Annotated in this window: 60 protein-coding genes (2 of these 60 running past the window's edge); 11 read left to right on the top strand and 49 right to left on the bottom strand. The window is 42.0% G+C overall.

From position 1 onward, the window contains the following. The 18 genes from DB729_RS04250 to pbp2b all read right to left on the bottom strand — a co-directional run. Positions 1-641 carry the 5' portion of an ABC transporter permease gene (locus DB729_RS04250; RefSeq protein WP_165442239.1) on the bottom strand. It extends 2,065 nt beyond the left edge of the window, so 641 of the gene's 2,706 nt are visible here — the first part of the coding sequence; it begins with the start codon at positions 639-641; its stop codon lies beyond the left edge, outside the window. Continuing rightward, on the bottom strand, positions 637-1,338 hold the full coding sequence (locus tag DB729_RS04245) for an ABC transporter ATP-binding protein (protein WP_000323388.1): 702 nt from the start codon (positions 1,336-1,338) through the stop codon (positions 637-639). The genes DB729_RS04250 and DB729_RS04245 overlap by 5 nt, the downstream gene beginning before the upstream one ends. A 119-nt stretch (positions 1,339-1,457) precedes the next feature. Then, positions 1,458-2,150: a phosphoglycerate mutase gene (locus tag DB729_RS04240; RefSeq protein WP_000240120.1), complete on the bottom strand. Its 693-nt coding sequence runs from the start codon at positions 2,148-2,150 to the stop codon at positions 1,458-1,460. A 188-nt stretch (positions 2,151-2,338) separates the two neighbouring features. Next, positions 2,339-2,719: a hypothetical protein gene (locus tag DB729_RS04235; RefSeq protein WP_000856379.1), complete on the bottom strand. Its 381-nt coding sequence runs from the start codon at positions 2,717-2,719 to the stop codon at positions 2,339-2,341. 327 nt (positions 2,720-3,046) lie between these two features. Continuing rightward, positions 3,047-5,839 carry an isoleucine--tRNA ligase gene (gene ileS, locus DB729_RS04230; protein ID WP_000768060.1) on the bottom strand — a complete coding sequence of 931 codons (2,793 nt, stop codon included), beginning with the start codon at positions 5,837-5,839 and terminating at the stop codon, positions 3,047-3,049. Positions 5,840-6,092: 253 nt separating this feature from the next. Continuing rightward, on the bottom strand, positions 6,093-6,887 hold the full coding sequence (locus DB729_RS04225; protein WP_001123193.1) for a DivIVA domain-containing protein: 795 nt from the start codon (positions 6,885-6,887) through the stop codon (positions 6,093-6,095). An 8-nt stretch (positions 6,888-6,895) separates the two neighbouring features. Beyond that, positions 6,896-7,687, bottom strand: a complete 792-nt coding sequence (locus DB729_RS04220) for a YlmH family RNA-binding protein (protein WP_007521218.1) — start codon at positions 7,685-7,687, stop codon at positions 6,896-6,898. Continuing rightward, complete coding sequence (locus DB729_RS04215) at positions 7,684-7,944, bottom strand: YggT family protein (RefSeq protein ID WP_000576502.1); 261 nt, start codon at positions 7,942-7,944, stop codon at positions 7,684-7,686. Before DB729_RS04215 ends, DB729_RS04220 begins: the two co-directional genes overlap by 4 nt. Then, positions 7,944-8,474 (bottom strand): cell division protein SepF, encoded by a 531-nt coding sequence (locus tag DB729_RS04210; protein WP_000053358.1) that lies wholly within the window; start codon positions 8,472-8,474, stop codon positions 7,944-7,946. The genes DB729_RS04215 and DB729_RS04210 overlap by 1 nt, the downstream gene beginning before the upstream one ends. A gap of 9 nt (positions 8,475-8,483) precedes the next feature. Continuing rightward, the gene (locus DB729_RS04205; protein WP_007521215.1) at positions 8,484-9,155 is read right to left on the bottom strand and encodes a YggS family pyridoxal phosphate-dependent enzyme; all 672 of its coding nucleotides are present in this window, start codon (positions 9,153-9,155) and stop codon (positions 8,484-8,486) included. A gap of 3 nt (positions 9,156-9,158) precedes the next feature. Continuing rightward, positions 9,159-10,415, bottom strand: coding sequence for a cell division protein FtsZ (ftsZ, locus tag DB729_RS04200; protein ID WP_109290164.1), 1,257 nt, complete (start codon positions 10,413-10,415; stop codon positions 9,159-9,161). Positions 10,416-10,431: 16 nt separating this feature from the next. After that, positions 10,432-11,802 carry a cell division protein FtsA gene (gene ftsA, locus DB729_RS04195; RefSeq protein ID WP_007521209.1) on the bottom strand — a complete coding sequence of 457 codons (1,371 nt, stop codon included), beginning with the start codon at positions 11,800-11,802 and terminating at the stop codon, positions 10,432-10,434. Between the two features lie 233 nt (positions 11,803-12,035). Beyond that, the gene (locus DB729_RS04190) at positions 12,036-12,740 is read right to left on the bottom strand and encodes a YwaF family protein (protein ID WP_007521207.1); all 705 of its coding nucleotides are present in this window, start codon (positions 12,738-12,740) and stop codon (positions 12,036-12,038) included. A gap of 196 nt (positions 12,741-12,936) precedes the next feature. After that, positions 12,937-13,548, bottom strand: coding sequence for an NUDIX hydrolase N-terminal domain-containing protein (locus DB729_RS04185; protein ID WP_000993247.1), 612 nt, complete (start codon positions 13,546-13,548; stop codon positions 12,937-12,939). After that, positions 13,535-14,908, bottom strand: coding sequence for a UDP-N-acetylmuramoyl-tripeptide--D-alanyl-D-alanine ligase (locus tag DB729_RS04180; RefSeq protein WP_109290165.1), 1,374 nt, complete (start codon positions 14,906-14,908; stop codon positions 13,535-13,537). The genes DB729_RS04185 and DB729_RS04180 overlap by 14 nt, the downstream gene beginning before the upstream one ends. 82 nt (positions 14,909-14,990) lie before the next feature. Further along, on the bottom strand, positions 14,991-16,034 hold the full coding sequence (locus DB729_RS04175; RefSeq protein WP_007521202.1) for a D-alanine--D-alanine ligase: 1,044 nt from the start codon (positions 16,032-16,034) through the stop codon (positions 14,991-14,993). 173 nt (positions 16,035-16,207) lie between these two features. After that, positions 16,208-16,804 carry a recombination mediator RecR gene (gene recR, locus DB729_RS04170; protein ID WP_000966754.1) on the bottom strand — a complete coding sequence of 199 codons (597 nt, stop codon included), beginning with the start codon at positions 16,802-16,804 and terminating at the stop codon, positions 16,208-16,210. A gap of 10 nt (positions 16,805-16,814) precedes the next feature. Further along, positions 16,815-18,857: a penicillin-binding protein PBP2B gene (gene pbp2b, locus DB729_RS04165; protein WP_109290166.1), complete on the bottom strand. Its 2,043-nt coding sequence runs from the start codon at positions 18,855-18,857 to the stop codon at positions 16,815-16,817. Positions 18,858-19,113: 256 nt separating this feature from the next. Between pbp2b and DB729_RS04160 the strand changes: the two genes are divergently transcribed. Continuing rightward, complete coding sequence (locus DB729_RS04160; protein ID WP_109290167.1) at positions 19,114-19,965, top strand: MurR/RpiR family transcriptional regulator; 852 nt, start codon at positions 19,114-19,116, stop codon at positions 19,963-19,965. Here the strand turns inward: DB729_RS04160 and DB729_RS09530 are convergent. From DB729_RS09530 to nrdR, 27 genes are all read right to left on the bottom strand, one after another. Beyond that, entirely contained in the window at positions 19,962-20,084 is a 123-nt protein-coding gene (locus DB729_RS09530) for a hypothetical protein (RefSeq protein ID WP_009730439.1), read from the bottom strand. The genes DB729_RS04160 and DB729_RS09530 overlap by 4 nt on opposite strands. A gap of 174 nt (positions 20,085-20,258) precedes the next feature. Further along, on the bottom strand, positions 20,259-20,627 hold the full coding sequence (locus DB729_RS04155; RefSeq protein WP_057489331.1) for an EXLDI protein: 369 nt from the start codon (positions 20,625-20,627) through the stop codon (positions 20,259-20,261). Positions 20,628-20,984: 357 nt separating this feature from the next. Beyond that, entirely contained in the window at positions 20,985-21,869 is an 885-nt protein-coding gene (locus DB729_RS04150) for an ROK family protein (protein ID WP_109290168.1), read from the bottom strand. Positions 21,870-21,886: 17 nt separating this feature from the next. After that, positions 21,887-22,804 (bottom strand): dihydrodipicolinate synthase family protein, encoded by a 918-nt coding sequence (locus tag DB729_RS04145; protein WP_057489329.1) that lies wholly within the window; start codon positions 22,802-22,804, stop codon positions 21,887-21,889. A gap of 170 nt (positions 22,805-22,974) precedes the next feature. Next, the gene (locus DB729_RS04140) at positions 22,975-23,619 is read right to left on the bottom strand and encodes a DUF624 domain-containing protein (RefSeq protein WP_084926105.1); all 645 of its coding nucleotides are present in this window, start codon (positions 23,617-23,619) and stop codon (positions 22,975-22,977) included. Between the two features lie 20 nt (positions 23,620-23,639). Continuing rightward, positions 23,640-24,092: a NanQ anomerase/TabA/YiaL family protein gene (locus DB729_RS04135; protein WP_109290169.1), complete on the bottom strand. Its 453-nt coding sequence runs from the start codon at positions 24,090-24,092 to the stop codon at positions 23,640-23,642. Between the two features lie 273 nt (positions 24,093-24,365). Beyond that, on the bottom strand, positions 24,366-25,205 hold the full coding sequence (locus tag DB729_RS04130; protein WP_001183243.1) for a carbohydrate ABC transporter permease: 840 nt from the start codon (positions 25,203-25,205) through the stop codon (positions 24,366-24,368). Between the two features lie 15 nt (positions 25,206-25,220). Next, the gene (locus DB729_RS04125; protein ID WP_161800156.1) at positions 25,221-26,087 is read right to left on the bottom strand and encodes a carbohydrate ABC transporter permease; all 867 of its coding nucleotides are present in this window, start codon (positions 26,085-26,087) and stop codon (positions 25,221-25,223) included. A 219-nt stretch (positions 26,088-26,306) separates the two neighbouring features. Then, entirely contained in the window at positions 26,307-27,635 is a 1,329-nt protein-coding gene (locus DB729_RS04120; protein WP_033584399.1) for an ABC transporter substrate-binding protein, read from the bottom strand. A gap of 114 nt (positions 27,636-27,749) precedes the next feature. After that, the gene (locus DB729_RS04115) at positions 27,750-28,448 is read right to left on the bottom strand and encodes an N-acetylmannosamine-6-phosphate 2-epimerase (RefSeq protein ID WP_001135660.1); all 699 of its coding nucleotides are present in this window, start codon (positions 28,446-28,448) and stop codon (positions 27,750-27,752) included. A gap of 233 nt (positions 28,449-28,681) precedes the next feature. After that, positions 28,682-31,921, bottom strand: a complete 3,240-nt coding sequence (locus tag DB729_RS04110) for an SIALI-17 repeat-containing surface protein (RefSeq protein WP_109290170.1) — start codon at positions 31,919-31,921, stop codon at positions 28,682-28,684. Positions 31,922-32,254: 333 nt separating this feature from the next. Next, positions 32,255-33,235: an acetylxylan esterase gene (locus tag DB729_RS04105; protein ID WP_109290171.1), complete on the bottom strand. Its 981-nt coding sequence runs from the start codon at positions 33,233-33,235 to the stop codon at positions 32,255-32,257. 158 nt (positions 33,236-33,393) lie between these two features. After that, positions 33,394-33,876 carry a hotdog domain-containing protein gene (locus DB729_RS04100; RefSeq protein WP_000894825.1) on the bottom strand — a complete coding sequence of 161 codons (483 nt, stop codon included), beginning with the start codon at positions 33,874-33,876 and terminating at the stop codon, positions 33,394-33,396. A gap of 310 nt (positions 33,877-34,186) precedes the next feature. Beyond that, the gene (gene recG, locus DB729_RS04090) at positions 34,187-36,271 is read right to left on the bottom strand and encodes an ATP-dependent DNA helicase RecG (protein WP_167265251.1); all 2,085 of its coding nucleotides are present in this window, start codon (positions 36,269-36,271) and stop codon (positions 34,187-34,189) included. After that, the gene (gene alr / locus DB729_RS04085) at positions 36,222-37,325 is read right to left on the bottom strand and encodes an alanine racemase (protein WP_109290173.1); all 1,104 of its coding nucleotides are present in this window, start codon (positions 37,323-37,325) and stop codon (positions 36,222-36,224) included. Before alr ends, recG begins: the two co-directional genes overlap by 50 nt. Further along, entirely contained in the window at positions 37,315-37,677 is a 363-nt protein-coding gene (acpS, locus tag DB729_RS04080) for a holo-ACP synthase (RefSeq protein ID WP_109290214.1), read from the bottom strand. Before acpS ends, alr begins: the two co-directional genes overlap by 11 nt. Positions 37,678-37,721: 44 nt before the next feature. Beyond that, a complete protein-coding gene (locus DB729_RS04075; RefSeq protein WP_109290174.1) occupies positions 37,722-38,753 on the bottom strand; it encodes a 3-deoxy-7-phosphoheptulonate synthase in 1,032 nt (343 codons plus the stop codon). Position 38,754: 1 nt separating this feature from the next. After that, on the bottom strand, positions 38,755-39,786 hold the full coding sequence (locus DB729_RS04070; RefSeq protein WP_061598126.1) for a 3-deoxy-7-phosphoheptulonate synthase: 1,032 nt from the start codon (positions 39,784-39,786) through the stop codon (positions 38,755-38,757). A gap of 79 nt (positions 39,787-39,865) precedes the next feature. Further along, the gene (gene secA / locus DB729_RS04065) at positions 39,866-42,379 is read right to left on the bottom strand and encodes a preprotein translocase subunit SecA (protein WP_109290175.1); all 2,514 of its coding nucleotides are present in this window, start codon (positions 42,377-42,379) and stop codon (positions 39,866-39,868) included. 142 nt (positions 42,380-42,521) lie between these two features. Further along, positions 42,522-42,812, bottom strand: coding sequence for a hypothetical protein (locus DB729_RS04060; protein ID WP_109290176.1), 291 nt, complete (start codon positions 42,810-42,812; stop codon positions 42,522-42,524). 132 nt (positions 42,813-42,944) lie between these two features. Beyond that, the gene (locus DB729_RS04055; protein ID WP_000812473.1) at positions 42,945-43,541 is read right to left on the bottom strand and encodes a LemA family protein; all 597 of its coding nucleotides are present in this window, start codon (positions 43,539-43,541) and stop codon (positions 42,945-42,947) included. A 160-nt stretch (positions 43,542-43,701) separates the two neighbouring features. Beyond that, positions 43,702-44,553 carry a TPM domain-containing protein gene (locus DB729_RS04050; RefSeq protein WP_109290177.1) on the bottom strand — a complete coding sequence of 284 codons (852 nt, stop codon included), beginning with the start codon at positions 44,551-44,553 and terminating at the stop codon, positions 43,702-43,704. 227 nt (positions 44,554-44,780) lie between these two features. Further along, positions 44,781-46,091, bottom strand: coding sequence for a ribosome biogenesis GTPase Der (der, locus tag DB729_RS04045; protein WP_109290178.1), 1,311 nt, complete (start codon positions 46,089-46,091; stop codon positions 44,781-44,783). Positions 46,092-46,104: 13 nt separating this feature from the next. Next, positions 46,105-46,818 (bottom strand): nitroreductase family protein, encoded by a 714-nt coding sequence (locus tag DB729_RS04040; RefSeq protein WP_109290179.1) that lies wholly within the window; start codon positions 46,816-46,818, stop codon positions 46,105-46,107. Further along, positions 46,815-47,711, bottom strand: coding sequence for a primosomal protein DnaI (gene dnaI / locus DB729_RS04035; RefSeq protein ID WP_084853276.1), 897 nt, complete (start codon positions 47,709-47,711; stop codon positions 46,815-46,817). The genes DB729_RS04040 and dnaI overlap by 4 nt, the downstream gene beginning before the upstream one ends. Beyond that, positions 47,712-48,875, bottom strand: coding sequence for a DnaD domain protein (locus DB729_RS04030; RefSeq protein WP_109290180.1), 1,164 nt, complete (start codon positions 48,873-48,875; stop codon positions 47,712-47,714). Then, positions 48,876-49,349, bottom strand: a complete 474-nt coding sequence (gene nrdR / locus DB729_RS04025; protein WP_001203678.1) for a transcriptional regulator NrdR — start codon at positions 49,347-49,349, stop codon at positions 48,876-48,878. Positions 49,350-49,489: 140 nt separating this feature from the next. Between nrdR and DB729_RS04020 the strand changes: the two genes are divergently transcribed. Genes DB729_RS04020 through DB729_RS04010 form a run of 3 tightly spaced genes read left to right on the top strand, consistent with a single transcriptional unit; the run spans position 49,490 to position 51,299 of the window. Further along, positions 49,490-49,855 (top strand): GntR family transcriptional regulator, encoded by a 366-nt coding sequence (locus DB729_RS04020; RefSeq protein WP_000119124.1) that lies wholly within the window; start codon positions 49,490-49,492, stop codon positions 49,853-49,855. 4 nt (positions 49,856-49,859) lie between these two features. Beyond that, positions 49,860-50,555, top strand: coding sequence for an ABC transporter ATP-binding protein (locus DB729_RS04015; RefSeq protein WP_000173183.1), 696 nt, complete (start codon positions 49,860-49,862; stop codon positions 50,553-50,555). A 15-nt stretch (positions 50,556-50,570) separates the two neighbouring features. After that, complete coding sequence (locus tag DB729_RS04010; protein WP_000498776.1) at positions 50,571-51,299, top strand: ABC transporter permease; 729 nt, start codon at positions 50,571-50,573, stop codon at positions 51,297-51,299. 33 nt (positions 51,300-51,332) lie between these two features. Here the strand turns inward: DB729_RS04010 and DB729_RS04005 are convergent, their stop codons facing one another. Both DB729_RS04005 and DB729_RS04000 read right to left on the bottom strand, forming a co-directional pair. Beyond that, on the bottom strand, positions 51,333-52,028 hold the full coding sequence (locus tag DB729_RS04005; protein ID WP_001288938.1) for an LrgB family protein: 696 nt from the start codon (positions 52,026-52,028) through the stop codon (positions 51,333-51,335). Beyond that, entirely contained in the window at positions 52,025-52,399 is a 375-nt protein-coding gene (locus DB729_RS04000) for a CidA/LrgA family protein (RefSeq protein WP_000781325.1), read from the bottom strand. The genes DB729_RS04005 and DB729_RS04000 overlap by 4 nt, the downstream gene beginning before the upstream one ends. Positions 52,400-52,595: 196 nt before the next feature. On the opposite strand from DB729_RS04000, the gene DB729_RS03995 reads away from it, so the two are divergent. The 7 genes from DB729_RS03995 (at position 52,596) to queF (ending at position 56,143) form a co-directional block, all read left to right on the top strand. Further along, positions 52,596-52,976 (top strand): MarR family winged helix-turn-helix transcriptional regulator, encoded by a 381-nt coding sequence (locus tag DB729_RS03995; protein WP_000221644.1) that lies wholly within the window; start codon positions 52,596-52,598, stop codon positions 52,974-52,976. A 98-nt stretch (positions 52,977-53,074) separates the two neighbouring features. Next, entirely contained in the window at positions 53,075-53,296 is a 222-nt protein-coding gene (locus DB729_RS03990) for a DUF4649 family protein (RefSeq protein ID WP_000570266.1), read from the top strand. Between the two features lie 15 nt (positions 53,297-53,311). Next, positions 53,312-53,626, top strand: a complete 315-nt coding sequence (trxA, locus tag DB729_RS03985; protein ID WP_001029581.1) for a thioredoxin — start codon at positions 53,312-53,314, stop codon at positions 53,624-53,626. A gap of 202 nt (positions 53,627-53,828) precedes the next feature. After that, the gene (gene queC / locus DB729_RS03980) at positions 53,829-54,482 is read left to right on the top strand and encodes a 7-cyano-7-deazaguanine synthase QueC (protein WP_109290181.1); all 654 of its coding nucleotides are present in this window, start codon (positions 53,829-53,831) and stop codon (positions 54,480-54,482) included. Next, positions 54,482-54,925 (top strand): 6-carboxytetrahydropterin synthase QueD, encoded by a 444-nt coding sequence (queD, locus tag DB729_RS03975; protein WP_084944126.1) that lies wholly within the window; start codon positions 54,482-54,484, stop codon positions 54,923-54,925. Before queC ends, queD begins: the two co-directional genes overlap by 1 nt. Beyond that, positions 54,918-55,634 (top strand): 7-carboxy-7-deazaguanine synthase QueE, encoded by a 717-nt coding sequence (gene queE, locus DB729_RS03970; protein ID WP_084852497.1) that lies wholly within the window; start codon positions 54,918-54,920, stop codon positions 55,632-55,634. The genes queD and queE overlap by 8 nt, the downstream gene beginning before the upstream one ends. A gap of 17 nt (positions 55,635-55,651) precedes the next feature. Further along, positions 55,652-56,143 (top strand): preQ(1) synthase, encoded by a 492-nt coding sequence (gene queF / locus DB729_RS03965; RefSeq protein ID WP_000082582.1) that lies wholly within the window; start codon positions 55,652-55,654, stop codon positions 56,141-56,143. Between the two features lie 57 nt (positions 56,144-56,200). Here the strand turns inward: queF and DB729_RS03960 are convergent, their stop codons facing one another. Together DB729_RS03960 and DB729_RS03950 are read right to left on the bottom strand one after the other, a co-directional pair. Continuing rightward, positions 56,201-56,869 carry an MIP/aquaporin family protein gene (locus tag DB729_RS03960; protein WP_109290182.1) on the bottom strand — a complete coding sequence of 223 codons (669 nt, stop codon included), beginning with the start codon at positions 56,867-56,869 and terminating at the stop codon, positions 56,201-56,203. Positions 56,870-56,979: 110 nt separating this feature from the next. Continuing rightward, positions 56,980-57,671, bottom strand: partial view of a DUF2785 domain-containing protein gene (locus DB729_RS03950; protein ID WP_109290183.1) — the 3' portion only. It continues 100 nt past the right edge of the window; only the last 692 of its 792 coding nucleotides appear in the window; the start codon falls outside the window, past its right edge; it ends in the stop codon at positions 56,980-56,982.

Here is a 57,671-nt window from a genome sequence, read left to right as displayed (position 1 = left end):
AAATCGTCATAGCGCACACGCGCAATACTGTAGACTTCTGTATCAAACTGACTGGGTAAAATCACTCCATAACCGGCCAAGCTTCCATTTCCACTGCTAGCACTCCCTAAGTCTTTTTTAGAAAGGATTTCACCCGACTGAACAAATCCAGTAATTGTGAAAGTTTGGGATTTTAGGACGGACTTTTCTTCTTTCTTGCTAAAGGTAATGGTCTCTCCAATCTGATAACGGTCTTTCCAGAAATCAGCCAAGGCAATTTCCTCATTAGCTTCTGGCAGTCGCCCTTCTGTCACTTGGAAGGTTGAAATGCTCTCTGGTTTGGAATAAAGTCGAACCGCTTCTTCACTATGTTCAACAGTTAAGTCTGCCATATAGCCAAACTCAACACTTGCTCCTTGAAGTGTCTTTAGTTCGTCTTGGTCTTCTTTGCCCAAGCCATAATCAGCTATCACGGCCAGATCCAGAGTATTGGCTTTACGGAGATAATCTTCTGCCGTACGTTCCATGTTTGGACTGGCTACTTTGAGGCCAACTAGGGCTAAAGAACCCAGCATCATCAAGGTTAAGATAGAAACAAAGCGTCCCTTTGAAGTCGTCACTGACTGAAATAGGTCTTTCCGGTATGTTTTTTTCATCCTAATACTCCAATGTATCGATATCCTGCGGACGCTCATTGATCGTCATGCTCTTAACCGTGGCATCGCGCATGTGAATCACCCGGTCTGCAATAGGAGCTAGCGCGCCATTGTGGGTCACAATAATCACAGTCGCCCCCTTTTGACGAGACATGTCTTGGAGAATCTTCAAGACTTGCTTCCCCGTTTGGTAATCCAAGGCACCTGTCGGTTCATCACAGAGGAGGATCTTAGGATTTTTGGCTACAGCGCGTGCAATGGAGACTCGCTGTTGCTCCCCTCCAGAAAGCTGGGCTGGAAAGTTATTGAGGCGATGAGCCAGACCTACATCTGTCAAGACCTGCTCAGGATCCAAGGCATCTGTAACGATTTCTGAGGCCAGTTCCACATTTTCCTTGGCTGTCAGATTGGAGACCAGATTGTAAAATTGAAAAACAAAACCTACATCTTCACGACGATAGTTTGTTCGTTGGTGCGAACTATAGTTGGCAATATTAGCACCATCAATCCAAATCTCCCCCTCATCATTGGTATCCATACCTCCTAGGAGATTGAGAACGGTTGATTTTCCAGCACCTGAAGCGCCAAGGATAATAACCAGCTCCCCCTTTTCAATTTCAAAATTCACATCACGATTAGCCACAATCTCCGTATCCCCAACTTGGTAACGCTTGTAGCTGTGTTTCATTTCAATATAAGCCATCAGACACACCTTCTCTCAAACAAGTTACTTCCTGTTATCATTATAACGCTTTTTCAACTAGTTGGAAACCAGAAGCAAAAACAAAAAAGCCTAGGATTCCTAGGCTTTCTGTTTATAGATTATTTTCCAAGGTAGTATTCTTTTACGACGTTCAATTTTTCGTCGAATTCGAATACCAATGGTGGGAAGTTAGGGATTTCTACACCCATGATTTCATCATCTGACAAGTGTTTGATGTGTTTTACAAGGGCACGGATTGAGTTACCGTGAGCTCCTACGAATACGTTTTTACCATCTTTAAGTGCTGGAGCGATTTTGTCTTCCCAGAATGGAAGGGCACGTTCCAAAGTCACTTTCAAGTTTTCAGCATCTGGAATGACTGAGTCGTCAAGTGAAGCGTAACGACGGTCAGTGTGAGCTGAGTATTCGTCATCATGAGGCATTGCAGGAGGCAATACATCGTATGAACGACGCCAGATGTGAACTTGCTCATCACCAAATTGTTCAGCAGCTTCAGCTTTGTTTTTACCAGTCAAACCACCATAGTGACGTTCGTTCAAGCGCCATGATTTTTCAACTGGAACCCACAATTGGTCAGCAGCTTCAAGAGCCAAGTTTGTTGTTTTGATCGCACGTTTCAATACTGAAGTGTAAGCTTGGTCAAATTCGATACCAGCTTCTTTGATCAATTTACCAGCGTCAATCGCTTGTTGTGTTCCTTTATCAGACAAATCAACATCAGCCCAACCAGTGAAAAGGTTAGCTTTGTTCCATTCAGACTCACCGTGGCGAGCAAAAACCAATTTTACCATTAGATGGATTCTCCTTTTATTTTTCGAGGTTTCCCTCGTTTATCTATTCTATTTTACACAATTTTTCACAAAAAAGCTAGTTAAAATCAACTAAAAAGAGAAGAGCTTAGCAGTCTTCTCTTTATCGTACTATCATAATTGTTCTTGATAGAGGATGAAATAGTCCCGTCCAAATAATTGGAAAACTACTACTCTTCAATTACAAATTTTTTCAATGTTCCAAAGTAAAGTGAACCACCAATAATGGTTAGAATTCCACCTACCCATCCTAAAAATGGAATCAAGCCGACCGCACCACCTACAATGAGCAAGACAGAAGGTGCATTCGTAACACGTTCATCATCTTTATAATAAACAATAGCCACAATTCCCAATACTAAAACAGCAATTTTAACCAATGACAAAATAATTGAGAGCCCTGTCAATGTCCCAACCGTTACATCTGCGTCTTCAGTTGCCGCAGCAGCTCCAACAGCCATGATAAACATGATGACTGGCGCTAAAAGTAATACAATTCCTGAAATAAGACCAAAAATAGCGTTGACACGAGCAAGTGTATTTGTTTTCATAATAATCTCCTTAAAATTTTTATAGGTATTATTCTATCATAATTTATCTAAAAATTAAACAATCTTATAAAATTTTATAATAAATATTGATTTTCAAAAAATAATTTTAAGTTCTACAGTCTCTTTATAATTAGTAGAAATATAAAATTATGAGAAAACTGAATAGTTGATTATATTAATTATCTACACGGACAGGCCAGGAAGAACTTCATTCTAGGAAATGGGCTAGTAAATTTTCCCATGATAAAACGCATAATATCAAAGCACTTGAACTCTTGATACTATGCGTTTTTATGATTTTAGTGACCTTTCTCAGTCTCTTTCTGATTATTTCGCTTCAAATCCTTCTGCAACTGCATCCGCAAAGTTTTCTTCTACGATGCTTGCACAGTGGTCGCAGATGACTGCATGATAGCTGCGTTCAGCAGTAGTTGGATCGATACGACGGCAACGATCACAGACTTCACCCGCAGCGCGTTCAACTGTGAAGGCAACATCCTCAAAGCTAACTGCGCCTTCTGGAGCTAGTCCTTCTGCAATAGTCAATTCTGACACAATCAAAAGTTGAGCCACATTGCTATCCACCGCTCCAAGAAGAGTTTTCACAACTTCGTTTGGATAAACTGTCAAGTGAGCTTCAAGTGATTTACCGATTACTTTTGCATTACGAGCTTCTTCCAAGGCTTTTTGAGCTTGTCCGCGGAAGTCCATGAAGGCTGCCCAGGTATCCAAGATTTCTTCTTGATTAGCAAAAGTTTCCGCTTCTGGCAATTCTGACAATTGAACGAATTCCTCTTCTTCAAACTCAAGATATGACCAGATTTCTTCTGCAGTGTGAGGAAGGATTGGTGTCAAGAGTTTGGTGATTTTCACAAGAATATCATAGAAAACAGTCTGCATTTGACGACGTTCAAGTGATTTGGCACCTTCGATGTAAACAACATCTTTAGCGAAGTCAAGGTAGAAGGCAGACAAATCAACGTTAATAAAGTTCACCAAGGCCTTGTAGATTGTCAAAAATTCAAAGTCAGCATAGGCATCACGAATGGTCTTAACAAGCTGGTTAAAGCGGATGGTCATGTACTTATCAACTGAACGAAGCTCATCGTAGGCTACTGCGTCTTGAGTTGGGTTAAAGTCAGAAGTGTTGGCAATCAAGAAACGAAGGGTGTTTCGGATCTTACGGTAAGTTTCAGAGACTTGGCTCAAGATATCCATAGAGATACGCACGTCGTTGCTTGAGTCTACACTTGTTACCCAGAGACGCAAGATTTCCGCACCAAATTGTTTTTCAACATCGCTTGGAGCAATGGTATTCCCAAGAGATTTAGACATCTTCTCACCTTTACCGTCAAGGGCAAATCCTTGTGACAAGATTTGTTTGTAAGGAGCAACGCCATGGTTAGCAACAGATGTGATAAGTGATGAGTTGAACCAACCACGGTATTGGTCAGAGCCTTCTAAGTAGAGGTCTGCTGGGTATTTGAGTTCTGGACGGTTGACCACTACTCCATTCCATGATGAACCTGAGTCAAACCATACGTCCATGATATCTGTTTCTTTCTTGAACTCGCCATTTGGTGAACCTGGATGAGTAAATCCTTCTGGCAAGAGGTTCTTAGCATCACGTTCCCACCAGATGATAGAACCGTGTTCCTCAAAGAGTTGAGCTATATGTTCAATAGTCTCAGCTGTCATGATTGGTGTTCCGTCTTCAGCATAAAAGATAGGAAGTGGAACTCCCCAAGCACGTTGACGAGAGATAACCCAGTCGCCACGATCACGAATCATGTTGTAAAGACGAACTTTACCCCATTCTGAGTGGAACTTCACTTTTTCAATTTCATCCAAGATTTCTTGGCGGAATTTAGATACAGAGGCAAACCACTGTGGAACAGCTCGCCAGATGATTGGTTTCTTGGTACGCCAGTCAAATGGGTATGAGTGAGAAATTTCTTCTTGAGCAAGGAGCAAATCGCCCAGTTTTTCGATAACAGTTGGAACAACCTTGTCGTAGAATTGACCTGCAAATTCAGGGCCGGCATTTTCCATCATAATACCGCGTTCGTTAACTGTTACAGCAACTTCAAGGCCGTTGGCAACACCAACATTGTAGTCGTCCTCACCAAAACCAGGGGCTGTATGGACAATACCAGTACCAGAGTCAGTTGTAACGTGGTCACCGAGGATCACCAACTCATCTACAGCTGTATCCCATGGGTGAGCTGTCACAATTTTATTCAATTCTTGACCACGGTAGGTCGCCAATACCTGAACATCAGCCCAGCCAAATTTCTCAGAAAGACTATTCAGTAATTCTGAAGCAACCACAAACTTACGAGATTCGCCAGCTGGTTGTACCAATACATAATCAATATCTGCTCCAACTGTCAAACCACGAGAAGCTGTGATAGTGAATGGAGTTGTTGTCCATACGACGATATAAGTATCTGTATCTAGGACACCTTTACCATCTTTGACGCGGTTAGCATAGTAAAGGGAAGTTGAAAGCAAGTCATGGTACTCAATTTCCGCTTCAGCAAGGGCTGACTCAGAAGACCATGACCAGTAAACTGGCTTGGCCCCACGGTAGATATAGCCTTTTTTAGCCATTTCACCGAAGACACGGATTTGAGCTGCTTCATAGTCCGGAGTCAAGGTCACATAAGGGTTTTCCCAGTCACCAGAAACACCCAAACGTTTAAAGTCTTCGCGTTGTTTATCTACTTGGGAAAGAGCATACTCGCGGCAAAGTTTCAAGTACTCAACCAAGTCCATTTCTTTACGTTTCACGCCTTGTTTTGCCAAGACTTGCTCGATTGGCAGACCATGTGTATCCCAACCAGGAATATAAGGTGCGTAAAATCCTGACATAGACTTAGAACGAACAATAATATCTTTGGAAATCTTGTTCATGGCATGTCCAACGTGGATATTTCCGTTTGCATATGGAGGTCCATCGTGCAAGGTGAAATGCGGTTTTCCTTGGTTCAATTCTTGACGACGTTGGTAAAGCTTTGCATCTTCCCATTCCTTTTGCCAAACTGGCTCTTTGGTAGGAAGTCCTGCACGCATTGGGAAAGCTGTTTTCCCAAGGTTAAGGGTATCTTTGAGTTTCATGGTATCTCCTTTATAAATATTAACAAATTAAAAACCACGACTTCCAAAAAGGACGAAAATCGTGGTACCACCTTTGTTCGAAAAAAGACAGGGTCTCTTTTCCTCTTTTCCCGTAACGTGGGGAACGTCCAGTCTTACTGTTTTCAGACTGAATTCGTTGAGAGGATAATCTAACGACTAGGGATTGCAGGGCTCACACCATCTCCCGCTCGCTGAAAATATAGTTGGTTAGATTTTGTTCTCACATTTACTTTTATAGGATAAGAACAGATTCTTTGTTTGCATCTTCCTCAGTTGCTGCAGTAGCTTCTACGTCAACTGACTCTTCATGTTGTTCACTTTCATCTGTATGTTGATTTTGTTGAGCTTCAAACTCAGCTAATTCTTTATTTCCAGCCTCGATACGAGCTTGCAATTCAGCAACCTCTTCTGGTGTGAATTGACGAGTCATATCAATTGGCTCTTCCTCTGGTTGAGAAGGAATAGTTTCACCAAGAACTTCACCCACCACTTCTTTAAAGGCTTCATCGCTTGTTTGAAGATACGTTGCTGTTGGGCGAAGAATGTCTTCCCAATCAGATGACTCAACAATAGCCAATTGACTTTCAATCGTAGACTTGAGGCGTTGATGGAATACACGACTCTTGTTCTTCAACTCTTCTGTCTCAACAGCCACTTTCTTAGCGTTATCTGTTGCCTGACGAAGAATTTCATTTGCCTTGTATTTTGCTTCTTCAAGCAAACGCTGAGCGTCTTGTTCAGCTTGTTGAATAATATTGTTTGAACGTTCTTGAGCAGCCTGTTTGACACGCTCCGCAGTATCTTGAGCAATCAAAACTGATTGACTCAAGGAATCTTTCATCTCATCAAAGTAAGACAAACGTTCTTCCAAACTCTTAATGCGTGTCTCTTTATCATGATTGCTACGAACCAAATCTTCATAGTCACGAACAACGATATCAAGAAATTCATCTACTTCTTCTGGGTCAAAACCTCTAAATCTTGTACCAAAGGTTTTATCTTTAATTTCTAACGATGTAATTGGCATACTTTTCCTCACTTACTTAATAATAATTGAATGCTTAATTTTATCTTGTCTTTTTTTGTCTGTCCATTGTCTTTAACAACTTTTAGACGACCAAACTTTCTCACACTGATCAAATCTCCAACGGCAACCTGGTAATCAGATTTTTCAACCAGATGATAGTTCACCTGAACAGATTTTTTCTCAATCAGTTGACTAGTTTGATTTCTAGATAATTTCAAGGCACTTGATAAGAGGGCATCCAATCGAAAACTCGAAACTAAAATTTCTCGTTCTCTAAAGTCAATTTTAGATATAATCCTATCGGTAAAAGGACGTTCCTCCAGCGATACAGGAAGTCTGCCAATCCTTCTTATCCCATCCTGAAAAAGAGGAATAAAATCACGATTGACAAAAATCTGTGCTCTCTTTTCATCTACCAAGATATCACCAAATAATTTACGGTCAATTCCTAGCTGGTTGATGATTGTTCCCAATATTTTTCCATGGCTCAGCTGTTCAAACTTACTCGGATAGCAAATTTCCAACAAGGCCATTTCAAAATCTGATATTTCCGGTTCAAAGTAATCTGGATAGAGAAGAACACGAACCGACTCTGTCGGAAGAAAATCACCACTACTTTGGCAACCCAGTCCATATGTCCCAGCAAGCACCCTTAAAATCTGTTCTTGATGGGGATTGATAAAAGGAGTAAGCACCGGTACATATGTATCTTCTACCCGCCTTATCCACTCTAATCCCTTGTCAATAAAGGGAATATCATCTTGGGAAAAATGCTGATAAATGGATCGATTTACTGTCATAGTAATAGTACTAGTCGTGTTAAGATATTTCCAAGAAACTGGATTAGAATCAGCGCGACCCAAACCGTGAAATCAAGACCAGCAAATTGTAAATTGAGCTTACGAAGTGGCTCAATAACTGGACGAGCAAGTCTGATGACTAAGCGACCTAGTTGACTTTCATAGGCATTTGGAAACCATGAAAGAAGAGCAAATGCAACGAGAATGATGGAGTAAATGCTAACCGCATTTTGAATTAAACGGATTAAGAAAATCATTATCTTGCTCTATTTCGTTTAATATCAAAGCCGAACTCGGCACCTTGTGATTCATCTGGAAGTTTGATATCTTCAATATTCACGATAACGTTGACAGGCGTCAATAGATACATCGTACTCGCAACTTTTTTCATATTTCCAGCCAAGACGTGACGAGCTCCATCCAAGTAATCAAGGCAGCGACGCGCTTGTACTTCTGTCATGTATTGGAAATCAATCAAGATACTTTCATTTCCAGTTAACAAATCAACAATCTCAGTTGCATCCTCATACTTTCTTGGATAACGAACATCAATCGTCACTTTCTCATCTGAGTGATGGTTTTGCTTTGCCAACTCTTGTTGACGAGCATGGAGGCGAGTAATATTCGCATCTTTTACTGAGCCCGGCTGAGCAGATGCTGGTAATTCTTTAGAAGATGAGATGGCTGGGCTAACTGTTTCCTCTTGTTGAGTCTGGTAGTTAGTCACGTCTTCTCCATCTTCTGTAAAATAATCTATAAATTTATCGAATCTATCTTTTAAAGACATAGCTCTCTCCTATTTAAAAAATGCTGTACCGATTCGAACAAAGGTTGAGCCGAACTGAATCGCTTCTTTAAAGTCACGACTCATTCCCATGCTTAGCTCTGTCATCGGCATATTAGGGATTTGTTTTTCTCTAATTTCTGCTTGCAGAGCCTGCGTATCCTTGAAAATTTCTTTCAATTCATCACTGTCTGCCTCAAAAGGAGCCATGGTCATTAAACCAACATACTCAATCTGATCTAACTTAGCCAATTCTGGCAAAAGTTCTAGCAATTCTTCTTTTGAAAACCCATGCTTACTTTCTTCCCCAGAAATATTAACCTGCAAGAAACACTTGATAACATGATCTGTTCTCTTTTGAATTTCCTGGGCTAATTTTAGGGAGTCTAAAGCATGAAAGTAATCCACATATGGGATTACTTCTTTTACTTTCCGTCTCTGTAGTGTTCCTATTAAATGCCAAGTGACTGGGTAATCTTTCAAGGCCTGATATTTTTCTAAAAATTTATCAACCCGATTTTCACCGATATGATAGATGCCAAGCGGAAGCAAAGCTTCCGCTGTTTGTACATCTACATATTTTGTCACTGCGATTACTGAAACAGCATCTAGATTACGGTTGGCTTTTTGACTAGCATCAGCAATTTGCTGAAAAACTAATTCAGTATTTTTTTTCAAATTCATTGATTAACGATTTTTGAAGAATGGAGGTGTATCCAATTCATCCTCATCTTGTGGAACTGGTGTTTCAAAGCGTTCAACTGGTGAAACAACGGGATCTGTTTGGCGAACAATTGACTCACGGCGCAAGTCCCAATCTCCAAAAGCAGATGCTTGGTTGGTTTCAAAGCGACGCGGACTTGATTTAGGCAGTTCTGCTGTCTCTTCCAAGTCGAATTGACGGTCAAATGTGTGTGCTTGTGGAGTTTTAGTTGATGGTCGACCAACTGGTTGGTTGGTAGCAGACCCGACTACTTTTTCTAGTCGTTCTTGACGAACACCTGTCGCTACAACAGTCACACGGATTTCATCCTTCATGCTTTCGTCGATAGATGTTCCAAGCCAGATGTTTACACCTTTGCCAGCTGCTTGATTGACAATTTCTGAAGCTTCTTCTGCTTCAATCAAAGTCAAATCAAGACCACCAGTAACGTTGACAATCACATCCTCTGCACCATCTATAGTTGTTTCAAGAAGTGGAGAGTAAATTGCTTTACGCGCCGCTTCAACAACGCGTTCTTCACCACTACCGATACCGATACCCATAAGGGCATTCCCTTTGTTTGCCATTACAGTCTTCACGTCAGCAAAGTCAAGGTTAATCAATCCTGGGTTCGTGATCAAGTCAGTGATCCCTTGAACACCTTGACGAAGAACGTTATCTGCTTCACTAAGAGCTTCAAGAAGCGGTGTTTTCTTGTCAACAATTTCAAGCAAGTTATTGTTAGAGATAATCAACAAAGTATCAACATGCTCGCGAAGTTCATTGATTCCTTCTACAGCGTACTGACCACGTTTGCTTCCTTCAAATCCGAAAGGACGTGTCACGACACCAACTGTGAGAGCACCAAGATCTTTAGCGATACGTGCAATAACAGGGGCAGCACCTGTACCAGATCCACCACCCATACCAGCAGTGATGAAGACCATGTCTGCACCGCTGATTGCTTCCGTCAAAGCTTCTTCGCTTTCCTCTGCAGCTTTACGTCCAACTTCTGGACGACCTCCAGCACCCAAACCACGAGTCAATTTTGGACCAAGTTGGATAACGGTTTCTGCTTTCGTACTGCTAAGTGCTTGTACATCAGTGTTGGCTGCGATAAATTCTACACCAGCAACACCTTCGTCAACCATGCGGTTGATGGCGTTGCCACCACCACCACCGACACCAATTACCTTAATAACTGCGCCTTGAGCTGCTGCTGTATCAAATGAAAATGTCATAATTTCTTATCCTCTTTTATTCATCAAACATGCTTCCGATTAAACCACGGAAACGTTCTGTTAGCTTCGGTTTACTTTGAGAACTTGCTTGGAATTCTTCCTTTGGAGCAACTGGAGTTTCCTGTACAGTTTCAACTGGAGTTGGCTGCGTTGGGCCTGGTTGCGCCACAGGATTCAAACGTTGATTTGGAATGCCAAAGTTAATTGGTTTTTGACGAAGGAATTCATCTCCTTTAACTGCTTTTTGAGCAAGAAGATTGACTTCAGTCAATTTACCAGCAAACTCAGATAAACTAATTACGTGAGCAAATGCAGGGTTGCGAATTCCAACCTGATTTGGTACATAGAGTTTTACACGAACACCAAATACTTCTTGGGCTAATTCAACAACGCCCGGCAAAATTGCATTTCCACCGATAAGGACGATACCTCCTGGCAAATCCAACAAGTGTCTTCTTTCCAACTCTTGTTTGATTTGGTCAAAGATATGTTTGATACGTGCTGAGATAATTTCTGCCAAGTAGCTCTCTGTCACTTCAACAGGCTCTACTTCGCCAATTACTTCAACTTGGAAAGTTTCATTACTTGCTAGCGGAACATAAGCTTCACCATAGTTCAGTTTCAAACTTTCTGCAATCTTTTGAGATGTTTTCAAGACTTTAGAGATGTCTTTTGTAACGTAATCTCCACCTTCTTGGTAGATGTTGGTGAATTGCAATTCTTGATTGCGGATAGTCGCTACAGTAGTCTGACCTCCACCCATGTCAATGACAGTCGCACCAAATTCACGCTCGCCTTCATTGAGGACTGAGTTCACAATCGCCAAAGGTGAAATAATCACATTATCAACCTGGATACCTACACGTTCGACCGTCTTGCGAAGATTGTGTAGAATCGTACGAGGACCTGTGTAAAGCAGACCACGCATTTCCAAACGGACACCCATCATACCACGAGGATCACGGATTCCTTGGAAACCATCCACGATGAATTCTTCTGGAATAAAGGTAATCACTTCACGATCAGGAGTCATGCTCTTTGTCAAAGCTGATTTAACAACATCTTCAACATCCTGATCTGTGATTTCTTTTGTATCTGATGTTACAGGAATCATTCCTTGTGTTGGTTCGACCTGCAGAAGATTTGCTGGAAGACCAACGTTGACAGACTTGATAGAAATACCTGCTTTCTCTTCTGCCTGTGTGATTGCGGATTTGATTGCCGAAGCAGCCGCTTCAATATCAACAATAATTCCGTCTTTTACACCTTTACTTTTGGCATTACTAACACCAATTACATTTACTTCGCCATCTCTATGCTCAGCAACTAACACCTTAATGGAGCTAGTTCCGATATCTAAGCCTGTAAAAAAACCATCTCTAGTCATTACATCGCATCCTCTCTATCTTCCAAGTTTCTCACTTCTATTTAATAACTATGTTTGGGCATAGCTATTCAAAGAATATTATAACACAAAAAAACTAATCATGCTTAGTTTTTCGTAAATTTCCTGCATGTTTTTTGAGAACATATTAGAAAATTTTTCTTCTGGAAAAAGTTTTTGATGTTCTTGTCAACAATTCGATAATATTTATAACCCATCAAAAAAAGAAGGTCTTTTTAGACCTTCTCTTGAATAAATTCTTCCGATTTTTGCTGTAAAAAAATCTCTAGCAATTTTGCTGTTACGCAAATTGCTATCACGATAACGCTCGAAACAATAAGGTAATTCAAAAGTTGTCCGTGATTTCCAACAAGTGGCGGTCTCGTTAAGAAACCATAATCCCCACTGACAACTAAATTAACAACCCATATCAAAGCGTTCAAGGTGAAGGTAATCACCGCTACATTTTTGAAGCTGAGCAGGGAAGCTTCATAGTTTTTAAACAAGTATAAGAGTGCATTTCCCAAAAGTGCCACATGTCCGATAATGAAGGACAGGATGGTCACGTGTGGAAACGGATAAGGATCAAATAGTGGATACGCCAGAGCTGCTGTTGCTCCAAAGACTCCTAGAAGGGCAAAGTATTGCTTGTACTTAGAGGTTCCCGGGATCAGGAGCAAGACAAACATGGCAACACGGCAATGATAGAAGGGTAAACTTTCTGACAGGGGCAGATGGTTTCCCCAATACCAGCCATACAGAACAATCAGTTGAACAGATTGAAGAATCTGAATAAATCGTTGGTAAGCCACTTTGTCGCGAAAACGATAAGAAGCGTAGAAAGTAAAGGCCAGTAAACATAACAAACCAATATACCAGTGGAGTTCAAACTGGGGCGGTTCTGATATCTGCGTGGTAAATAATTTATCCCACAAATTCATATTCTATTCCTCGTTCATCTAGCTAGAGGCAGTAAAAAATTCACTTTCTCCAGCTTTTAAATTTTTTGAAAAAACTTGATTCTATGCTATTCATAGAACACTTGCGTCTTAAATTCGCAACCTATTATATCATTTGTATTGCAGAAATGCACTTTACAGACACCCTTTTTTGATTTGTCGACTTCTCTAGCACAAACTAATCGACATATTGGTCTCTTTGTCCTTTATAAACTTGCCAAAGAATCTCCATTTGCTCCTTGGTGATGCGTTTTTCAGATAAGACTGGCAATTGGTCAATGGCAAAAAATTGAAGCTCAGCAATTTCTTGATTCTCTTGAAATTGTCCATCAAGAAGTTGGCATTCAAAGACAAACTTTGCATATTGTTTGCTCTGTAGTTGGAAACGATTGGTGTCAAAAACTGCAAGTAACCTTTCAGCTTTTGCTGTAAAGCCGGTTTCTTCTTCAATTTCTTTGAGAATATTTTCGGTTGGAGAGTAGCCGACTTCACCAAATCCACCTGGCAAAGCCCAACTATCCTCTCCTTTTCCTCTAACTAAACATACTTTTTCATCCTCAACAATCCAAGCACGGACGTCCATCAGAGGAGTTGCATAAGCGGAAGTTGGTTTCAAGACTTCTGCCACTTCTTCTGTATCGAGGTCTGATACCTGATTCAACATTTCAGATAACAGGCTTCGCAAGTCCTCATAGCGCTCACGGTCAAAAGGATCTTTTGTAAAGGTTAATCCAGTATCCGTAATAGCTAACATTCTTTGAAGATACTTGGCAAAATCATTTGCATTCATTTTCTAAACTTTCTACCAACTTGGCTAGATTCATGGAGTTCGAGCCTTTGAGCAAAATTTGATCATTGGCACCGAGGCTTTCCTTAACCTGCTTGACTAGGTCTTCAAATTGATCTTCGCTCGCAGTTTTCTTAAAGTAGAATACATGACCGATTGGGAATATTTGACTAGCTAGTTGTGCCAATTCGGCAATGTCTTCTCCGTAGAAAATAACGGTATCCAGCACATCTGGCGAGAGGCTCAAAATCATCTGGTTATGGAGTTGAACAGACTGGTCACCAAGTTCCTTCATGTCCGCTAAGACAGCGATTTTCTTGCCCCCTTCATTAGCTGGGATGGCAGAGAATGTCTCCAAAATCAACTTCATAGCAGTTGGATTGGCATTGTAGACATCTGACAGGATATCTGCTCCATTGGCTGCTTTCTTCCACTCAGTACGATTACGGGTCAATTCTAGGTTCTGAAAGGCCTGATGAATCTGTTCCTCTGAAACTCCTTCTTGTAGGGCAACATAAGATGCAATCATAGCATTGGTGGCATTGTACTTACCTGTCACTGGCAAATCGAGGGCTTGTTCCAAGAAATTGGCCTTAAAGGTCAGACTATCCTTGCGTTCGACCAAGTCTGTGATTTCCAATTCTGCCCCTTGCCCAAAACGAACTACCTTTTTGTCAGTAGGCAAGTAGTCCTCTACAATCGAATCAGTTGGTGCTAATAGCAAGGAATTCGAAGCCATACCATCTGCAATTTGCATTTTCCCTTTAGCAATCTCTGAACGGTCTTTGAAAAAGGCCAAATGAGCTTCTCCAACCAAGGTCACGATGGCTGTCTTAGGATGAGCCAATTCAGACAAAAGATGGATATCTCCCAAGTGATCCTGCCCCATCTCCAAGACCAACTTTTCTGTCCCTTCAGGCATGTGGAGAACTGTGTAGGGAAGTCCAATCTCGTTATTGTAATTGCCTTGAGTTTTGTAGGTCTTGTAGGTTGTTGATAGCAAGTGCGCCAACATATCCTTGGTCGTTGTTTTACCATTTGAACCCGTTACCGCAAAGACATCAACTGCTGTTTTTTCAAGATAGTAGGCAGCTAGGGTTTGAAAGGCAGACAAAACGTCATCTACTAAAATGTAGGGATGATTTGCAACCTCTTTCTCAGACAAGGTTACTGCTGCACCATTTTCAAAAGCTGTTTCGATAAAGTCATGACCATCACGTGCACCTTTGAGGGGCACAAACAAATCTCCCGTCCCAATCAAACGACTGTCAAACTCAGCCTTTTCTAACTGGGCATCCTCAAAGATACTGACATCATTTTTAGCTCCAACAGCTTGGGCGACTTCATGGATTGTTAGTTTCATTTCTACTCCTTTAAAAAGGGTTGAAGTCTGAGAACTCTAATCACCTACAGTGACGATTCTGGCTTCTACCCCTTCTTTCATTTTATAGCAAATGCGCTTCGTGCTTGTTAAAGCTCTCCTTAGCAAGGTCAACCAAACGCTCGATTAGTTCTGGATAGCTGATTCCCATATTGTCCCAAAGTAGTGGGTACATAGACCACTGGGTAAAACCTGGCATGGTATTGAGCTCGTTTAGGAAAACCTCGCCCTTATCTGTATAGAAGAAATCACAACGAGATAGACCAAGGCCACCGATCGCACGGAAGGCAGTTTCTGCATTTTGACGCATGACAGCTACTACATCATCACTAATCTTGGCTGGGATGTCCATGGTAATCTTGTTGTCAATATACTTGGCATCGTAGTCATAAAAGGCAACATCCTTGACCACTTCACCAGGAAGCGTGCTCTTAACATCGTAGTTGCCCAAAAGACCAACCTCGATTTCACGGGCATTCACCCCTTGCTCTACCAAGACACGGCTGTCATATTGGAAGGCAAGTTCTAAGGCTTGACGGAGTTCTTCTTGGTTTTCAGACTTAGAAATACCGACACTTGAACCCATGTTTGACGGTTTCGTGAAGACTGGATAAGTCAATTTTTCTTCAACTTCAGCGATTTTAGAAGTCACATCATCACCTTCAACGATGGCCACATAAGGAACTTGGGCAATCCCTACAGATTCTAAAACTCGCTTGGTCGTGATTTTATCCATGGCAAGGCTTGATGACAAGATATTGCAGCCGACATAGGGCATTTTCAAAACTTCAAGAAATCCTTGAACAGAACCATCTTCTCCCATCGGACCATGAAGGACTGGGAAGACCACTGCACCTTCTTCGTAGATGGCACTTGGCGCTATTTTCTTGCCCCAGTCAATAGTCGCATTTGTCATGAGACGATCCTCTTGACCTGGAGTCCGGCTAAATTCCTGTGTTTTGATAAAGTCACCTGACTGGCTGATAAAGAAAGTCTTGACTGTGAAACGGTCGTAGTTGACCGCACGCATGACACTTTCAGCTGACAATACAGACACTTCACGTTCTGCACTGCGTCCGCCGTATAAAAGAATAATCGTTTGTTTCATATTACTTGTCCTAATTCTAATAGAATACTCGTTCTTTAGTATATCATATTTACTTTTTTTTTAAAACTTGAAGCTAATACTGATCTTCAAAAAACATAAAAAGAGACCGATAAAAACAAAGTCGGTCTCCTCGATTTTTGTATAATGAATTGAGTTTGTCAACTGGTCTTCACCTACAACTCTGTCCGATTTTCAATGGCTCGTAAAAGTGTGACCTCATCCGCATACTCGATATCTGCTCCCACGGCTAGGCCTCGTGCTAGGCGAGTGACCTTGATACCAGCTGGTTTGAGCAAACGAGAGAGGTACATAGACGTCGCTTCCCCATCTGCTGTCGCATTGGTTGCCACGATTACCTCTGAAACCTCACTATCCATGAGACGGGTCATGAGGCTCTTGAGATTGATATCGTCTGGACTGATACCATTCATAGGAGAAATGAGACCGTGCAAGACATGATAGAGTCCGTGGTATTCTTGGATATTTTCCATAGCAGCCACATCGCGACTATCCTCTAGCACTAAGATGGTTGTCTGGTCTCGAGTCGGATCTGTACAGATCGAGCAAGGGTCATCATCGGTCAAGCGACCACAGATGGAACAATAGGTCAATTCCCGTTTAGCAGACAGGAGATTTTTGGCAAATTCATTGACATCGTCATCAGACATTCCAATGGTATAGAAGGCTAGGCGGGTAGCCGTTTTAATCCCGATACCCGGAAGCTTTGAATAGCTGTCAATCAGCTTGGCAATAGGTGTTGGATACAGCATAAGTTCCTTTCTAATTCATTGGATGGTGTTGGTGATAAAGGTTGATAATATCACGCGCAATTGAAGGTCCGACACCATTTGTTAGGTTGGTGTTATGAGGAAAGACGACTGCGACCGCGATTTGGGGATTTTCGGTCGGTGCATAGGCGACTGCGTTGGTATTATTGGCTTTTTGACCACCATTAACGTAACTTTCGGCAGTACCCGTTTTCCCGCTGATGGAAACGGCTGCGCCATTTGAAAAGGCACGACCAGTTGTCAGAGCGCTCGTTCCATGCGAAACTTGATAGAAACCTTGGTGCAAGAGAGCCATATCCGCTTCTGAGATATTGATCTTGTTCAGTTCCTTGGTGGCTGTTTCTTGAACTAGATTGCCTAAGCCACCTTGTTCATTGTTTCCATAAACTCCCTCAACGATGTGAGGAGCCAATCGTACGCCATTGTTTGCAATGGTTGCGACATACTGGGCTAACTGCATAGGTGTGTAGTTATCAAACTGGCCAAAGGCGTTATTAATATAGTTGGCCAAATCAAATTCTTTTGGTGTAAATCCTGTAGATTCATCTGGGAGGTCAATCTCTGTTGAAGCTCCGAGTCCATATTCCCCAAAAGTTGATCGCAATTTGCCCATTGCAGTCTCTAACTGATCAGTTGCGACTATCATATTTGGCTGGTAGGTCTGCCCCATGATCCCTAGCGCAGTCTGAACCATGTAGGTATTAGAAGAGTACTCCAAAGCCTCAACTGCTGTGATAGGGAAGGAGCCATAGGATAAGGTATACCATGAATTGATCGGAGCCGAACCTTGGAAAACAATCGGCTGATCTGTCAAGGTTTGATTGCCTGACAAGACCCCATTTTCCCAACCAGAGCTAAGGGTTGCCGCCTTAACGACAGATCCTGGAACAAAGACATTGGTTATCGTTCCAAGCGAATCTGAACTTAATTCACCGGATTCGACATTATGCTTGACACCCGACATCGCTAGAACTGCACCGGTTTTAGGATTGAGGGCTACAGCGTAGACCCCTTCAGAGTATTTAGCTCCACCGTTACCCAACTCTGAGTTGAAGTAGCTCTTGAGTAGGTCATCTACACCATTCTGGAAAGTTAGGTCAATCGTTAGTTTGATGTTGTTTCCTTTGCTTCCTTCTTCGACATTTTCTACACTTTCCATATTTCCGTGTTTGTCAAGGTGGATTTCCTTGACGGAGCGTTTGCCTTGAAGAACATCTTCATATTGCTTTTCAAGATAGGAAGTTCCCACTCGGTCATTGAGAGAATATCCTTTTTTCAAATAAGCGTCCACTTCCTCCGCTGGAAGACCTGATTTTTCACTTGATACACTACCTACAATTGAAGACAAAGAAGTGTCTAGGACTTTCCGATCCCATGAAGTTGAAATACTAATCCCTGGTAATTCCTTGGATGCTGATGCAACGAGAGCAACTTGGGTATCATTCAAGGCATCCGTAGAAATGGTGCCCGTCGCAAAATTTTCAACGGCATTGAGTTGACTAAAGAGATAGATTTCCTTTTTCTGGTCATCTGTATAATTGAGTTGACTCACGTCAATACTTTCAACTGCATTATTGTAGAGAGTCGCTTCAGATAAGCGGTTCCCATCTGAATCTAGGCGTTTATCACTTGGCAAGGATTCGACTGTTTTTTTGTAAACGTCCTGGTCCGCCAGGTAATAATCTGCAATCTGTCGATCTGTCAGATCAGGGGAGGTTACATTTACATAAGTGAGGAGTTTCTTGGCTGTCTCCTTCAATTCAGCTGCCGTCATTTTATTGTTTCGTGTGAAAGAAACAACTTGCTTGACAGTGTTTTCTACCAAGGGTTTCCCTGCTGCATCATAGATCTGTCCACGAGCTGAACTGGTTGTTACCCTTGTCTGGCTGGCTGAAGCCAATTTTGTTTCATAAAAATCCTTATTGAGCACCTGCATATATAACAATCGACCAATAATGGCCATAAACAACAGGATGACAATCGCAAACAGTAAATTAAGCCGAATAGGAATCGAATGACTATTGAATTTTCTCATACAACTAAGACTCTTTTCTAGAAAAATTTCCAATTTTCACCTTTTTTTACATATAAAATAATAGAGCAAACAGGTGAAGCTCAGTACTTTTCATTGTACCATATTTTACGGAGAAACTCTTGGAAAAGTCGAAGCATTTTTTGACTTTCAACTGAAAATGCCTTTTTATTTGGTTATCCTAACTTCTATGATATAATGATAGTAATAGTTAGGAAAGCGTTAACCTTTAAGACTTTGACTCATAAAAAGGAGCCTCATGAACAAGCCAGACATCGCAACCATAATTGACCTCCATTTTGAAGAATTAACCGAGCTTGAGCAAGAAATCGCTCGCTATTTTTTACAACCTGAAACGATCCAAGATGATCTTTCTTCTCAGCAAGTTACCCAGAAATTACATATCTCCCAAGCAGCGCTGACCCGCTTTGCTAAAAAGTGTGGTTTTACAGGTTACCGAGAATTCATCTTTCAATACCAGCACCAGGCTAGTAAACAGGACACTCATTCGCACAAACACAGTCCTTTGACCAAACGTGTTTTGCGAAGCTACAGTATCATGCGAGAACAAACGCAGGATTTGATCGATGAAGAACAACTGGAACGAGTCGCCCAGTTAATCGAAGATGCTGAGCGTGTCTACTTCTTTGGAACAGGCAGTTCCGGTCTTGTCGCTCGTGAAATGAAATTGCGTTTCATGCGTCTGGGTGTGGTCTGTGAAGCCTTAACCGATCAGGACGGCTTTGCATGGACGACCAGCATCATGGATGAAAATTGTTTGGTGCTTGGTTTTTCCCTATCAGGCACTACCCAATCCGTCCTAGATAGTTTGTTGGATGCCAAGGAAATGGGCGCCAAGACCATTCTCTTTACCAGCGCTCCAAACAAAAATAGTCAGGCTTATACCGAAACTGTTCTTGTTGCTAGTCACAGTCAATCATCTTACATCCAGCGTATTTCCGCTCAACTTCCTATGCTTTTCTTTATAGATTTGATTTATGCCTACTTTTTGGAAATCAATCGCGAGAGCAAGGAAAAAATCTTTAATAGCTATTGGGAAAATAAAAAACTCAACGGCTATCGTAGACAAAAACGCGCTAGAAAATCCTAGTTTGGTTGGACCAAACTAGGATTGTTTTGTTTTGAAATGATAATAAGCTCATAAGTGATCTTTCCAATCTTTCTCTTTGAGCTAATGCCGTTTTTATCCTTATTTTTCAGTTCTTCCATAAATTCCCCTTTCCGTTTTTTGGATTTTTGACAACAAAAAAGGAAGTATCGGCTACTTGCTTTTACTTCCTCTTCAATGGTTTTATTTAATTGTTTCGCTTCTACAAACCGAGATTTGAATATATGAGTATAAAGATCTTATATTTTAATAATGACTCTAATTAAACCAGTGGATTAAATGTCTAATATTTCTAAAATCTCTCCATTTTTATATTTTAATTCTATTTTTTCAATCAGTTCTTTTCCTAAATGTTTACTAAAGGTGCTTAGTTCTGAAGAAATCTCAAAAATAATATCATGTTCAACATTATCTGGAATAAAATCTGAATTATAACTATCTTTATTTGACCAATAATTCCAATTTACATCCGTTCTTTCATAATAAACATAATTTTGTTTTCTTGTAACATATACTCTTTTATTAGTTAATTTTCTTCCGTCTTCAGATTTGAAAAAATCAGAATATAATTTCAAGCCTTCAAATTGCTTATATTCTCTGATTTTATTATTTGAAACGTTTAATTTTATTTCTTTATATTCCATAAATTACCTCCATATATTCAAAAATTGGACAAAAGTGAAAATCAAGGAACCCAAGGAAAACAAATTCTAATTTGTCAATTTCTTATCCATCCTATTATATCACTTTTTTCTTCTTGATTTAAGTTTTAGTATTTAGAAACAAAGTAGAGTGCTTGCACCGTCTTCTAAGGCTATCTCCTCTCATATATTTTTCGATGGTAGAAATTCTGCTCCTATCGTTCTTTTTTTGTAATTCTCTTTGTCTTTCCACTACTTTTCATATACTTGACAGTTTTTCTATCATCAAAAAAAGAATTAAGCAAAACATTTTTCACTCAACTAGTGATTAAGTGTTCTGCTTAATTCTATAATTCCAAACTAGGATTGTTTTGTTTTGAAATGATAATAAGCTCCCAACATACCTGCCGTATTTTGGTGATAGGCAAATTCTAATCGTGTTTTTTCAGCTAGGCTTGGCACCAAGGCCGCCTTCAAGGCTGTGCGAATCTTTGGTTTGAGGATAGCCTCTTGCCCCATGATACCGCCACCGAGAATGACCACTTCTGGATTGGCAACGAAGCAAATATTTGCCAGACCTTTTCCAAGGTAATCTACCATGCGGTCAATGCCAGCCATACAGATCTTGTTTCCTTCTGTGGCCTCCTTGAAGATGCGTCGCCCATTCCACTGGTCAACTGGTTCTCCATGACCTGCTGCCACATATTCTACCAAGGCTGTCGTAGAAGCCAAATCTTGGAAAGCCCCATCCTGCATATGCATATAACCGACTTCACAGGCAGAATTGCTAAATCCATGAAAAACTTTCCCATCCATAATCAAGCAACCACCGATACCTGTTCCAATGGTCAAACAAAGTGTCACACTCGCTCCCTTGCCTGAACCAGATACTGCCTCAGCAAGACCTGCACAGTTGACATCATTTTCAATTTCGCAAGGAATATTAAAGCTAGTCTCGATTTCCTTCTTGAACTGAGTTCCTGCATAGTTCGGGATTTGAGGTCCCGCATAGAAGATTTCACCCTTGTCAGGATCCACCATTCCTGCAGAAGAAATGGCAACACCTGCTACTGGGCCCTTTTCTAAATAGCTGGCTACGATATCTTTTGTCTTTTGTAAGATATGGGATCCACCCTTATATGCCTCAGTTGGCATTTCATGCGATTCAACAAGTTGGCCTTCTTGGTCAATTAAACCATATTTGATGTTGGTTCCGCCAATATCAATTGCAACGTAGTGTGTCATAAATACCTCCTTATGGATTAGAGGAAGCGCTCCTTGGTTTCACGAATCAAGGCTGCAGCTGCTTCTACAACTGGGCGATCTTCTTCAGTTACTGGTGTCAATGGTGAACGAACTGAACCAATGTTCAAACCTTCATTGATCTTCAAAACTTCTTTGATGACACAGTACATATTTCCATGTGCAGCAGTCAATTTACCGATGATTGCATTGATAGCGTATTGCAATTCACGCGCTGTTTCCAAGTCTTTTTCAGCAATCAACTCATTGAGTTTCAAGAAGAGTTCAGGCATCGCACCATATGTACCACCGATACCAGCTTTAGCGCCCATGAGGCGGCCACCTAGGAACTGTTCATCTGGACCGTTAAAGACGATACGGTCTTCTCCTCCAAGGCTCACAAAGGTTTGGATATCTTGAACTGCCATTGAAGAGTTCTTAACACCGATAACACGAGGATTCTTCAACATTTCAGTGTAAAGACTTGGAGTTAAAGCAACACCTGCTAATTGAGGAATGTTGTAGATCACGTAGTCTGTATTTGGTGCTGCAGCACTGATATCGTTCCAGTATTTAGCAACTGAGTACTCAGGCAAGCGGAAGTAAATCGGTGGAATGGTTGCAATCGCGTCCACACCCAAGCTTTCCGCATGGCGAGCAAGCTCCATACTGTCTTTAGTATTATTACAAGCTACGTGAGCGATGATGGTCAATTTGCCCTTGGCAACTGCCATGACTTCTTCCAAAATCAACTTGCGGTCCTCTACGCTTTGGTAGATACATTCACCAGAAGAACCGTTGACATAGAGACCTTGAACTCCCTTATCAATGAAGTATTGAACCAAAGCACGCGTACGCTCTGGACTTACTTCTCCTTGATCATCATAACATGCGTAGAAGGCTGGAATGACACCTTCGTATTTTTTCAAATCTGACATAGATTTTCTCCTAAGATTTCTTTTTTCTGCTGAGAGCAGTTCTATTTTTTACAAGTTTAGTATACACCTTGTGAAAATCGCTTTCAATATCTTGTATACACTTAGATTTTAGTTTCTACTTGTATTTTAGAAACTGTAACGATTGAAAGTAGTTTCAGAAACAAATCATCCTACTGGTATTTGGCGAAGATTTTCTCCATCAAACCTGCTTGGAGAAAGACCAGCAAACCAAAACCAAAGAGGATAAAGGCTGACCCACCCAAAAGGAGAGTGAAGGCGGATAGATAGAGAACCATCACTATGAGAAAGAGAATGGCTAACATGAGGAAGAACCAAGGAAAGTTAAAACTTGCCAAGATAAGCCCCTTTTGCAGCACTTCTTTCCAAGACAAATCATAGCGCGCAGCGATGGGATAGCTAGCCAGCATCACCAGAGTGAGGAAGATGAGAATCCCCAAACAAATAGCTTTCACAATCTGGAAAGGTAAAGCTGTTTGGCCCCAGAAAAGATAGAGGTCTAAAAGACTTAGCAAAACTATGCCCAACTCTAGCAAACCCAACTGAAGTCCCAGTTTCAGATTTTGCTTGAAAGCTCTTAGATAAGTTCTAAAGACTGGCACCCGTCTGCTTCTCTTAATCTCAAACATGGTTTCATAGAGGCTGATTTTCGCCACTCCAATCGTCACAATGGGCAAACAAGAGACGACAAAAAGAAGATTGACTGTGACGATATCCAAGACCTTCTCACTGAAACGCATGAGAAAATTATCTGTATCAAATGCTGCCTTGATAAGGCTTACTCCTTTTTGTGCCATGTTTGCTCCTCCTGATTCTTTTAATCGATCAAAATTTTAAAGAGATATTTGCGAACCTTTTCTTCCATCCCTGCGTAACCATTTGGCTGGTGTGGTTCTCCTGGGAAGAAAATCGCAAAATTGTGATAGCCCAACAAGAGTGGGTATTTTTCATGACAATGAACAAAGCCAATGTCGCTCGCTTCGTCGAATGCTACTGCTTCGTCTTTGATACGTGAACCGTAGCTCGAATATTCATGTCCTTCTACCAGCAAATGCAAGTCTGCATAGTTCTTATGATGCTCAAATTGATCATTTTCAGCTTGATTGAGGACATTTTCCTGCACAACTAGAAAGACTTTGTCCCCGTCAATCTCATACTTACCGAGTTCGAAAGAATCCTTACGGTGCTGATAGAGATAGTTGATAGCCTTGTCTAGATTGGGATGGATACCCTTGTAAAAGGCGATGTTTTTCAAATCGTCAAAAATCATACTGTTTCCTTCGTTTCTGATAGTTAACTAAAATCATAAATTAAGTTGATAAGTGTCTGACAAAACTTCACGAAGTAACTGCATACTCTCCATTTTGTAGACACTTATGAAACTATATTTCTCTTAGTCTATAACATATTCTTCTGAATTTTGATAGACAGTTTTTCCTATACTCAATGAAAATCGAAGAACAAACTCGGAAGCTAACCGCAGGCAATACTTAAGTATAGCATGGTAACGCAGACGTAGTTTGAATTCAATTTTCGCAGAGCATTATCCTTTAACAGCTCCCATAGTGATACCCTGAGTGAAGGATTTTTGGAAGACTAAGAAGACCGTTACGATTGGCACGGCTGCAAGAGCTGCACCAGCCATGATCAAACCATAGTTGGTCGCCATTTCGGCCTGCATGGTCGCAACCCCGAGTGAGATAGTCAAGTTTTGACGTGAAGTCAACATAACCAACTGCATGAAGTAGTCGTTCCAAGTATTGATGAAGGTAAAGATTGCAAGGGCTGCAAATCCTGGTTTCACAATAGGGAAGGCTACGCTCCAGAAGGTACGAATTTCACCACAACCGTCGATTTTAGCTGATTCAAGCAATTCTGTCGGGATATTTTCACTGAATTGTTTCATAAGGAAGACCCCAAACGGCCATCCGATCAAAGGCAAGATAACTGCCCAGAGAGTATCGTGAATTCCCATGAAGTTGACGATACGTACCAATGGTACAAGGACAACTTGTTTTGGAAGAGCCATGGCAGCGATAAAGACTGCAAAGAGGATGCGTTGACCATAGAAACGTTTTTTAGCCAAGACATAACCTGCTAGAGAAGAGGTTGCACAGACTAGGAACATGGTTACCAGTGAGATAAATACAGAGTTCCACATCCACTGCATAGCAGGGTTTTGCACCATGAGTTGTTGGAAGTTCTCCATGGTTGGCATTTTAGGGAACCACTGTGGCGGAATCATAATGGTATCAGGCTGTGATTTGAAGGCCCCTGTCAAGATCCAGTAGAATGGAAAGATGAACAGTACGGTCAACAAGAGCAAGATAATCGTTGAAATAACAGTGAAAGCTGTTAAGGGTTTCTTTTGTGTAGGTTGCATAACTGTCTCCTTTCTTTAGTATTCTACGTCGTTTCCGAGGATCTTGAATTGAGCAAAGCTGACAATGGCAATCATCACTGCCAAGAAGACACCGATGGTATTTGCATAGCCGTATTCTGTCAATTGGAAGGCTTTTTCATAAAGGTAGTACATCAAGGTACTTGTTGAGTAGTTTGGACCACCAGATGTCAAGAGCTGAATCAAGGCGAAACACTGGAATGAGTTGATGGTTGTGATGATCGCGATGTAAAGAGTTGTTGGAAGAAGGCTAGGCCATTTGATCTTCCAGAAGACTTGAAATTCAGTCGCACCGTCAACACGCGCTGCTTCAACAAGTGAGTTGTCAATATTTCCCATGGCAGCGATATAAAGGATAATCGGTTGACCAACAGATGTTGTCAAAAGGATAATCATAATCGCTAGCAAAGCCCAGTTTTTGTCACCCAGCCAAGAAATATTTTGGCTGATGATGTGGCTTGACTTAAGGACAAAGTTTAAAATCCCTGATAGGGGGTCATAGATCCATTTCCATACAACCGTTACGGCAACACTACCTGTAACTACAGGAAGGAAGAAGACGAAACGATAGAAAGAACGGGCAATCGCATTTTGATGATAGGTTTGAGATGCTACAAAGAGAGAGAAGAGAACTACAATCGGAACAGATCCAATAACCAGGATAACGGTATTGATCAAAGACTTCATAAAGACCGGATCTTTAAACATGCGAATGTAGTTGTCCAAGCCCACAAACTCAAATTTAGTCATGGAGTAGTTAAAGAAACTTGTAATGAATCCCATAATCATAGGAGCCAAGACAAAGATGACAAAGAAGAATAACACTGGTGCTAGGAAAGCGTAGGAAATCACTGTTTCCCGCATACGAATTTTATTGACTTTCACAGTCGGCACCTCTCTTTCAAATAGAATAGTTTTTGATTTTCTTGAACTGTTTTAAAACCAAAATGAAATTTTTTAAGATTCGCTTATGTAAGAACTTCATTTTAATTTCGTGACAGTTCCTACCATTTCAAACAAAAGTCCCCCTTTTCTTACACCATAGTGCACAGGGAAAAGGGGGGAATCAATCTGACTTAGTGCTTATTGTTTTGTAGCTTTTTTGATGGTTTCGTTAGCTTTTTCGGTGAAGGCTTTCAAAGCATCCGCTGGTTTTTCGTCACCATTTGATACAGATTGCAACATTGGGAACCAAAGTGTTCTCATTTCAGCAAATCCATCAATAGTGTTGTAGTATGGTGAGTAGTATTTAGTCCAGCTGCTGATTGTTTCCATACGTTTGTCATCATAAAGTTTGCCAAATGATGTACGAACTGGGAAGGCACCTGTACGAACTACGTCTTTAGGACCCCATTCTTTGTCATCTGCGATGAATTGAACGAATTTCTTAGCAGCTGCGATTTTCTTATCGTCTTTGTTGTTAAATACTGCAAATCCGTTTACAAGGTATTCAAGAGATGGTTTACCAGAGTCTGATGGGAATGGTACTTCTACCACATCTACCTTACTTGCTTCCAAGAGCTTCGCTTGGATACCGTTTTGAGCTGGTGCCCAAAGGATTGTGTATGAAGTTTGACCGTTGGCAAAGTTTTGGATGTCTGCTCCACCGTCAAATTGTGAACCGTTGTTCAACAAACCGTCTTTAATCCAGCTAGCAGCTTTTTCAAGACCTTTGACGAATTTAGGATCGTCTGTTGTATATTTGGTTACGTCTTTGTCTGTTACAGAACCGCCATAAAGGTTTGCGATGAAGGCACGTGTTCCTTGGTCTCCCCCTTGACCAGAACTGAACAATGAACCTGGTGTATAGCCTTTATCTTTAAGCGCTTTCAAAACTTTTTCAAAGTCATCAGTTGTCCAACCTTCTTTTACAAGGTTTGCAACTCCAGCATCTTCCAACATTTTCTTGTTCATAGCCATGTAGAATGGAGCTGAACTGATTGGATACATGTAAGCTTTGTCTCCAGCCTTACTTGCTTGTACGATGTTTTCGTTGTTGACATCTTTGATGAATTCGTCTGTGAAGAGGTCGTTCAACTCAGCTAATTTACCATTTTTACCGTATTGGATGATACGCCCTGGTGCGTCAAAGAGTACGTCTGGCGCTGTCCCTGCTTCGATGGCTGTTGTGATCTTTTCAGGACCTGACTTGAAGTCGATGGTTTCCAATTTCACTTTTACATCTGGATTTGCTTTTTCAAAAGCTTCGATGATTGATTTTTCATAAGTTCCAACACCGTCACCCGTTTTTTCTTGTGTGAAGACTGGGAATGCCCACCAAGTGATTTCTGTTTTTCCGCTATCGCTACCAGAATTTCCAGCATCTTTACTTCCACCAGAGTTACCACAAGCAGCAAGGCCAAGAATCGCAGCACCCGCAAGTACTGTACAAGCTAGTTTTCTAAATTTCATTTGTATTCTCCTAATTGTTAAGCGTATCCATATTGGATAATGAGCAAGTTTATATTTGTATACGTTTTCATTTTATCCGACGCATCGACCACTCTCCTCTGTTTTGAGATTGTGTTATTTAAGACCGGCAACAAAGCGTTCCGTAATCTCTTTTGGTCTAGTAATCGCTCCACCAACAACGATACCTCGCACTCCATATTCAAGGATTTGCTTGGCTTGTTCTGGTGTGTGAATCTTCCCTTCAGCGATGACATCCACACCTGCTTCACACAGTTTTTTGATCAGTTCAAAGTCTGGACCATCTACTTTCGGACTATAAGAGGTATAACCTGATAGGGTTGTTCCAACAAAATCAACACCTGCTTCAACCGCTGCAATTCCTTCTTCAAAAGTACTGGTATCAGCCATCAAGAGTTGATGCGGATATTTTTCTTTGACTTGTCGGATAAAGTCTTGGATTTCCAAACCATCGTAACGTTCACGTTTGGTACAATCCAGAGCAATGACCTCAATATCTAGTTCAGCCAGTTCATCCACTTCTCTCATCGTAGCTGTAATGAAAGGCTCCTGTGGCGGATAGTCACGTTTGATAATCCCGATAATCGGGAGTTTCGTAACCTCCTTGATCTCCTTGATATCGCGAACACTGTTTGCTCGGATACCGACTGCTCCACCTTGCTCAGCCGCTTTGACTAGCAAGGGAATGACTCCTCCCGCTTCTGTATAAAGCGGTTCGTGAGGAAGTGCCTGGCAAGAGACAATGATTCCATCTTTGATTTGTTCAATCAAGGCTTCTTTGCTGATCTGTGGCATCCTCTTTCCTCCCTTTCTTGTTCTTATGGGCTTATTATATATTATTTGTTAAGCGCTTTCAATAGCTTGTGATAGAATAGATTTCAGTTTCAAAAGTATTTTATAGAACAGCCGTTCCTGAAAGTAGTTTCAGGCCTCTTATGATTTCGAATCAACCTGAATGTCATCAAAAAAGATAGCAGGCTTGAAAACCTGCTATCTCTTCTGAAACTTACTCAAAAAGCTCTTGCTTATTATTCTTTTCTCTTCTTTCCAAATGCAAAAAGTGATAAGAGGACGCCCGCAAGGCCAAGGGAAATTAGTGAGCTGGTTTCCTTGCTTCCCGTATTTGGAAGTTCATCTTGTTTAGCTGCTGGCGCTTGATAGGTCACATCTTGGCCTAGAGACAGTTTGTTGTCTGCAGCTGCCAATACTATATTGGTGTCTCCCTTGTACTCTGGCACTTCATGGACTGCTGCCTCAGCGCCATTGACACCACCTGTGAATTCTGGTTTTGCTACCGTTGGAGCCGGTTCTTCACCTACCGTTGCCAATGGACCGGTGTACTCTGGTACCTCTGCCACAGCCGCTCCTTCTGCATTTACACCACCTGTGAATTCCGGTTTTTCTACTGTTGGAGCTGGTTCTTCACCTGCTGTTGCCAATGGTCCAGTGTACTCTGGTACCTCTGCCACAGCCGCTTCTTCTGCATTTACACCACCTGTGAACTCTGGAACCTCATGGATAGCAGCTTCACTGCCATTAATACCATCGCTTAGTTTAGAGCCAGCTAAAGAAACTGGTAAATTGTGCATGCTTTCAATTGTACCCTCTGCAAGACCTGTAATCCTTTGACCCATATCCTCTGGATCTATTGTGAATAGGAGAGTTTTTGTATCGTACTGGGTCATAAAGGTTGCTGTCTTGCCATTTGCCAATTGAAGGGTCGGAGCCTTGTTGACCAATACTTCCGAATCGAACTCCATGGCAATAATACCTGGCCATTTTTGGATAGCATATTTCACTTTTGCTTCTTTAGGAGAAATTCTTTCCTTAGTCAAGAAATCCCAGTTGAATTTCTTGAAGGAAAGTGTGTATGGAACACCTCCAGGAGCATGGTGTTCGTATAAAAGTCCAAATTCATCTGGCCCGATTTGTTGAAGTGAGTTATAAGCATACTCACCTTCTTGAATCAAATGGTGGTGCAACCAAGTTAGCTGGCCATCTTCTTCTACACGAGCCACTCGAATATAACCATTTTTACGACCTGGACCATTTGCATTTGCCAAGAGAATATACTCTTTACCATTTTGAACCGTATGAGTCGCAGCCATTTGAACATAAACATCTGGAACATCGTAGCGTTCAACGTTATTGTCCCAAGTTAGACCACCATCATGACTGGTCGCAACCTGTAGATCTTCTGTCAACCCACGCATAAAGAGTTTGAGGTCCCCATTGTTTAACTGAACAACTGAAGCTTCCGTATTTTGAGCATAATAATTACTCATGGTACTTGAATCGACTACTGTACCATCATAAAGTGTACGATTGTCGTTGACACCACCACCCATATGCCAAGTCTTACCATGGTCGTCTGAGTAGATGATTCGAGATGATTGAGAACCATTGAGGTGGTTAGCCCGGTTGGTTGTATAGACAGGAACGACGATTCGACCTTTATGTGGTCCAGTACGAAGGGTAATCCCCACTCCAGGACCTACTCCTAGGAATTTCATCCAATCGGCTTTGACCATCGGAGTAATATCTTGAGGCGCTGACCAGGTCTTCCCGTCGTCATCGCTGTAAGACATCCATAGGTAGCTATCCTTCGCAATTCTAAATGGAGAAGTTTTGTTTGTTGTGAAGTAGATATTGCCTAGTAGCTGGTCACCCTTGTATAGATCACCCTTGTCGCTATAGGCTGGTTTAACAGGATCTACAACAACGCGGTAGTCTGTTGCTTTACCATCTGGAGTGTAAACTGTACCATTTTCTCGAATAGTATAAGCTTCCTGTTCACCTTCTCGATAGAGGAGTTGATAGGTTTTACCATTGATTTCTTTGTAGGCTTCTTCTTTTTGCGAAGACATTCCAAAGATCCCTTTTCCTTCTGGGAACATGTCGTAAATGGCAAAGATGCGTTTGGTTTCAGGATCTTGAGTCAAGGTCATATCAATATTCACTGGTGAACCAATTGATGGGTCAGAAGCTCTTGGATTGTCACGTAAGTTGGTAATGGTTACTCGATCTCCCCAAGTTTTACCATTATCTTCACTACGTCTGATGACCATGCCGATATCACCCCAGTCACTCGAATGGAGACGACGTTCATCTGCACCTGCAATCAGCGTTCCTTTATCAGTCTTGAGAAGAGCAGGAATACGATAACTCTTGATACCATCTTTATTTGGTTGATTGTTCCTACCACCTTCAAATACGTCTTCTTTCTCAGTGACTTTTGCTCCCTCAGGAAGTTTCTGTTCCAATTCACCTCTTTCAAATAATTGACTCCGTGTTTGAACTTCATCTGGGCTTAAAGCACGATCGTAAACGGTTAGGTTTCGAACTTGTAGGTTTGATGCCCAAACTGTTTTCTTGCCCCGTTTGGTTGCTCCAAGTTGAGCTTGATTAACATCTGGCATATCTTTGATGAAGTTACCAGATTTGAGACTTGTACGGGATAAGACACCGTTCACATAGAGACGAACTCGACCATGAGGTAACTCCGTTGTCGGTTGTTCGACAGTAAAGGTCACGGAATTCCATTGTCCTGGGCGAACTTTCAAAGGAGCATCTGTATACTTATCATAGAACTGCTCCCCGTTAGCGCCACGCCCTTCAATAAGAGCTGTATTATCAAGGACCGACATAGTAAAGTACTCATTTTCCTTGGTGTCACTGGATACAGAGAAGAGATTGTAAAAGCGTGGAGCTGATGCATCTGGTTTGAACTCCATGTGAACTGTAGCATTTTTTAGTTGCTTTAGTTTGTCTAGTTCACTTGATAAATCAACTCTCTGACCATTTGCTGCATTGGTTTCAACATCTTCTTTTTCAAGGACAGGATTAGCATTTTTTAAATCTCTTGAGTAATAGTCACGAGGAATAGCCCCCTGATCCTCTGATTCCTCTTCCTTATTTGCTTCTTCTGCAGGAGTTTCGGTAGAGGATGGGGTTTCTGACTCTGCACTCTCATTTTTTTTCAAATGATCTTGGTCCACCTCAACGCCATTGTCTTGAGCTGCTGCCAATTTACCAGCCAAATCCTTATCCAAATGAGCAAGATCTCCCGAGGACACCTCTTTTGGCAATTCTGATAAACCTTGACCATGTTCGACAGTTTCTGTATTGGCTCCTGCTGCATTGGCTTGCTCTTGAGCTAAGACTGGATTTGCTCCAAATACTACTGTACCAATCACTACCGATGCCGCCCCGACTGCAAATTTTCGAATTCCGTATCGCTGTTTCCGATCTAAAGATTTGTAATTCATGTTTGTCCTTTCATTTTTCATAAAATAAAGCGCTTTCTTTTTCTTTAAAAATTTTTATTGTCTCTCAAGAGACAAGTCTTACAAGAAAGTATCCAACTTAATGAGAGCTCCCAATCCTCTCCCATTTCTGCTGAGCCATTCTTTAAGCGTCCAGCATCCTTTTTCCTCCTTTCACAAGTGACTTTTCCTTTATTATACAATAAAGTCTTATATTTATATCTGAGTTCCCACAGAATAGATTTTACTTTTAAGAATATTTTAATATTTTAAATTTTCTAAAAGTACTTTCAGGTTTTGGACATAAAAAAGAGAGCTCCTGGGCTCTCTCATTCATTATCTTACGTACTTAAAAGGAATCTCGCTGCCACAGAGCCAGTTATAAACTTGGTCATTGACAAAAACATTCATGGCTTCGTGAGCATACTCTGGCATGATGCGATAGGCCTTGTCGCAAGTTAGGCGGTTGTATATCGCAAACTGGGTAATAGGATAGCAAACATCGTCGTCCAAGCCCGTAATCATCTTGACCTCACCCGTGATACGATGGGCAAGATTTTTCACATCAATATAGGCAAGGGTCGCCATGATTTCCTCCTCTGTTTCATGGAAGGGATCGTGGAACTTGAAATAACGGAAGAGTTCGTCATAGGCTTCACTGGTATTGCCAATCTCGAGCACCCGTCTAAAGTCTGACAAGAAAGGATAGATGGCAACTGTTTTCTGAATTCGAGGATTGAGCGCTGCTGCAACCAGAGCTAAGGCCCCTCCTTGTGACGCACCATAGCTGGAAAGTTTTTTCTCATCTACCTGAGGCAGACTGGCAATAATTTCAACCAACTGGTAAATATCCAGATAGACATCCTTATAAAAGAGGTGGTCCCGACCTTCAACAGCACCACGGATGATATGCCCCTTAACCGTATTTCCTAGTGGAGAGCGCAAGCCGTCTTGAGAATAGCCCGACTGGCCCCGCACATCCATGGAAACAACACCGTAACCAGCCACAGTATAGGCCAGCATATCAGCCCAGTCCCAGCCACGTCCCATATAACCATGGAAATGGAAGATTAACGGAACTTTCTCCTCACTCTTTGGAAGGACGACGCGTGCGTAGACCTTGCCTTCATTTGTTCCCTCAAAGTTTAGCTCATAGCACTTGACTTGGGGAATATGGAAATCTCTTTCCTCCAACTGGCAGGCTGGAAGAGATGAAACTTTTTTGACCTCTTCATCCCAGAAAGCATCAAAATCTTCTGGAACCTCATCCCGTCCTAGATAGGTCTTGATTTCTTCTAACAAAGCTGGATTTTTCATAGCATGCTCCTTTTGTTTTGTAATCGCTATCATAACTCTAGCATATCTAGGAAAGCAATGCAAGAAAGAATGCTAAATAGAAAGTGATTTTAGATTCTCTTTCCTCAAACCTATCGCCTGAAAGTAGTTTTAAAATCTTAAACTTCTAATCTTCCGTTTTACATATGATCCTTCACAGCAACTGCTACCATTTTGGCTTTGGCACGGACTTTAGTAGCCACTGTCATCTCCATAGCAATAATTGCTTTTCTTTCCCCTAATTCCTCCAGAGTAGAAGTGACCACAATTTCATCTTCAATTGGACTAGGACTAAGGTAATCAATCTCCAAGTGAGCAGTAATAAAACGTCCTATCACAGTTGATTTCGTCAGTTCCAACCCTTTTTGATGATGGGCAAACCAAGCTGCTGAGGCCGTGCCATGGCAATCAAAAATAGTCGCTATCATTCCTCCAAAGACATTTGATGGAACTCCACCAGTATAAGCATTTTCAAGCTTTATCCGACTAATACAACTTTTTCCATCTATACTTGGATAGGTTTTTAAATGTAAGCCTAAATCATTCTTGGGACCACATCCCCAACAATGCTGAAATCGTTCTCCATACCTATCTTGTATAGCAATCGTTCTTGTTTCTAACATTCTTTTCACTCCTCTTTACTCAGATGGGGCAATTATATCAAGCTTCAGTCAAAGAGTAAATAGGCTTGGAGACTAATATCTTTTTATCACTCGACTAAGTTTGATTTATAGTCGACTATTTTATAAAAATAAAAAGAGCGTTTCCGCTCTTTGGTTATCAATAGGTGCTAGCTCCTTTCTCTAGTTTGAAAGTCTGATATTTCTTTTGGTAGGTTACTTTAATAGTCATGTGAGAGTCCTCGTTTCTTTTTGATGACTCTAGTATAAGACCCAAACCTAAAAGCTAGCTTATAGATTTCTTAGAAAAGGCTTAATCCAGATGTTCTCTCTTTTCTAAGTGGAGAGCAATCATGCGCCACTCCGGATCCTCTTTCCAACCTTCTATCGAACTAATGTAGCTGGCAACCTTTCTGGCTTCTTCTAAAATCGGAAAATCTTCGATAATATCAGCCACTTGAAACTCTGGAAGTCCTGACTGTCTGGTTCCAAAAATCTCTCCAGAACCACGCATTTTCAAATCTTCCTCCGCAAGGACAAATCCATTAGTCGTTTCTATCATGATGCGCATGCGGTCCTTCCCAGAGTCCGTCTTGGGATTAGCAACGAGAACAGCATAGGACTGTTTGTCCCCCCGACCCACACGACCTCTGAGCTGGTGAAGCTGGCTGAGACCGAACCGGTCGGCATCCATGATAATCATAACTGTCGCATTGGGAACATTGACCCCGACCTCGATAACCGTCGTCGAAACCAGAATATCCGTTTTTCTCTCTTTAAAATCCTGCATGATCTGGTCTTTTTCATCACTCTTCATCTTCCCATGTAAAAGAGCTACTTCAGCCTTGCCGGCAAAATGAGCTATCAACTCCTCAGATAAGGCAATGGCATTTTTCAAATCCAAAGCTTCAGATTCTTCAATCAAGGGAGAGATGACATAGGCTTGAAAACCTTTTTGAACTTCTCCCTCTAACCAAGTCAAGACCTGAGGCAACTGCTCATGCTTAATCCACCGAGTCACAATGGGCTTCCGCCCTGCTGGCATCTGGTCGATAATGGAAACATCCATATCGCCAAAGGCTGTGATAGCCAAGGTTCGTGGAATGGGCGTCGCCGTCATCATGAGGACATCTGGATTGTCCCCTTTTTCCCGCAGAACACGCCTTTGGCCCACACCAAAACGGTGCTGCTCATCGATGATAATCAAACCAAGACGAGCATAATCCACCCCATCTTGTATCAGAGCATGGGTTCCGATAATCAAATCAGCCTCACCCTTGGCAATGGTCTCCAAGACTTCTCTTTTCTCTGCAGCTTTTAAGGAACCTGTCAAGAGAGCCAGTTTCAAGTCTGGAAAAAGGTTCTGTAAACTCTCAAAGTGTTGCTCTGCTAGGATTTCTGTTGGCACCATGAGAGCCGCCTGATAGCCAGCCGTCACCGCCGCAAACATGGCCAAACCAGCAACCACCGTTTTTCCGCTCCCTACATCCCCTTGTAGGAGACGATTCATGTGGTGGTCCGACTTCATGTCGGTCAAAATCTCCTGCAGACTCTTTTCTTGAGCTTGAGTCAGGGCGAAAGGCAGACTTTCTTTAACGGCTATCACTTTTTCCTGAGACCAATCCAGAACCAGACCGCTTCCCTGAACTCTATTTTCAGACTTGAGTGACTGCAACTGCATCTGAAAATAAAAAAGTTCCTCAAACTTGATCCGACGAAGGGCCTGCTTGTATTCTGCTAAATCCTTGGGAAAATGCATGGCACGGACAGCCTGACAACGGGACATGAGTTTGTATTTATCAAGTAAAGACTGGGGAAGATTTTCCTCAATCAAGAGGTCCAACCCCTGATCAAAGGCTGTCTTAATGACCTTGACCAGACTGGCCTGACTGATTCCCTGAGCCAGACGATAGACCGGCTGGAGGTCATCTTCCACTTGAGCTAGAACCTTCATCCCAGTCAAACTGGCCTTGGCACGGTCCCATTTTCCAAAGACAGCAAGAGTTGCACCCAACTCTATCTTATCAGCCAGATAGGGCTGGTTAAAGAAATTCACCGCAAAAACGACTTCTCCCTGCTTGAGGCTAAAGCGCAGACGATTGCGCTTGAAACCATAATACTGAACACTGGCAGGAGTCACGACTTGACCAGACAGAACCGCCTTTTCCCCATCTTCCAGATCTAGGACCTGCTTGGTCTTGAAATCTTCATAACGGAAAGGAAAGTAGAGCAAGAGGTCTTGCAAGTTTTCAATTCCTAGTTTAGCGTATTTCTCTGCTGACTTTGGCCCCACGCCAGGTAAGACATGCAAGGGTTGATGTAGATTCATGCTCCACTCCTTTCTTTTTTTAATAATATTCTCTTGGAATGCGATCGCTGAGGAGACAAACGACCTCATAGTTAATAGTGCCGCGGTAGGCAGCTACCTGAGTAGCTGTGATTTCCTTGTCACCGTTGCTGCCGATCAGGGTTACTTTTGTTCCGAGCGGATAAACCTTAGGCAGCCGAATAGTGATTTGGTCCATAGATACTCGTCCGACGATTGGGCAAGCTTGTCCATCTACCAAGACAGTGAAATTTTGCATATCTCGTGTCCAACCATCCGCATAGCCGATTGGCACGGTCGCGATGACTTGCTCGCTATCCGCCTGATAGGTGGCTCCATAGCCCATGCAAGCTCCAGCTGGAACTGTCTTGACATGAACCAGAGCAGACTCCAAGGTCAAGACTGGAGTCAACTCATAAGGCAAGTTCAGAACCTCTCCACTTGGATTGAGACCATACATGGAATCTCCCATACGAACCGCATTGAAAATAGTCTCTGCATGCCAGAGGGTCGTTGCTGAGTTGCTGGCATGAACCAGCTCTGGAACTTCCTTCATACTTGCCAAAATAGCTTTAAAACATTCTAACTGCTGATTAAAGTAGGTATCTGATTCCTCATCTGCAGTCGCAAAATGGGTAAAAATTCCTTTAACTCGAGCACCATGTTGCTTGAGCAAGTCTTGAGCCAGATCAGCTTCACTGGCCTCTCTAAAACCAATTCGTCCCATTCCTGAATCGATCTTGAGATGGACAGTCAAGTCAGTTAAATCTGCTTCCTTGTCTAACAGCGCTTGAATCCACTCCAATCCTGCCACTGTCAAGGTGATGTCGTATTCTTTAGCTAGAGCAACAGCTTCGATTTCAGAAACTCCTAAAATGAGGATTTTCTTGTTTATACCTGCTTGACGCAACTCGATAGCTTCATCGATATTGGAAACGCAAAATCCATCAACAACATCCTGGATCTCCGTTGCAACAGCTACCGCCCCATGTCCATAAGCATTAGCCTTGACTACTGCAAATTTGAGCGTACCATTAGGGATATGACTTCCCATTTGTTGTATATTTTGTCGAATGGCTCCCAGATATATCAGAGCCTTGGTTGGTCTATGTGGACTAGCTTTCATGATTTTCCTCCAAAATGACACTGGCTGTCACAAACTGATCTGTATGGCTGATAGATAGCCAAATTTTTCCTGAAAATGGGGACTGACTAAAATAAGGTGCCCCGCGTTCATTATTCAAAACTTCCAAATCCTGAAAGGTCAGTTTTCCAATACCAGTTCCCATAGCCTTGGAAAAGGCCTCCTTAGCCGACCAGCGACCAGCCAAGTATTCGATTTGTCTGTGCCCTTTGAGACTGGCAAAACGCTCCATTTCTTTAGGGGTCAGCACGCGCTTGGCAAAGCCCTCACGTCGTGTAACTGCGTTTTCTATCGAAGCCAATTCTTCGATGTCAATTCCGTGTCCAACTATCATACTCATAAAAGGAGCTGAGATTCCCCCAACTCCATCCTTTTCACTTATTTTGTTAAGGTAGTATAAATTTCTTCTACCAAGGCTACTGTATTTTCCCAACCTAGACAAGGGTCCGTTATGGAGCAACCAAAGACCTCTGGTTGATTTTGACGACCATCAGCTAGGTAAGATTCGATCATAAAGCCTCGAACCGTCTTTTTAATCTTTTCATTCCAGTCACGATTCAGCAAGGCTTGACGAACAATACGAATTTGTTCCATATACTGCTTGCCAGAATTGTCATGATTGGTATCAATGATAATGAAGGGATTTTCAAGTCCCATAGTCTCATAGCGATTGATGGCATTTAAGAGGGTTTCATAGTAGAAGTTGGGTTCATTTTTACCATATTCGTTCATGGCGCCACGAAGGATAACGTGGGCCAAAGGATTTCCTGAAGTTTCCACTTCTTGCCCATGGTAAAGGAAGGTTTGCTTGTTTTGAGTCGCATAGATGGCATTAAACATGACCCCGAGATTTCCAGATGTTGGATTTTTCATCCCAACTGGAGCATCAATCCCAGACGCTACAAAGCGGTGTTCCTGGTCTTCCACCGAACGAGCCCCAACAGCATGGTAGCTGACCAGGTCATCAACCAAAACGAGGTTTGACGGATAGAGCATCTCATCAGCTGTTGTCAATCCAGTTTCGGTAATCACACGGTAGTGGAGCTGACGAACAGCCTGCAAACCATTGATGAGACTAGGCGCTTCGCTGGTATTTGGTTGATGAATCATGCCCTTATAGCCATCTCCATTGGTACGAGGTTTAGCCGTATAGACACGCATCACGATAAAGATTTTATCCGCAACTTTTTTCTGCAAGTCTGCTAAGCGATGAGCATATTCGAGCACTGCTTCTTCATTGTCAGAAGAGCAAGGTCCCATCACCAAAAGGATTCGGTCGTCCTCACCTGAGATGATGGCCGCCAACTCTCTATCGCGAGCTTCTTTCTTTCGCAAGGCTTCAGCTGACAACTGGGTCGCAGCCTTGATTGCTTCAATATCAATTTCTTGACCTTTTTCGATAAATGCCATCTTACTCTCCTAGCGTTTGGTAAATTTCGCGAACAAGTGCTTCTGTGTTGTCCCATCCTAGACACGGATCTGTAATGGACTTACCAAAAACTTCTGGCTCATTTTGACGTCCATCTTCTAGATAGGACTCAATCATAAAACCACGAACATATTTCTTGATTTTCTCATTCCAGTCACGGTTAATCAAGGTCTGACGAACGATACGGATTTGCTCCATGTACTGCTTGCCTGAATTGTCATGATTGGTATCGATGATGATAAAGGGATTTTCCAAGCCCATCTTTTCATACTGGGCAATGGTATCTATCAAATTGTCATAGTAGTAGTTGGGAATATTCTTGCCATATTCATTCAAGGCACCACGAAGAATGGCATGGGACAATGGATTCCCAGTCGTTTCCACCTCTTTACCAAGGAAGAGGAAACTCTGCTTATTTTGCGCTGCGTAAATCCCGTTAAACATAACATTGAGATTTCCAGATGTTGGATTTTTAAATCCTGTTGAAAAATCTGCTCCGCTCGCTACAAAACGGTGCTGTTGATCCTCTACAGAACGAGCTCCAACAGCCATATAAGAAATCAAATCATCCACCAGCGGAAGATTTTCAGGATAAAGCATCTCATCCGCTGTTGTCATGCCAGTCTCAGAAATAACGCGGTAATGTAAATGACGAACAGCCTTGATTCCATTGATCAAGCTAGGTGCTTCTTTAGCATTTGGTTGATGAATCAAGCCCTTATAGCCATCTCCATTGGTACGAGGTTTAGCTGTATAGACACGCATGACCATAAAAATACGGTCTTTGACCTCTTCTTGCAAAGCAGATAGACGCTTGGCATACTCGAGAACCGCCTCTTCGTTATCAGATGAACATGGTCCAATCACCAAGAGAATACGCTGGTCTTCCCCACGGATGATGGCTTCCAATTCCTGATCACGTTGATTTTTTCTCGCAAGAGCCGCTCCCTCTAATTTAGACAAGGCGCGAACTTCTTCAATGTTAATTTTAGGACTTTTAGCTGTAAATACCATGATTCATCTCCTTATAAAGCAAACGGACACCAAGCAAAAAATGACTTTTACCAGGTATCCGCCTGTATCTTATCTCATATTATTGTCTCTTACCATGACAGTTCTTGAATTTCTTACCAGATCCACATGGGCATTGATCATTTCGTCCGACTTGGCTCAAGTCCACATCTTTTGGAAGCTGAGTCTGCTGCGCCGCGATATTACGAGTCGCAGTTGTACTGATATTGTGTTCAGTTTGAGGACGTTCCTGTTCGTGGATTTGTGCTTTCATCATCAAGCGGGCCACATCAAATTCAATTGATCCAATCATGTCATTAAACATGCGGAAACCTTCTGCTTGATATTCTACGACAGGATTGTTTTGGGCATATCCACGAAGACCAACAGCATTTCGCAACTGATCAAGAGCATCGATATGGTCTGTCCACTTGTTGTCTACAACACGTAGAATCAAGACTTTTTGGAATTCTTTCACTGCATCTTCGTCACGAAGCTTAGCAACTTGGCTGTCATAGACTTTCAAGGCACGTTGGAAAAGTTCATCTTTGATAGCTTGGTCTGACAAACCTGCAAGGTCTGAACGGCTAATTGAATCTTCTGGAAGCAAGTTATACTTAGCGAAGTTCAGGATTGCTTCCAATTTTTCATCTTCTTTCGAACGTGCATGCGCATCCACGATACGTCCAATGGTACGACGGATCATAGCATGGATTTCTGGTGCCAAGTCACGATCTGCAGTAATGACATCATAACGTTGTGCATAGATGATTTCACGTTGTTCACGCATAACGTCATCGTATTGAAGGACTTGTTTACGAGTATCGTAGTTGTTTCCTTCAACACGTTTTTGAGCTGCTTCAACTTGACGCGTTAACATGCGAGATTCGATGGCTTCATCAGACATGTTAAGACGTTCAAAGACACCTTTCAAACGTTCTGAACCAAAACGTTTCATCAAATCATCTTCAAGAGACAAGTAGAATTGTGACTCCCCTGGGTCTCCTTGACGCCCTGAACGTCCACGAAGCTGATTATCAATACGGCGACTTTCATGGCGTTCTGTACCAATGACACAAAGTCCACCAAGTTCACGAACCCCTTCACCAAGCTTGATGTCGGTACCACGACCGGCCATGTTGGTCGCGATAGTAACTGCACCACGCTGACCAGCGTTCATGATGATTTGCGCTTCTCTGTAGTGGTTCTTCGCATTCAAGACTTCGTGAGGAACACCTGCCTCTACCAGTTTCTTAGACAGAAAGTCACTCGTTTCAACTGCAACTGTACCTACCAAGACCGGCTGACCTTTTTGGTAACGAGCTTTTACATCTTCAACTACAGCCTTAAATTTCGCATCAAGACTTGCATAGAGAAGGTCTGAGTGGTCGATACGTTGAATTGGACGGTTGGTTGGGATTGGGATAACACGAATGTTGTAAATTTCGCGGAATTCTTCTTCTTCTGTTTTACCAGTACCTGTCATACCTGCCAATTTCTTATACATACGGAAGAGGTTTTGGTAGGTAATAGAAGCTGAAGTCTTAGTCTCATCTTGGATTGGCACACCTTCTTTTGCTTCAATCGCTTGGTGCAAACCATCAGAGTAACGACGACCTTCCATGGTACGACCTGTAAATTGGTCGACAATCAAGATTTCCTGCTCTTCACTAACCACATAGTCGATATCGAGAATCATGATATAGTTGGCACGGAGGGCATTGTCGATAAAGTGAGTAAGAGCTACATTTTCAATGTCGTAGAGATTTTCTAGTTTGAAGTAGCTCTCTGCCTTGTCAATACCAGAGTCTGACAAACCGATCGTCTTAGACTGAACGTCAATGATATAGTCATCCTTGTCCAAGGATTTCACGAAGTGGTCCGCCATATGGTAGAGTTGGCTTGTTTCAACTGCGTTGGCACCTGAAACGATCAATGGTGTACGGGCTTCGTCGATCAAAATTGAGTCAACCTCATCGACCAAGGCATAATTGAGTGGACGTTGCACCATGTTTTCTGCACGAACGACCATGTTATCACGAAGGTAGTCGAAACCAATCTCTGAGTTGGTTGAGTAGGTAATATCACAAAGATAAGCTTCTTTTTTCTCCATTGGAGATTTTGCTGCCAAGTTAATCCCTACTGACAGACCGAGCCATGAGTACAATTCACCCATTTCAGTCGCGTCACGTTCTGTTAGGTATTCGTTGACGGTAACTACGTGAACCCCTTTACCTGCAAGGGCATTGAGGTACACTGGCATAGTCGCTGTCAAGGTCTTCCCTTCACCCGTACGCATCTCTGGAACGTCACCATGGTGAAGAACAATCCCACCCATGACCTGAACCTTATAAGGGAAGAGCCCAAGGACACGTTTTGCAGCTTCACGAACTACTGCAAAAGCCTCATATAGCAATGAATCAAGTGATTCACCCTTATTGTACCGCTCTTTAAATTCGTCAGTTTTCGCTTTTAGTTCTTCGTCTGACATTGCAGCCATTTGGCTCTCATAGTTAAGAACCTTATCAGCCATCTTTTCCAGACGACGAAGTTCTCCTTTATCATTTTCAATAATCGTTTTTAAAATATTAGCCATGATTTTCCTTACTTTTTATTCTGAATATTTTAGAATGTTCTTTTAATTTTAGCATATTTACCATTATTTTTCAAGAAAGAATCCTTGTTTCACAAGGGGAAAAAAGGACTAGAAGCTAGTCTAGTCCTTCATTTTTTAATGTTTAATTTCCCAAGAATACAGGCAATATCCCAAAATACAAAAAGAGATTAATCCAGAAGGCCAAGCAAAAGATGATGCCAAAGATGAGAAGACTGATTTTTTTAATCAGCACGGAGTATAGGATGGATAAAACTCCAAAAACCACAAAGAGTTTTTTCATAACGAAATAATATACTGAAACTCCTCCTATTTGCCAATCCCAAGGAAGGAAAAACATGAGGAACCAGAGAAGGCAAATCGTAAGGATATATCTCTTGTAGTGCGCTTCAAGAAAGGCTTTTGTTTTCTCCATAGCAAACCTCCATTTGAGTCACTGTCTCTTCCCTTTTATTATACCAAAAAAACCTGGAAAAAGCTTTCCAGGTTTGAGTTTGAAATCACTAGTCATACTAGAGAAATTCCTTTATTCATAGGCTGATTCACTTTATTGACTTGATGAAGAGGTTCCAAAATCGACCTTAGGAACTGTCTTGGCTTCTTCTGTTTCTTTGAAGGTTTCTGCTTCTTTAAAGTTCATCATATTCGCAAAAAGAACGGTTGGGAAACTTCTCAACTTTTGATTGTACTCGGCTGCAACCTTATTATAGTCCTTGCGTGCTACAAAGATACGATTTTCACTTCCTGAAAGTTCGACCATTAGTTGCTCAACATTTTGATTGCTCTTGAGTTCTGGATAATTCTCCGTCAAGGAAATCAAGCGGGAAAGAGCAGAGCTCAATTCTCCCTGAGCCTTTTGGTTTTCTTCCGACGTTACTGAGCTACTGCCGATTTTAGCTCTGGCATCAGCAATTTTAGTAAAGACTTCCGTTTCATGATTCATTTGTCCTTTAACGGACTCCACCAAGTTACCAATCAAGTCCGAACGACGTTGGAGGGCTGTGGAGACATCGGCCTGTGCCTGCTCCACTTTAGTCTGTTCACCAACCAGACCATTATAGGTCGTCACTGCGGAACAACTTCCCAGAACTAGTAGTCCAAAGAAAATCGCTACTATTGAGAGAATTACTTTATTTTGTTTCATATCAAAACCTTAACACTTTCTTTTATCAACTTTTCTGAGAAAATACTCAGATTTTAAATCAATTTCCCAAACTTTGTTTTTATTTTTAATTAAGGAGTGAACTGTTGCAAAGTAGTCACCTTACTGCATGGAAAAATCGGTTTGAGCAATATGTAATCACTCACCAGTCATCAGACGAACCGCCACCATCAAAGCCACCGCCGTCCCAGCCACCAGATGAGTCGGAACCTGAGTCTGACCAAGAAGATCCTGAATCTGATGAGTCACCGCCCCACCAGCCACCGCCAGAATCATCGCCATGTGAACCGCCACCACGACCTCCAAAAATAAAGCCGATAATCATCACAATGAAGTAAATGAGAACTCCAAATCCGATAACTCCGTCACTCGAACTGCTTTTTCGATGCCGTCTCGAAGAACTGCTCTCACCAGCATACCTTTCAAGTTCCCTTAAGCGACTAGAGTTGGTAGTATAGTCGTAACTACTTTTAGAACTTGAAGCAGTTGTACTCGATCCACTATAGAACATGTAGTTGAGATTATTGACTATTGAGAGAACACCCTTGTTATAGTCACCATTTTTAAAGTAAGGGCGTGCTGTTGTCAAGAACCTGTGAGTCTGATAGTCTGTGATTTTACTGGCCACATTATTACTGGTTTCAATCCGTGATTTTCTATCTTGGACTGCTACCACAATCAAGACACCGTGATTGTCTCCCGAGTAGCCAATCTTCCAAGCTCTAGCTGTTTCATTGGCGACAGTCTCGATTGTTTCTCCATTTAGGCTTTTCACAACGTAAACACCCATCTGGATTTTTTCTGATTTTTTACTATTGACATTATTCAATTCCCGAATCTGACTTATAGTCTCATCCGTTAGATAGTGATCCGGGTCATAGATCCCGTACTCAGGTTTTTCAGGTGCTGTGAATGCTGACAAGAAGAGAAAGACCATCAGCAGTCCAAGCAAGCGAACCAACAAACTATGTTTAAATAATCTGCTTCTTTTCATAATAACCTCCCTGATAAAGGAAAATTGATTTAAGGAATTATAGCATTTTGATTTTTACAAAGAAAGTGCATTTTCATTACAAATAGATTACAAAAGCCAGGAAAATGATTGAATTTTGATGACAGATTTTTCCTTCGATTTGACAGGATTTTTTCACCTATTTTATAGAAAAAAAGAAGACAGACTAGTCTTCTTTTCAGTTATTCTTATTGAAAAATAAGCAAGGCTTACTTGCGTTTTCTTGCGATCAAATGAATCGGGGTTCCTTCAAAGACAAAGGCCTTGCGGATTTGATTTTCCAAGAAACGCAGGTAAGAGAAGTGCATAAGTTCTTCTTCGTTGACAAAGATGACAAAGGTTGGTGGCTTGGTTGCCACTTGGGTTGCGTAGAAAATCTTGAGGCGTTTCCCTTTGTCTGTCGGTGTTGGATTGATAGCGATGGCATCCATGATGACATCGTTGAGCACCGCAGACGGAATACGCGTGTTTTGACTCTCACTAATTTGCTTGATCATCTGAGGTAGTTTGTGGAGACGTTGCTTGGTCAAAGCCGAAACAAAGATAATCGGCGCGTAAGGCAGGTATTGGAACTGCTCACGGATGTCTTCTTCCCAGTTCTTCATGGTATGATTGTCTTTCTCAAGAGTATCCCACTTGTTGACCACGATGATCATTCCTTTACCCGCTTCGTGGGCGAAACCTGCGATACGCTTGTCGTACTCACGAATACCTTCTTCGGCATTGAGAACCATCAAGACCACATCGGAACGGTCAATAGCACGCATAGCACGCATGACAGAGTATTTTTCTGTATTTTCGTAGACTTTACCTGACTTACGCATACCAGCTGTATCAATCATGGTGAACTCTTGTCCATCAGCATCTGTAAAATGGGTATCAATGGCATCACGCGTTGTTCCAGCTACTGGACTAGCAATCACGCGGTCCTCTCCCAAAATGGCGTTGATCAAACTTGATTTTCCAACGTTTGGACGTCCAATTAAGCTGAATTTAATGACATCTGGATTTTCTTCTTCGACTTCATGTGGTAAATTTTCCACAATGGCATCCAGTACATCACCCGTACCAATCCCATGGACAGACGAGATGGGCAGCGGTTCACCCAAGCCCAGAGCATAGAAATCAAAGATATCATTTCGCATCTCAGGATTGTCAACCTTGTTAACGGCTAGGATAACAGGCTTATGGGTTTTATAGAGTTTGCGAGCTACGTACTCGTCCGCATCTGTAATCCCTTCTTTCCCAGACACCACAAAAACGATGACATCAGCTTCTTCCATAGCGATTTCTGCTTGGTGTTTGATTTGCTCCATGAAGGGAGCATCGACGTCGTCAATCCCTCCAGTATCAATCATACTAAAGGAACGATTGAGCCACTCACCCGTTGCATAGATACGGTCACGTGTCACACCCTCGACATCTTCTACGATTGAGATTCGCTCACCAGCGATCCGATTAAATAGGGTCGATTTCCCAACATTGGGACGTCCCACAATGGCAATAGTTGGTAAGGCCATATTTTCTCACTTTCTACAATAACTTTTTCTGTTCTAGATTCTTCCGAGTTGAACTAGGTTCGGCTTGCCCAAACTGCTCTGCTAAACGCTGACTCCAAGAGGTCGTCGCACGCGCACCAGCATAGTCTGCCTGTACTTGATCATAGTCCAAAATCGCTTCAACTTGCTGTTCTTGGTATTCTTCTTCAAATACCACTTGGTTCAAAGGCAGTCTTGGTTTGACATCATGTTGTTGGTTTGGCACGCCAAGGGCAATCCCAAAAACTGGGTAGGTATAGTCAGGCAGGTTAAAAAGCGCTGCTACCTCTTCCGACTTGTAACGGACTAAGCCGATGATAACACCACCATATCCCAGACTCTCTGCTGCAAGCAAGGTATTTTGCCCCGCAAGCGCAGCGTCTACAGACGTGATAAGGAGACCTTCTACCCCTTGAGGTTGGAAAGTGTCCGTATGAAGACTTGCTCCCTTTTCAGCTCGGTTCAAGTCACCGACAAAGAGCAAAAAGGCAGCTGACTGGCGAATGGCTTCCTGAGGAACCAGTTCATATAGGGCATCTTTCTTCTCTTGACTACGCACAAGAATCACAGAGTAGGATTGAAAATTTTTCCAAGATGACGCCATTTGTCCAGCAGTCAAAATCTCTTCCAAGTCTGCCCGAGGAATTTCTTGCTCCTGAAAGCGACGAACTGAAGTATGAGCTTTCATCAGTTGAATGGTTTCTGTCATCGGCGATTTTCTCCTTCTAGTCTTGTCTCCTCAGCCAAATAACGGATTCGTTCCATGACCCGTCTAGCTTCCCAAGTCTCGTCATTTCCATTCTTTCCTTTGGCAAAATGTTTTTCCAAATCTTGGAAATTAAAGTTGGAAGTAAAGAAGGTCGGCAAATCTTCCTGCATGCGGTACTGAAGAATGACCTGGAGAATCTCATCACGTACCCAAGGGGTAGACTGTTCTGCACCAATATCATCTAAGACTAAGACCTCAGCTAACTTGATGTCATCCACCAAGGTCTTCACAGTTCCTTCACCGATGGCATTTTTCACATCAATGACAAAGCTTGGATAGTGGATAATGGTCGTTGATGCCCCACGCTTTTCAGATAGGTCATGAGCTAAGGCTGCCATCATGAAACTCTTTCCAACACCAAAATCTCCGTAAAGATAGAGGCCTTTTCGGATGCTTGGGTAAAGGTCAACAAAGGAATAGAGTCTCTCAAAAATCGGCAACCGTCCTAGATCATCCAGGTCAATCTGAGCTAACTTCGCTTTCTTGAGACTTGCTGGTAGATTGATCAACTTAAGACGATTCTTAATTGCAGCCTCTTTTTCTGCCGCGATTAGTTCTGGTGTTTCTTCATAAGACACATCCGCATAACCGTGATTCATAACCAAGATAGGCTTATAGCCACGCGCTATATAGTCCGCATCCCCACGAAGAAACTTATCCCGTTCTGTGATATATTGGTTGAACTTGGAGATGCTACGATTCAACTCCTCTGGACTGAGGGACTCTTTCTGGATAAAAGCCGCCACATCTGGGTCTTTCATAATCTGCTGGACTAGGTCCTGATACTGAAAACGACTTGTCTGACGTTTGATAACGTCACCCACACTTTCCATCTAGTCTCCTCCTTCTTCTAATCGGGCTAACATTTCTTGTTTTTTGCGTTCTAGTTCCAGACGAGTTTCCTCACTGGTTTGATTTTTATATTCTGGATTGCTCCACTTGGGAACATTGGTCTTAGTCGAGCTAGTTTTCGATTTCTGGTCTTCTTGCCCTTTTTGCTGACGCTCTCGAATCCGAAGCACAGCCTCTTCTGCTGTCCGAATTTTTTGATAAGCATAGTCATTTGCGACCTTCATGGCATATTTTTCATTGACATTAGCCGAATCAACCTTGTTAAAGGTTAGAAGTAAGACGATATTGATGACCTCATCCAACAAACCTAAAGACGCCATCTGGTGAAGGAGTTCTCGTTCGCTCTGGGTAATATTCCCCTTACGCGTTTGCTTGATTTCCGCTAAAAAGTGTAGGGGAGTTTTATTTTTAGCTTCCCTGATAATGGTCATTTCTTTGGGACTAAAGTCAGAAGACGCTGGTTTTTGTGCTATCTTTTCACGCATGCGTTTGACTGAAATAACCTGAGCCACCGCTGTCGCCTTAGCTAATTGATAGGTTTCAAACCAGGTCCATTTTTTTTCATCTGCAATGGCGAACAATTCCAAAACATCCGCCTGCTCGTCTTCAAAACGCAAGCCATCTCGAGCCATCAGGCGCTGGAAATGTTCCAAGTCAAAATCATTTTTTAACTTGCTTTTAGACTCGCTTGGGGTCACTTCTTCAGTCAGGGTTGGAAAGACTTGGCTCAAAGAAACAGAAAGTGCTTCTCCCTCACTTGGAGCCTGCTTCATAGCAGAAACAGCTGTATCCCCAATCTTTTTCTCTAATAATCTGCTATAGACAGAATGGCTTAAAAATTCCTGACTGGAGAGGGGAGAATGAAGCTGCAATTCATAAGTTTTCCCCTTTTGATAAAGGGTCAACAGATCTAAGGCAGATAAGATTTTAAAGGATTGGAGCAAGGTCGGCATGCCAAAGTTTAAGTGGTTGAGGATGTGGGAAAAGAGGTGTTCCTTTTGCCCACCATCCCAAAAGGTAAGGGCATATAGATAGAGGCTCAGTGCCTCCTGACCGATAATCGGGAGGTAGCACTGCACCAGAGAAGAGGTATCTTGCGACACCCGATTATTCTTTAGAAAAGAAAAACGGTCATTTGGTTTCATCTATTTTTCCTTTTTCTTCTTAGAGGACTGGGTGATTTGCTGGAGCAGACTCTCCAACTCACTCACATCCTTAAAGCTACGATAAACACTGGCAAAACGAACATAGGTAATCTCATCAAGCTCTGCCAATTCTTCCATGACTAAAGACCCAATATATTCACTTTGGATCTCATTCTCACTGCGACTACGGAGTTTTTGCTCAATACGATTGACCACCATGTTGATTTCATCACTTGACACAGGACGCTTCTGGGCTGAGCGGATAATCCCATTAAAGATTTTATCTCTCGAAAACTGTTCTCGCGTACCGTCTTTTTTGACGACGACCAGCGTTCTTTCTTCTACTCGTTCATAGGTTGTAAAACGATGTTGGCACTCGTCGCACTCACGTCTTCGACGGATGGTGTTTCCTTCTTCGGCTTGTCGACTATCAACAACACTAGACTTGGTAGCCCCACATTTTGGACAACGCATGCATTTCCCTCCTTGTCGTTTTCTTTTCATTATACCATTTTTTGAGCAATTCCCAAAACAATTCTTATTTTTACTTGACAAGTTTTTTGTTTTATTGTATTATTTAATTAGAACAATAAAGATAAAGAAAGGAGACTATGATGTCCTGGTCATTTGATAATACAAAACCCATTTATTTACAGATTATGGAAAAAATCAAACTACAGATTGTTTCCCATAAACTGGAACCCAATCAACAACTTCCGACTGTAAGGGAGTTGGCGAGCGAGGCCGGTGTCAATCCCAATACCATTCAGCGCGCCTTGTCTGACCTTGAACGCGAAGGATTCGTTTACAGCAAGCGGACAACTGGTCGTTTTGTCACCGAGGATTTAGACCTCATCGTTCAGTCCCGCAAACAACTTTCCGAGGAGCAACTGCAACACTTCGTCTCTTGCATGCTTCAATTTGGCTACAAAAAAGAAGAACTGCCAAATGTATTAAGCGACTATATCAAAGGAGTTTAAGACTATGACACTACTAGCACTTGAAAATGTATCAAAATCATATGGAGCAACTGCGGCACTTGACAATATCTCACTAGAGATCTCAGCTGGAAAGATTGTCGGACTCCTTGGACCAAACGGATCCGGGAAAACAACCTTAATCAAACTGATCAATGGCCTCCTTCAGCCAGATAAAGGACGTGTCCTCATTAACGGACAGGATCCAAGTCCTGCTACCAAGGCGATCGTCTCTTATCTACCAGACACAACTTATCTCAATGAGCAAATGAAGGTCAAGGAAGCCCTAACCTACTTCAAGACCTTCTATCAGGATTTCAATCTTGAACGCGCCCAACATCTGCTTGCAGACCTTGGCATTGATGAAAATAGTCGCTTAAAGAAATTATCAAAAGGAAACAAGGAAAAGGTCCAACTAATCCTCGTTATGAGCCGTGAAGCCCGCCTCTACGTTCTGGACGAACCAATCGGAGGCGTGGATCCAGCTGCTCGTGATTATATCCTCAATACCATCATCAACAACTATTCCCCAACTTCTACGGTCCTGATTTCAACCCACTTGATTTCAGATATTGAGCCAATCTTGGATGAGATTATATTCCTCAAAGACGGGAAAGTCGTCCGCCAAGGAAATGTTGATGATATTCGTTACGAGTCAGGTGAATCAATTGACCAGCTCTTCCGCCAGGAATTTAAAGCCTAAGCAAAGGAGATTATTATGTTTTGGAATCTAGTTCGTTATGAATTTAAAAATGTCAATAAATGGTATTTAGCGCTCTATGGAGCTGTGCTTGCAATTTCAGTTTTGATTGGAGCTTTTCTTGGTAGCCTTAGCCAGAGTTACAATTCTAACAACGCTGTTTATTTCATCTTCTTTTTGGTACTAGTCTTTGGAGGACTTAGCGTCACTCTTTGGATTGCAACAATCTTTTTAATCATCCGAAGATTCAAGGGGAGTGTTTATGACCGCCAAGGGTACTTGACCCTGACCTTGCCTGTCTCTGAGCACCAAATCATCATCGCAAAACTTTTAGGTGGTCTTGTCTGGTCCATCTTAAGCTATATCGTCTTTATCTTGAGTGTACTGATTATCTTCTTTTTAACACCAATAGAAAAAGACTTCACTGTCCTCTATAACTTCATTTCCCCTTACCTCAGCTACGGCTGGCTGTATGCCCTATCACTATTTGTCGGTTCGATTACATGGATTTTATCCATTTACCTCTCCATCTCAATCGGACAACTCTTTAATGAGTATCGAACAGCTATGGGAATTCTAGCCTATATCGTCATTGCCATCGTCATTGGTTATGTTTCTCTCTTCTTCCGAATTGAAAATGACTTTAACATGATGATTGGTACAGAAATCTTGCGCGATCTCTTTTTATCGGCTATCTACTATCTCGGTACCTACTATATTTTGAAAAACAAGGTTAATTTGCAATAAAAAACGCCCAGCTTACAAGAGCTGGGTTTTGCTTTAACTCAATATCAAACTGGCTACAATAGGGCTAACAAAAACATAGAGAATACCGGTGACACCGATGGCCAAGCCACCCATGGCTCCTGCTACCGAGCCGTATCGAAAGGCTGTTCCTGTTCCGACTGCATGACCTGTTCCTCCAAGGGAGAGTCCGACAGCCACTGGATCATCAATCTTCAACCACTTCAAAAGGGTTGGTCCAATAACACTAGTCAAAATCCCAGTTGCCACTACGACGACCAAGGTCACAGTCGTTAAACCTTGCAATTTCTCTGTAATCCCCACTGCCATAGCGGTTGTCACTGACTTGGGAAAGAGAGAAATGGCTAGGAAAAAGTCCATGCCAAATATTTTCGCCACTATAGCAGTGAAGCTAGTATTGACAACCACTGCTAGCAAACTACCAAAGAGAATACTCCGAGCATGGTGCTTCATCAGATGAAAACTCTTATAAAGCGGAATCCCTAGAGCCACTGTCGATGGGACAATCAAATTATTCAGATAAACCCCACCTTGGTAGTAATCTTGGTAAGAAATACCCGTCGCCTTAAGAAGGATGATAATAAAAATTGCCGACAAAAGCAAAGGTGTTGTCAAAGGATGGGGAAAACGTCTGTAAATCAGCATTCCCACTAGATAAGCTAGGATAGATAATGCAATCCCAAACAGAGGATTCGATACAAATTCGCTCATTTGGCATCTCCTTTCTCATAATCTCCCTCAAACCGTCTTTTGATAAACTGAACCACTAGGGCGATGAGGATAATGTTGATGACAGCCGCAAAAAAGACAATCAAGACAATGGGCAAGAGATAAGGAGCAATCACATCGAACTTTTCCATGATACCCACTGCTGGCGGCAAAAAGAGAATAGTCATATTGGCCAGCAAGAAATTTCCGACCATGTTGACATGCCTGGTCCTTAGCCACTTGAACTGTAAGGCTAGAAAGAGAATAATCAAACCGATAATACTGCCTGGGATGGGCAGATGAAAGAAACTGGAGATTCCCTCACCGATTAGAGAAATCACAAAGAGAATCATTAATTGAACATATAATTTCATCCTAAACTCCATGAAATAAACTTCTTGCATACCAGTTTACTCTTTTTTCAGAAAATTTCAAGGAAATATTGAAATTCTTCTTTCTTGCAAGGATTAGTTAAAAGTAGTATAATCATTGCATGCGCAATCATCTTATGTTAGAGAGACCGTCAGTAATGATTTTGTGATTTTTACATTAAAAAGAAAGGAGAAAGCAATGACCTACTTAGAAAAATGGTTTGACTACAACCGCCGTCAAAAGGAAATGGAAGCCTTGTTGGAAGAAACTATTGCTCAGCAGAGTGAACAAAGGCTGAATTTGAAAGAGTTTTACCTGCTCTACTATCTGAATCTAGCCCAAGAAAAATCTCTACGACAAATTGACCTACCAGATAAACTCCATCTCAGCCCAAGCGCTGTTTCTCGAATGGTGGCTAGATTAGAAGAGAAAAACTGCGGTTTGCTTAGTCGCAGATGTTGCGATCAGGATAGACGGGCCAGTTTTATCTGCCTGACTGACGAGGGGCAAACAACTCTGGCTTATCTACAAAAAGCTGTCGAAGAAAGATTGGAAACCAGTCTTGATTTCTTGCCTTAATGAGTATTTTTAAAAAAAGTTGCGTGCGCAATCATTTTTCTTGACATTCCTCTTTTAAAGGAGTACAATAAAGTCATGATTGAACAAAGGAGTTTTATATGATCGAAATTACCTATCTAGACACCAGCAAACAAGAGAGAACTATGACTTTCGAGTCTTACGAAGACTTTGAACGTTCTCAACAAGCTTGCCTTATCGGTGTCGCAGACTATTACCCAGTTCAAAAATTGACCTATAATGGTCATGATTTGGACTACCATGGGACTTACGGAGATGTCTTCTTCTATCTCATGAAACAAGATTTAAGCCAATATAACTAAAAAAGGAGAAATACAATGGCAAAAGCAATTACAGATGCAACATTTGAACAAGAAACAAAAGACGGTTTGGTCTTGGTAGACTTCTGGGCAACTTGGTGTGGCCCATGTCGTATGCAAGGTCCAATCTTGGACAAATTGTCTGAAGAACTTTCAGAAGATGTCTTGAAAATCGTTAAAATGGACGTTGATGAAAATCCAAACACAGCTCGTGCTTTTGGAATCATGTCTATACCAACTCTTCTCTTCAAAAAAGACGGCCAAGTGGTGAAACAAGTTGCAGGTGTTCATACTGCAGAACAAATCAAGGCCATCGTTGCTGAATTGAGCTAATCACACGAGAGATCAAGTGCTTCATTTGGTCTCTTTTTTCTTGCCCTTTGCCATTTTTCAAAAAATATGCTAGACTGTAGGTAGAATATTACGATGTTTGGGACATGCCATCGCTAAAAAAAACCTCTACTTGGTATTTTTTAGCTCCCCTCAAGGGAGCTTTTTGCGTGCTCTGAACATTTCCCATTTTGGAAGGAGTACTATGAAACGTCAATCAGCCTTGGTCGTCTTTAGTGGCGGTCAAGATTCCACAACCTGCCTCTTTTGGGCTAAAGAACACTATGAAACAGTCGAAGCCGTCACCTTTGCCTACGGCCAACGCCATCATCTCGAAATTCAAGTTGCTAGAGAAATCGCTAAGGAACAAGGCATTCGTCATCACATCTTAGATATGTCTCTGCTAGGGCAAATCACTGAAAATGCCCTGACCTCTGATCTGGAAATCGAGCAAAAAGAGGGAGAGCTTCCCAATACTTTTGTTGACGGCCGCAACCACCTCTTTCTATCCTTTGCAGCAGTTCTTGCCAAGCAACGTGGCATTAAAGATATCGTGACAGGTGTCTGCGAGACAGACTTCTCAGGCTACCCTGACTGCCGGGATGTCTTTGTCAAATCTCTTAATGTCACCCTCAACCTTGCCATGGATTACGACTTTGTTATCCAAACACCTCTCATGTGGCTAGATAAGGCTGAAACTTGGGAATTAGCCGACCAACTCGGTGCCTTTGACTACGTTCGTGAAAAGACCTTGACCTGCTACAATGGGATTATCGGAAGTGGCTGTGGAGATTGTCCAGCCTGCCACCTACGTCAGCATGGTTTAGATGTTTATCTTTCACAGAAAGGAGAGGGCTAATGTTTTTTGCTCCCAAAGAAATCAGACAGGAAACTGGGGAATCTCTTGTCTACAATCCTCACAGAACCTTAGTTTCAAAAGAGTTTACCTTCGATGCTGCCCACCATCTCTTTCACTATGAGGGAAAATGCAAATCCCTGCACGGCCACACTTATCATCTGCAGATTGCTGTTAGTGGATTTTTAGATGAACGTGGCATGACCTACGATTTTGGAGATATCAAAGCTATCTACAAGGACTTCTTAGAACCCCATTTGGATCATCGCTATCTCAATGAAACCCTGCCTTATATGAACACGACTGCTGAAAATATGGTTTACTGGATTTTCCAAACCATGAGTCAAGAGTTACCAGATGAGCGCAGTCTCCGTTTGGAATACGTTCGCCTCTATGAAACTCCGACTGCCTTTGCAGAGTTTAGACGGGAGTGGTTAGATGACTAGGGAACGTGTCCTCAAACTACCAGTTCTGGAAATTTTTGGCCCAACCTTTCAAGGTGAAGGTCGTGCTATCGGGCAGAAAACCATGTTTGTCCGCACTGCTGGTTGCGACTACCACTGCGACTGGTGCGACTCTGCCTTTACTTGGGATGGTTCTGAAAAACCTACTCGTATGACAGCTGACGAAGTCATTGCCGCCTTAGATAAGCTGGGAAGCTACGACTACGTTACCCTGTCTGGAGGAAATCCTGCTATCCTAGCAGCCAACATGGCTGAACTCGTCACCAAACTCAAGGAACGCGGTGTCACTCTGGCTGTTGAGACTCAAGGTTCTCGCTGGCAAAATTGGTTAAAAGATATCGACCAAGTCACTCTGAGTCCCAAACCTCCTTCATCCAAGATGGAAGTCAACTTCGAAACCTTAGACTTTATCGTTTCCCAACTAGATCCAGACAAGGTCACCTTTAAAATCCCTGTCTTTGATGATGCCGATTTAGCCTTTGCCAAAGGGATCCAAGAACGTTACCAGCCAGATGTCCTCTTCTTATCGGCTGGAAATCCTGAGCCCAAGGCTACAGGCAATATTGTCCAAGACCAACTAGACCGCCTCAAAGAACTCTGGGAACGCGTCGCTGCTGACGATAGCTGGGGCAATGTCCGCGTCCTTCCTCAACTGCATACCCTCCTCTACGACAACCAACGTGGTGTTTAAATTAGAAAGAAAAAATCATGTCACAACAAGAAGAAATGAAAAACCTTAGCCTCCTCGGCAACAAAGAGACCAACTACATTTTTGACTATCAACCAGAAGTCCTCGAATCCTTTGACAATCGTCATGTGGAAAATGACTATTTTATTAAATTCAACTGTCCTGAATTTACCTCGCTTTGCCCAATCACTGCTCAGCCAGATTTTGCGACGATTTATATTTCCTACATTCCTGACAAGCTCTGCGTCGAGTCAAAATCCCTCAAACTCTACCTTTTTAGCTACCGAAATCATGGAGATTTTCACGAAAACTGTATCAACACCATCGGGAAAGACTTGGTCAACTTGCTAGACCCTCGCTATTTAGAAGTCTGGGGGAAATTCACTCCACGCGGGGGCATTTCAATCGACCCTTACTACAACTACGGTAGACCTGGAACCAAGTATGAAGGCCTGGCAGAACAACGCCTCTTTCAACACGACCTTTATCCAGAGAAAATTGACAACCGCTAAACAGATACGAAAAAGCCCTGTTCCTCAAACTGAGGAGCAAGGCTTTTTGAGTTTCAATTATTCTTCTGTTCCAAGGCAGTTTTTCGCAACAAGTGCTGCAAGAACGCCACCAACGATTGGGGCAAGGATGAAAATCCAAACTTGTTGAAGGGCTGCGCCACCTACCAAGACAGCAGGAGCCAAGCTACGAGCTGGGTTTACTGAAAGTCCAGTGATGTTCAATCCCACAAGGATCAAGGCTGTCAATGACAAACCGATTACCAAACCAGCGATTGCGCCATTACCTTTGCTTGCTGATGTTACCGTCATGATAACCAAGACAAACAAGAAAGTTGCGATGACTTCAAACAAGAAACCACCAAAGACAGTGACACCGTTTGCCAAGGCATTTTCACCAAGACTAGCAGTTGACATGCCTAAGTTAGACAAGAGGAAGAATACTGCAGCTGACGCAAGGAAAGCTCCAACTACTTGTCCAAGGATGTAGTTTACAAGCTCAGAAGATGACAAACGTTTGTTTACAAACATAGCGATCGAAACCGCTGGGTTCAAGTGAGCACCTGAAATCGTCCCAATTGAGTAAGCTGCAACTACGATTGCCAAACCAAAAGCAAGAGCAATCCCAAGGTGCCCAACACCTTCAACACCATTCCCAAAAACAACAGCTCCTGTTCCGATGAACACAAGCATAAATGTACCGATTAATTCAGCAACAAATTTTTTCATGATAAGTCTCCTTTTTTTCGAACTATGTATTAGTCTATCAAAAGAAGGAAAGGGTTTCAAGAAAATTGACTGGAAAGTTATTTGAAAATCATGAAACGACTCGCTTATCCTTAGTACTGAAAAGATTGAATAGCTTCTTTCAAGTCATCTTGTAAACTATTTCTCTGGTCAAGTTGGATATAGACTTCCAACAGACAGGATCTGAAGTTGGAAAATTTATAAAAATCTTCCTTATCTTCTATCGGAAAGTCAACAGTTTTTATCCAAGAAGCTACTTGTTCTTGCTCTAATTTTCCTTGCAAAATGGGTTCATAAAGTACTCTAGCTAAGCGCCATTCCTCATCATTTGTAAAACGAATGGTAATTCTTTTAAATAATTGACCCAGTACATCAAAAACTTCAGAAGCTCTGTTACCAGGAAAATCTGGATGACAAACGACTTCAGTCAGGAGATCTGCTCCATGCGCAAAAGCGTGAACCCAACCATACTGACTTGAAAAACCTGTCGTATCCTTTTCTTTTTTTAAGTAATACAAACCTTGAGATAGCATAGCATTTCTTATATCAGCTTTTAATCCCTTATAGAAAAGAGAGTGCTCGTTACCATCTGCAGACAAAAGATTGGCATAAATAAGCGCCCTAAAAGAACGTTTAAGAGCCGAAACTCCTCTACTATCAATCTCTTTGTATAGACCTTCACCAGAGGAGACCTCTTCTGAAATAAACTGAAACTGCCCAAGGGAAAACAACTCTTCTTGAATCCCTCTAGCCAAACTCGTAAAAACAAGTTCGTCTCTAATTT

It is taken from the genome of Streptococcus halitosis (assembly GCF_003143695.2).
In the GTDB taxonomy this organism is placed as follows: domain Bacteria; phylum Bacillota; class Bacilli; order Lactobacillales; family Streptococcaceae; genus Streptococcus; species Streptococcus halitosis.
This window is presented reverse-complemented; position numbering and strand designations above follow the sequence as displayed.

Bases quoted from the DNA above. Each gene is read 5' to 3' on its own strand.
- DB729_RS04245 (WP_000323388.1), bottom strand. From the start codon at position 1,338: ATGGCTTATATTGAAATGAAACACAGCTACAAGCGTTACCAAGTTGGG.
- DB729_RS04125 (WP_161800156.1), bottom strand. From the start codon at position 26,087: ATGCGGGAAACAGTGATTTCCTACGCTTTCCTAGCACCAGTGTTATTC.
- DB729_RS04180 (WP_109290165.1), bottom strand. From the start codon at position 14,908: ATGAAACTAACAATCCATGAAGTCGCCCAAGCTGTTGGAGCTAAAAAT.
- DB729_RS04235 (WP_000856379.1), bottom strand. From the start codon at position 2,719: ATGAAAACAAATACACTTGCTCGTGTCAACGCTATTTTTGGTCTTATT.
- queE (WP_084852497.1), top strand. From the start codon at position 54,918: ATGACTAGGGAACGTGTCCTCAAACTACCAGTTCTGGAAATTTTTGGC.
- DB729_RS04120 (WP_033584399.1), bottom strand. From the start codon at position 27,635: ATGAAATTTAGAAAACTAGCTTGTACAGTACTTGCGGGTGCTGCGATT.
- recG (WP_167265251.1), bottom strand. From the start codon at position 36,271: ATGAGGTCGTTTGTCTCCTCAGCGATCGCATTCCAAGAGAATATTATT.
- ftsA (WP_007521209.1), bottom strand. From the start codon at position 11,802: ATGACTAGAGATGGTTTTTTTACAGGCTTAGATATCGGAACTAGCTCC.
- DB729_RS04010 (WP_000498776.1), top strand. From the start codon at position 50,571: ATGTTTTGGAATCTAGTTCGTTATGAATTTAAAAATGTCAATAAATGG.
- alr (WP_109290173.1), bottom strand. From the start codon at position 37,325: ATGAAAGCTAGTCCACATAGACCAACCAAGGCTCTGATATATCTGGGA.
- DB729_RS04140 (WP_084926105.1), bottom strand. From the start codon at position 23,619: ATGGCACAAAAAGGAGTAAGCCTTATCAAGGCAGCATTTGATACAGAT.
- DB729_RS04030 (WP_109290180.1), bottom strand. From the start codon at position 48,875: ATGAAACCAAATGACCGTTTTTCTTTTCTAAAGAATAATCGGGTGTCG.
- pbp2b (WP_109290166.1), bottom strand. From the start codon at position 18,857: ATGAGAAAATTCAATAGTCATTCGATTCCTATTCGGCTTAATTTACTG.
- DB729_RS04015 (WP_000173183.1), top strand. From the start codon at position 49,860: ATGACACTACTAGCACTTGAAAATGTATCAAAATCATATGGAGCAACT.
- DB729_RS04145 (WP_057489329.1), bottom strand. From the start codon at position 22,804: ATGTCAGATTTGAAAAAATACGAAGGTGTCATTCCAGCCTTCTACGCA.
- DB729_RS04185 (WP_000993247.1), bottom strand. From the start codon at position 13,548: ATGAATGCAAATGATTTTGCCAAGTATCTTCAAAGAATGTTAGCTATT.
- DB729_RS04155 (WP_057489331.1), bottom strand. From the start codon at position 20,627: ATGGAATATAAAGAAATAAAATTAAACGTTTCAAATAATAAAATCAGA.
- DB729_RS04070 (WP_061598126.1), bottom strand. From the start codon at position 39,786: ATGGTATTTACAGCTAAAAGTCCTAAAATTAACATTGAAGAAGTTCGC.
- DB729_RS04005 (WP_001288938.1), bottom strand. From the start codon at position 52,028: ATGAGCGAATTTGTATCGAATCCTCTGTTTGGGATTGCATTATCTATC.
- DB729_RS04205 (WP_007521215.1), bottom strand. From the start codon at position 9,155: ATGAATTTGAAAAAAAATACTGAATTAGTTTTTCAGCAAATTGCTGAT.
- DB729_RS04225 (WP_001123193.1), bottom strand. From the start codon at position 6,887: ATGCCAATTACATCGTTAGAAATTAAAGATAAAACCTTTGGTACAAGA.
- DB729_RS04210 (WP_000053358.1), bottom strand. From the start codon at position 8,474: ATGTCTTTAAAAGATAGATTCGATAAATTTATAGATTATTTTACAGAA.
- DB729_RS09530 (WP_009730439.1), bottom strand. From the start codon at position 20,084: ATGGAAGAACTGAAAAATAAGGATAAAAACGGCATTAGCTCAAAGAGA.
- DB729_RS04110 (WP_109290170.1), bottom strand. From the start codon at position 31,921: ATGAATTACAAATCTTTAGATCGGAAACAGCGATACGGAATTCGAAAA.
- DB729_RS04100 (WP_000894825.1), bottom strand. From the start codon at position 33,876: ATGTTAGAAACAAGAACGATTGCTATACAAGATAGGTATGGAGAACGA.
- nrdR (WP_001203678.1), bottom strand. From the start codon at position 49,349: ATGCGTTGTCCAAAATGTGGGGCTACCAAGTCTAGTGTTGTTGATAGT.
- DB729_RS04220 (WP_007521218.1), bottom strand. From the start codon at position 7,687: ATGACAGTAAATCGATCCATTTATCAGCATTTTTCCCAAGATGATATT.
- DB729_RS03960 (WP_109290182.1), bottom strand. From the start codon at position 56,869: ATGAAAAAATTTGTTGCTGAATTAATCGGTACATTTATGCTTGTGTTC.
- trxA (WP_001029581.1), top strand. From the start codon at position 53,312: ATGGCAAAAGCAATTACAGATGCAACATTTGAACAAGAAACAAAAGAC.
- DB729_RS04160 (WP_109290167.1), top strand. From the start codon at position 19,114: ATGAACAAGCCAGACATCGCAACCATAATTGACCTCCATTTTGAAGAA.
- DB729_RS03995 (WP_000221644.1), top strand. From the start codon at position 52,596: ATGACCTACTTAGAAAAATGGTTTGACTACAACCGCCGTCAAAAGGAA.
- der (WP_109290178.1), bottom strand. From the start codon at position 46,091: ATGGCCTTACCAACTATTGCCATTGTGGGACGTCCCAATGTTGGGAAA.
- DB729_RS04105 (WP_109290171.1), bottom strand. From the start codon at position 33,235: ATGAAAAATCCAGCTTTGTTAGAAGAAATCAAGACCTATCTAGGACGG.
- ileS (WP_000768060.1), bottom strand. From the start codon at position 5,839: ATGAAACTCAAAGATACCCTTAACCTTGGGAAAACAGCTTTCCCAATG.
- DB729_RS04175 (WP_007521202.1), bottom strand. From the start codon at position 16,034: ATGAAACAAACGATTATTCTTTTATACGGCGGACGCAGTGCAGAACGT.
- queD (WP_084944126.1), top strand. From the start codon at position 54,482: ATGTTTTTTGCTCCCAAAGAAATCAGACAGGAAACTGGGGAATCTCTT.
- acpS (WP_109290214.1), bottom strand. From the start codon at position 37,677: ATGATAGTTGGACACGGAATTGACATCGAAGAATTGGCTTCGATAGAA.
- DB729_RS04150 (WP_109290168.1), bottom strand. From the start codon at position 21,869: ATGACACACTACGTTGCAATTGATATTGGCGGAACCAACATCAAATAT.
- DB729_RS04130 (WP_001183243.1), bottom strand. From the start codon at position 25,205: ATGCAACCTACACAAAAGAAACCCTTAACAGCTTTCACTGTTATTTCA.
- recR (WP_000966754.1), bottom strand. From the start codon at position 16,804: ATGCTGTATCCAACACCTATTGCCAAGCTGATTGACAGCTATTCAAAG.
- DB729_RS04075 (WP_109290174.1), bottom strand. From the start codon at position 38,753: ATGGCATTTATCGAAAAAGGTCAAGAAATTGATATTGAAGCAATCAAG.
- DB729_RS04050 (WP_109290177.1), bottom strand. From the start codon at position 44,553: ATGAAAAGAAGCAGATTATTTAAACATAGTTTGTTGGTTCGCTTGCTT.
- DB729_RS04000 (WP_000781325.1), bottom strand. From the start codon at position 52,399: ATGAAATTATATGTTCAATTAATGATTCTCTTTGTGATTTCTCTAATC.
- DB729_RS04020 (WP_000119124.1), top strand. From the start codon at position 49,490: ATGTCCTGGTCATTTGATAATACAAAACCCATTTATTTACAGATTATG.
- DB729_RS04040 (WP_109290179.1), bottom strand. From the start codon at position 46,818: ATGACAGAAACCATTCAACTGATGAAAGCTCATACTTCAGTTCGTCGC.
- DB729_RS04055 (WP_000812473.1), bottom strand. From the start codon at position 43,541: ATGAAACAAAATAAAGTAATTCTCTCAATAGTAGCGATTTTCTTTGGA.
- dnaI (WP_084853276.1), bottom strand. From the start codon at position 47,711: ATGGAAAGTGTGGGTGACGTTATCAAACGTCAGACAAGTCGTTTTCAG.
- DB729_RS04215 (WP_000576502.1), bottom strand. From the start codon at position 7,944: ATGATTTTCTTAATCCGTTTAATTCAAAATGCGGTTAGCATTTACTCC.
- DB729_RS04060 (WP_109290176.1), bottom strand. From the start codon at position 42,812: ATGGAGAAAACAAAAGCCTTTCTTGAAGCGCACTACAAGAGATATATC.
- queC (WP_109290181.1), top strand. From the start codon at position 53,829: ATGAAACGTCAATCAGCCTTGGTCGTCTTTAGTGGCGGTCAAGATTCC.
- DB729_RS03990 (WP_000570266.1), top strand. From the start codon at position 53,075: ATGATCGAAATTACCTATCTAGACACCAGCAAACAAGAGAGAACTATG.
- DB729_RS04135 (WP_109290169.1), bottom strand. From the start codon at position 24,092: ATGATTTTTGACGATTTGAAAAACATCGCCTTTTACAAGGGTATCCAT.
- queF (WP_000082582.1), top strand. From the start codon at position 55,652: ATGTCACAACAAGAAGAAATGAAAAACCTTAGCCTCCTCGGCAACAAA.
- DB729_RS04115 (WP_001135660.1), bottom strand. From the start codon at position 28,448: ATGCCACAGATCAGCAAAGAAGCCTTGATTGAACAAATCAAAGATGGA.
- secA (WP_109290175.1), bottom strand. From the start codon at position 42,379: ATGGCTAATATTTTAAAAACGATTATTGAAAATGATAAAGGAGAACTT.
- DB729_RS04240 (WP_000240120.1), bottom strand. From the start codon at position 2,150: ATGGTAAAATTGGTTTTTGCTCGCCACGGTGAGTCTGAATGGAACAAA.
- ftsZ (WP_109290164.1), bottom strand. From the start codon at position 10,415: ATGACATTTTCATTTGATACAGCAGCAGCTCAAGGCGCAGTTATTAAG.
- DB729_RS04190 (WP_007521207.1), bottom strand. From the start codon at position 12,740: ATGAATTTGTGGGATAAATTATTTACCACGCAGATATCAGAACCGCCC.